The sequence below is a fragment of the Asticcacaulis excentricus genome (assembly GCF_003966695.1).
Lineage (GTDB): Bacteria > Pseudomonadota > Alphaproteobacteria > Caulobacterales > Caulobacteraceae > Asticcacaulis > Asticcacaulis excentricus_A.
Window position 1 is genome coordinate 1,819,812 of the sequence record NZ_AP018827.1, and the last position, 55,481, is coordinate 1,875,292.

Annotated in this window: 60 protein-coding genes (2 of these 60 cut by a window edge); 25 read left to right on the forward strand and 35 right to left on the reverse strand. The window is 60.8% G+C overall.

The features are described 5' to 3' along the window. The 7 genes from EM6_RS08470 to EM6_RS08500 all read right to left on the reverse strand — a co-directional run. Positions 1 to 536, reverse strand: the 5' end (the start) of a protein-coding gene (locus tag EM6_RS08470) for a patatin-like phospholipase family protein (RefSeq protein WP_126421894.1). Its footprint begins 655 nt before the window's first position; the window shows 536 of its 1,191 coding nt (coding positions 1-536); its start codon is at positions 534 to 536; the stop codon falls past the left edge of the window. 94 nt (positions 537 to 630) lie between these two features. Beyond that, positions 631 to 2,166, reverse strand: coding sequence for a 2-oxoglutarate dehydrogenase complex dihydrolipoyllysine-residue succinyltransferase (gene odhB / locus EM6_RS08475; protein ID WP_126421896.1), 1,536 nt, complete (start codon positions 2,164 to 2,166; stop codon positions 631 to 633). Between the two features lie 119 nt (positions 2,167 to 2,285). After that, positions 2,286 to 5,267 carry a 2-oxoglutarate dehydrogenase E1 component gene (locus tag EM6_RS08480; protein WP_126421898.1) on the reverse strand — a complete coding sequence of 994 codons (2,982 nt, stop codon included), beginning with the start codon at positions 5,265 to 5,267 and terminating at the stop codon, positions 2,286 to 2,288. 397 nt (positions 5,268 to 5,664) lie between these two features. Then, positions 5,665 to 6,549, reverse strand: coding sequence for a succinate--CoA ligase subunit alpha (sucD, locus tag EM6_RS08485; protein ID WP_013477770.1), 885 nt, complete (start codon positions 6,547 to 6,549; stop codon positions 5,665 to 5,667). A gap of 10 nt (positions 6,550 to 6,559) precedes the next feature. Further along, positions 6,560 to 7,762 carry an ADP-forming succinate--CoA ligase subunit beta gene (gene sucC / locus EM6_RS08490; protein WP_126421900.1) on the reverse strand — a complete coding sequence of 401 codons (1,203 nt, stop codon included), beginning with the start codon at positions 7,760 to 7,762 and terminating at the stop codon, positions 6,560 to 6,562. A gap of 194 nt (positions 7,763 to 7,956) precedes the next feature. Then, positions 7,957 to 9,237, reverse strand: a complete 1,281-nt coding sequence (locus tag EM6_RS08495) for a spinster family MFS transporter (protein WP_126421902.1) — start codon at positions 9,235 to 9,237, stop codon at positions 7,957 to 7,959. 80 nt (positions 9,238 to 9,317) lie between these two features. Then, positions 9,318 to 9,878, reverse strand: coding sequence for a DUF2306 domain-containing protein (locus tag EM6_RS08500; protein WP_126421904.1), 561 nt, complete (start codon positions 9,876 to 9,878; stop codon positions 9,318 to 9,320). Positions 9,879 to 9,960: 82 nt separating this feature from the next. On the opposite strand from EM6_RS08500, the gene EM6_RS08505 reads away from it, so the two are divergent. Further along, the gene (locus EM6_RS08505) at positions 9,961 to 10,818 is read left to right on the forward strand and encodes a LytTR family DNA-binding domain-containing protein (protein ID WP_126421905.1); all 858 of its coding nucleotides are present in this window, start codon (positions 9,961 to 9,963) and stop codon (positions 10,816 to 10,818) included. Positions 10,819 to 10,957: 139 nt separating this feature from the next. Here the strand turns inward: EM6_RS08505 and EM6_RS08510 are convergent, their stop codons facing one another. From EM6_RS08510 to EM6_RS08555, 10 genes are all read right to left on the reverse strand, one after another. Continuing rightward, entirely contained in the window at positions 10,958 to 11,440 is a 483-nt protein-coding gene (locus tag EM6_RS08510; RefSeq protein WP_197723568.1) for an SRPBCC family protein, read from the reverse strand. 12 nt (positions 11,441 to 11,452) lie between these two features. Further along, positions 11,453 to 11,590, reverse strand: coding sequence for a hypothetical protein (locus tag EM6_RS17475; protein ID WP_197723569.1), 138 nt, complete (start codon positions 11,588 to 11,590; stop codon positions 11,453 to 11,455). 7 nt (positions 11,591 to 11,597) lie between these two features. Continuing rightward, positions 11,598 to 12,086, reverse strand: a complete 489-nt coding sequence (locus tag EM6_RS08520) for an SRPBCC family protein (RefSeq protein WP_126421907.1) — start codon at positions 12,084 to 12,086, stop codon at positions 11,598 to 11,600. A 203-nt stretch (positions 12,087 to 12,289) separates the two neighbouring features. After that, positions 12,290 to 12,727 carry a VOC family protein gene (locus EM6_RS08525; RefSeq protein WP_126421909.1) on the reverse strand — a complete coding sequence of 146 codons (438 nt, stop codon included), beginning with the start codon at positions 12,725 to 12,727 and terminating at the stop codon, positions 12,290 to 12,292. A gap of 22 nt (positions 12,728 to 12,749) precedes the next feature. After that, on the reverse strand, positions 12,750 to 13,283 hold the full coding sequence (locus tag EM6_RS08530; protein WP_126421911.1) for an SRPBCC family protein: 534 nt from the start codon (positions 13,281 to 13,283) through the stop codon (positions 12,750 to 12,752). Between the two features lie 10 nt (positions 13,284 to 13,293). Continuing rightward, entirely contained in the window at positions 13,294 to 14,253 is a 960-nt protein-coding gene (locus EM6_RS08535; protein ID WP_172961168.1) for an SRPBCC family protein, read from the reverse strand. Beyond that, a complete protein-coding gene (locus EM6_RS08540; protein ID WP_126421915.1) occupies positions 14,240 to 14,638 on the reverse strand; it encodes an ArsR/SmtB family transcription factor in 399 nt (132 codons plus the stop codon). Before EM6_RS08540 ends, EM6_RS08535 begins: the two co-directional genes overlap by 14 nt. 58 nt (positions 14,639 to 14,696) lie before the next feature. Beyond that, the gene (locus tag EM6_RS08545) at positions 14,697 to 15,419 is read right to left on the reverse strand and encodes a M48 family metallopeptidase (RefSeq protein WP_126421917.1); all 723 of its coding nucleotides are present in this window, start codon (positions 15,417 to 15,419) and stop codon (positions 14,697 to 14,699) included. Then, positions 15,420 to 16,670, reverse strand: a complete 1,251-nt coding sequence (locus tag EM6_RS08550; protein ID WP_126421919.1) for a polyhydroxyalkanoate depolymerase — start codon at positions 16,668 to 16,670, stop codon at positions 15,420 to 15,422. Positions 16,671 to 16,809: 139 nt separating this feature from the next. Further along, positions 16,810 to 17,421, reverse strand: coding sequence for an SCO family protein (locus EM6_RS08555; RefSeq protein WP_126421921.1), 612 nt, complete (start codon positions 17,419 to 17,421; stop codon positions 16,810 to 16,812). 106 nt (positions 17,422 to 17,527) lie between these two features. Between EM6_RS08555 and EM6_RS08560 the strand changes: the two genes are divergently transcribed. Then, positions 17,528 to 18,970, forward strand: a complete 1,443-nt coding sequence (locus tag EM6_RS08560; protein WP_126421923.1) for an ActS/PrrB/RegB family redox-sensitive histidine kinase — start codon at positions 17,528 to 17,530, stop codon at positions 18,968 to 18,970. Between the two features lie 36 nt (positions 18,971 to 19,006). Next, positions 19,007 to 19,576, forward strand: coding sequence for an ActR/PrrA/RegA family redox response regulator transcription factor (locus EM6_RS08565; RefSeq protein WP_126421925.1), 570 nt, complete (start codon positions 19,007 to 19,009; stop codon positions 19,574 to 19,576). Between the two features lie 33 nt (positions 19,577 to 19,609). Here EM6_RS08565 and EM6_RS08570 read toward each other — a convergent pair whose 3' ends face one another. Continuing rightward, positions 19,610 to 19,987, reverse strand: coding sequence for a GxxExxY protein (locus tag EM6_RS08570; RefSeq protein WP_126421927.1), 378 nt, complete (start codon positions 19,985 to 19,987; stop codon positions 19,610 to 19,612). A gap of 44 nt (positions 19,988 to 20,031) precedes the next feature. Next, on the reverse strand, positions 20,032 to 20,601 hold the full coding sequence (locus EM6_RS08575) for a hypothetical protein (RefSeq protein ID WP_126421929.1): 570 nt from the start codon (positions 20,599 to 20,601) through the stop codon (positions 20,032 to 20,034). Between the two features lie 263 nt (positions 20,602 to 20,864). On the opposite strand from EM6_RS08575, the gene EM6_RS08580 reads away from it, so the two are divergent. From EM6_RS08580 to EM6_RS08590, 3 genes are all read left to right on the forward strand, one after another. Beyond that, positions 20,865 to 21,170: an autorepressor SdpR family transcription factor gene (locus EM6_RS08580; protein WP_126421931.1), complete on the forward strand. Its 306-nt coding sequence runs from the start codon at positions 20,865 to 20,867 to the stop codon at positions 21,168 to 21,170. After that, positions 21,167 to 21,829 (forward strand): SdpI family protein, encoded by a 663-nt coding sequence (locus EM6_RS08585; RefSeq protein WP_126421933.1) that lies wholly within the window; start codon positions 21,167 to 21,169, stop codon positions 21,827 to 21,829. The genes EM6_RS08580 and EM6_RS08585 overlap by 4 nt, the downstream gene beginning before the upstream one ends. A gap of 81 nt (positions 21,830 to 21,910) precedes the next feature. Then, on the forward strand, positions 21,911 to 24,484 hold the full coding sequence (locus EM6_RS08590) for a PAS domain-containing sensor histidine kinase (protein ID WP_126421935.1): 2,574 nt from the start codon (positions 21,911 to 21,913) through the stop codon (positions 24,482 to 24,484). Positions 24,485 to 24,652: 168 nt separating this feature from the next. Here EM6_RS08590 and EM6_RS08595 read toward each other — a convergent pair whose 3' ends face one another. Further along, a complete protein-coding gene (locus tag EM6_RS08595; protein WP_331875859.1) occupies positions 24,653 to 25,105 on the reverse strand; it encodes a L,D-transpeptidase family protein in 453 nt (150 codons plus the stop codon). A 108-nt stretch (positions 25,106 to 25,213) separates the two neighbouring features. Between EM6_RS08595 and EM6_RS08600 the strand changes: the two genes are divergently transcribed. From EM6_RS08600 to EM6_RS08610, 3 genes are all read left to right on the forward strand, one after another. Continuing rightward, positions 25,214 to 25,900: a response regulator transcription factor gene (locus EM6_RS08600; protein WP_107875697.1), complete on the forward strand. Its 687-nt coding sequence runs from the start codon at positions 25,214 to 25,216 to the stop codon at positions 25,898 to 25,900. A gap of 111 nt (positions 25,901 to 26,011) precedes the next feature. Next, positions 26,012 to 26,347 carry a hypothetical protein gene (locus tag EM6_RS08605; protein ID WP_126421940.1) on the forward strand — a complete coding sequence of 112 codons (336 nt, stop codon included), beginning with the start codon at positions 26,012 to 26,014 and terminating at the stop codon, positions 26,345 to 26,347. Beyond that, positions 26,344 to 26,742 carry a DUF3052 family protein gene (locus EM6_RS08610; protein ID WP_126421942.1) on the forward strand — a complete coding sequence of 133 codons (399 nt, stop codon included), beginning with the start codon at positions 26,344 to 26,346 and terminating at the stop codon, positions 26,740 to 26,742. The genes EM6_RS08605 and EM6_RS08610 overlap by 4 nt, the downstream gene beginning before the upstream one ends. A 37-nt stretch (positions 26,743 to 26,779) precedes the next feature. Here EM6_RS08610 and EM6_RS08615 read toward each other — a convergent pair whose 3' ends face one another. From EM6_RS08615 to EM6_RS08625, 3 genes are all read right to left on the reverse strand, one after another. Next, a complete protein-coding gene (locus EM6_RS08615) occupies positions 26,780 to 27,238 on the reverse strand; it encodes a hypothetical protein (protein WP_126421944.1) in 459 nt (152 codons plus the stop codon). After that, complete coding sequence (gene xth, locus EM6_RS08620; RefSeq protein WP_126421946.1) at positions 27,235 to 28,035, reverse strand: exodeoxyribonuclease III; 801 nt, start codon at positions 28,033 to 28,035, stop codon at positions 27,235 to 27,237. Before xth ends, EM6_RS08615 begins: the two co-directional genes overlap by 4 nt. 213 nt (positions 28,036 to 28,248) lie before the next feature. Further along, positions 28,249 to 29,931: an MFS transporter gene (locus EM6_RS08625; protein ID WP_126421948.1), complete on the reverse strand. Its 1,683-nt coding sequence runs from the start codon at positions 29,929 to 29,931 to the stop codon at positions 28,249 to 28,251. 196 nt (positions 29,932 to 30,127) lie between these two features. On the opposite strand from EM6_RS08625, the gene EM6_RS08630 reads away from it, so the two are divergent. The 7 genes from EM6_RS08630 (at position 30,128) to ptsN (ending at position 35,977) form a co-directional block, all read left to right on the forward strand. Then, positions 30,128 to 30,748 (forward strand): ribonuclease D, encoded by a 621-nt coding sequence (locus EM6_RS08630; RefSeq protein WP_126421950.1) that lies wholly within the window; start codon positions 30,128 to 30,130, stop codon positions 30,746 to 30,748. A gap of 13 nt (positions 30,749 to 30,761) precedes the next feature. Continuing rightward, positions 30,762 to 31,436, forward strand: a complete 675-nt coding sequence (lptC, locus tag EM6_RS08635; protein WP_126421953.1) for an LPS export ABC transporter periplasmic protein LptC — start codon at positions 30,762 to 30,764, stop codon at positions 31,434 to 31,436. A gap of 25 nt (positions 31,437 to 31,461) precedes the next feature. Beyond that, complete coding sequence (lptA, locus tag EM6_RS08640) at positions 31,462 to 31,992, forward strand: lipopolysaccharide transport periplasmic protein LptA (protein WP_126421955.1); 531 nt, start codon at positions 31,462 to 31,464, stop codon at positions 31,990 to 31,992. Between the two features lies 1 nt (position 31,993). Further along, the gene (lptB, locus tag EM6_RS08645; protein WP_232037031.1) at positions 31,994 to 32,785 is read left to right on the forward strand and encodes an LPS export ABC transporter ATP-binding protein; all 792 of its coding nucleotides are present in this window, start codon (positions 31,994 to 31,996) and stop codon (positions 32,783 to 32,785) included. An 88-nt stretch (positions 32,786 to 32,873) separates the two neighbouring features. Beyond that, positions 32,874 to 34,382 (forward strand): RNA polymerase factor sigma-54, encoded by a 1,509-nt coding sequence (gene rpoN / locus EM6_RS08650; protein ID WP_126421957.1) that lies wholly within the window; start codon positions 32,874 to 32,876, stop codon positions 34,380 to 34,382. Positions 34,383 to 34,614: 232 nt separating this feature from the next. Beyond that, positions 34,615 to 35,238 carry a ribosome hibernation-promoting factor, HPF/YfiA family gene (gene hpf, locus EM6_RS08655; RefSeq protein ID WP_013477652.1) on the forward strand — a complete coding sequence of 208 codons (624 nt, stop codon included), beginning with the start codon at positions 34,615 to 34,617 and terminating at the stop codon, positions 35,236 to 35,238. A gap of 265 nt (positions 35,239 to 35,503) precedes the next feature. Then, positions 35,504 to 35,977: a PTS IIA-like nitrogen regulatory protein PtsN gene (gene ptsN, locus EM6_RS08660; protein WP_126421959.1), complete on the forward strand. Its 474-nt coding sequence runs from the start codon at positions 35,504 to 35,506 to the stop codon at positions 35,975 to 35,977. 9 nt (positions 35,978 to 35,986) lie between these two features. Here ptsN and EM6_RS08665 read toward each other — a convergent pair whose 3' ends face one another. Both EM6_RS08665 and EM6_RS08670 read right to left on the reverse strand, forming a co-directional pair. Then, a complete protein-coding gene (locus tag EM6_RS08665) occupies positions 35,987 to 37,522 on the reverse strand; it encodes an acetyl-CoA hydrolase/transferase family protein (protein ID WP_126421960.1) in 1,536 nt (511 codons plus the stop codon). A gap of 96 nt (positions 37,523 to 37,618) precedes the next feature. Next, complete coding sequence (locus EM6_RS08670; RefSeq protein WP_126421962.1) at positions 37,619 to 38,044, reverse strand: Hsp20 family protein; 426 nt, start codon at positions 38,042 to 38,044, stop codon at positions 37,619 to 37,621. A gap of 105 nt (positions 38,045 to 38,149) precedes the next feature. On the opposite strand from EM6_RS08670, the gene EM6_RS08675 reads away from it, so the two are divergent. Next, positions 38,150 to 38,617 carry a hypothetical protein gene (locus EM6_RS08675; RefSeq protein WP_126421964.1) on the forward strand — a complete coding sequence of 156 codons (468 nt, stop codon included), beginning with the start codon at positions 38,150 to 38,152 and terminating at the stop codon, positions 38,615 to 38,617. 1 nt (position 38,618) lies between these two features. Here EM6_RS08675 and rimO read toward each other — a convergent pair whose 3' ends face one another. Beyond that, a complete protein-coding gene (gene rimO, locus EM6_RS08680; RefSeq protein ID WP_126421966.1) occupies positions 38,619 to 40,031 on the reverse strand; it encodes a 30S ribosomal protein S12 methylthiotransferase RimO in 1,413 nt (470 codons plus the stop codon). Between the two features lie 91 nt (positions 40,032 to 40,122). On the opposite strand from rimO, the gene fsa reads away from it, so the two are divergent. Together fsa and rimM are read left to right on the forward strand one after the other, a co-directional pair. Then, entirely contained in the window at positions 40,123 to 40,776 is a 654-nt protein-coding gene (fsa, locus tag EM6_RS08685; protein WP_126421968.1) for a fructose-6-phosphate aldolase, read from the forward strand. Further along, entirely contained in the window at positions 40,776 to 41,309 is a 534-nt protein-coding gene (gene rimM, locus EM6_RS08690; RefSeq protein WP_126421970.1) for a ribosome maturation factor RimM, read from the forward strand. The genes fsa and rimM overlap by 1 nt, the downstream gene beginning before the upstream one ends. A gap of 3 nt (positions 41,310 to 41,312) precedes the next feature. On the opposite strand, the gene EM6_RS08695 is transcribed toward rimM, so the two are convergent. Continuing rightward, entirely contained in the window at positions 41,313 to 41,960 is a 648-nt protein-coding gene (locus EM6_RS08695) for a thiamine phosphate synthase (RefSeq protein WP_232037032.1), read from the reverse strand. Here EM6_RS08695 and EM6_RS08700 point away from each other — a divergent pair. Further along, entirely contained in the window at positions 41,954 to 42,619 is a 666-nt protein-coding gene (locus EM6_RS08700; RefSeq protein ID WP_126421972.1) for a YggS family pyridoxal phosphate-dependent enzyme, read from the forward strand. The genes EM6_RS08695 and EM6_RS08700 overlap by 7 nt on opposite strands. A 146-nt stretch (positions 42,620 to 42,765) precedes the next feature. Here the strand turns inward: EM6_RS08700 and creD are convergent, their stop codons facing one another. The 7 genes from creD to sdhC form a co-directional block, all read right to left on the reverse strand. Continuing rightward, a complete protein-coding gene (gene creD, locus EM6_RS08705; protein ID WP_126421974.1) occupies positions 42,766 to 44,142 on the reverse strand; it encodes a cell envelope integrity protein CreD in 1,377 nt (458 codons plus the stop codon). A gap of 56 nt (positions 44,143 to 44,198) precedes the next feature. Next, complete coding sequence (locus EM6_RS08710) at positions 44,199 to 45,353, reverse strand: HPP family protein (protein WP_197723570.1); 1,155 nt, start codon at positions 45,351 to 45,353, stop codon at positions 44,199 to 44,201. A gap of 147 nt (positions 45,354 to 45,500) precedes the next feature. After that, on the reverse strand, positions 45,501 to 45,821 hold the full coding sequence (locus EM6_RS08715) for a 2Fe-2S iron-sulfur cluster-binding protein (RefSeq protein ID WP_126421976.1): 321 nt from the start codon (positions 45,819 to 45,821) through the stop codon (positions 45,501 to 45,503). Between the two features lie 194 nt (positions 45,822 to 46,015). Further along, positions 46,016 to 46,792, reverse strand: a complete 777-nt coding sequence (locus tag EM6_RS08720; protein ID WP_013477745.1) for a succinate dehydrogenase iron-sulfur subunit — start codon at positions 46,790 to 46,792, stop codon at positions 46,016 to 46,018. 14 nt (positions 46,793 to 46,806) lie between these two features. Next, a complete protein-coding gene (sdhA, locus tag EM6_RS08725) occupies positions 46,807 to 48,591 on the reverse strand; it encodes a succinate dehydrogenase flavoprotein subunit (protein ID WP_126421978.1) in 1,785 nt (594 codons plus the stop codon). A gap of 3 nt (positions 48,592 to 48,594) precedes the next feature. Continuing rightward, entirely contained in the window at positions 48,595 to 48,969 is a 375-nt protein-coding gene (sdhD, locus tag EM6_RS08730; RefSeq protein ID WP_126421980.1) for a succinate dehydrogenase, hydrophobic membrane anchor protein, read from the reverse strand. Beyond that, positions 48,969 to 49,400 (reverse strand): succinate dehydrogenase, cytochrome b556 subunit, encoded by a 432-nt coding sequence (gene sdhC / locus EM6_RS08735; RefSeq protein ID WP_013477742.1) that lies wholly within the window; start codon positions 49,398 to 49,400, stop codon positions 48,969 to 48,971. The genes sdhD and sdhC overlap by 1 nt, the downstream gene beginning before the upstream one ends. Positions 49,401 to 49,806: 406 nt before the next feature. Here sdhC and EM6_RS08740 point away from each other — a divergent pair, with 406 nt between their 5' ends. Continuing rightward, a complete protein-coding gene (locus EM6_RS08740) occupies positions 49,807 to 51,315 on the forward strand; it encodes a hypothetical protein (RefSeq protein ID WP_172961169.1) in 1,509 nt (502 codons plus the stop codon). On the opposite strand, the gene EM6_RS08745 is transcribed toward EM6_RS08740, so the two are convergent. Then, a complete protein-coding gene (locus EM6_RS08745) occupies positions 51,261 to 51,734 on the reverse strand; it encodes an HIT domain-containing protein (protein ID WP_126421984.1) in 474 nt (157 codons plus the stop codon). The genes EM6_RS08740 and EM6_RS08745 overlap by 55 nt on opposite strands. Positions 51,735 to 51,917: 183 nt before the next feature. Here EM6_RS08745 and mdh point away from each other — a divergent pair, with 183 nt between their 5' ends. The 4 genes from mdh to EM6_RS08765 all read left to right on the forward strand — a co-directional run. Then, positions 51,918 to 52,880, forward strand: a complete 963-nt coding sequence (gene mdh / locus EM6_RS08750) for a malate dehydrogenase (protein ID WP_126421986.1) — start codon at positions 51,918 to 51,920, stop codon at positions 52,878 to 52,880. Positions 52,881 to 53,002: 122 nt separating this feature from the next. Then, entirely contained in the window at positions 53,003 to 53,572 is a 570-nt protein-coding gene (locus EM6_RS08755; RefSeq protein WP_126421988.1) for a GNAT family N-acetyltransferase, read from the forward strand. A 232-nt stretch (positions 53,573 to 53,804) separates the two neighbouring features. Next, entirely contained in the window at positions 53,805 to 55,004 is a 1,200-nt protein-coding gene (locus EM6_RS08760) for an LL-diaminopimelate aminotransferase (RefSeq protein ID WP_126422984.1), read from the forward strand. Positions 55,005 to 55,467: 463 nt separating this feature from the next. Further along, positions 55,468 to 55,481: the start of a hypothetical protein gene (locus EM6_RS08765; RefSeq protein WP_126421990.1), read on the forward strand. It continues 214 nt past the right edge of the window; the window shows 14 of its 228 coding nt (coding positions 1-14); its start codon is at positions 55,468 to 55,470; its stop codon lies beyond the right edge, outside the window.

Sequence of the window (55,481 nt, forward strand, 5' to 3'; positions counted from 1 at the left end):
TGTTCGCGGGCAATATCGCGCACCATGGTTTCATCGACATAGGTGCTGACCAGCGCGTACAGGGCTTTGGAATCCAGAACGCCCGGTGTGAACAGCGACAGCAGGCCGCGCGATCTGGTCAGGCTGTCGGCCACGCCGCTGGTATAGGCGTCTTTCAGCTTCTCATCATAGGCGGGGCCCAGATAGGCGAAGGGCGCGATAAGAGCACCCGTTGAAACGCCGGTGACCATGCGAAACTGCGGGCGGTCACCGCGTTTGCTCCATCCGGCCAGAACCCCGGCCCCGAAGGCGCCGTCTGCACCGCCACCGGACAGGGCCAGCACGTCGAAGCGCTGCATCCCGTTCAGTTGCATGTCCTTGCGTGCATCGGCTTCGAGGCGGGCGGGAATGTTGGGATCGGTGGCCGAAAAGCGCACATTGGGAAAACCCACCGGCTGATAGTCCGCGGCGCGCGGGTACTCCGTCTCGGTGCGCTGAAGCGTCAGACAGCCGCTCAGGCTAAAGGCCATAACGATCAGGACAAGACGTTTCAGCATGAGGTTCCCCTGTGGATAAACCACGACTCTAAAAAAAGAAAAGCCGCTCCGTGGAACGGAACGGCTTTCCAATAGGTCACGTCCTCACGCGAAATTACACATCGAGGACGAAACGTTGCGGGTCTTCGAGCCCTTCCTTGACGCGGACGAGGAAGGTCACGGCTTCCTTGCCATCCACGATGCGGTGATCGTAGGACAGGGCCAGGTACATCATCGGGCGGGCGACGATCTGACCGTTGACGACCATCGGGCGTTCCTTGATGGCGTGCATCCCCAGAATACCGACCTGCGGCATGTTGAGGATCGGCGTGGACATCAGCGAGCCATAGATGCCGCCATTGGTGATGGTGAAGGTGCCGCCTTGGAGCTGATCCAGCGACAGGGTGCCATCACGCGCCTGCTTGCCCAGCGCGGCGATGCCCTTTTCGATACCGGCCAGCGACAGGTCATCGACGTCACGCAGGACCGGCACAACCAGACCCTTTTCCGTACCCACGGCGACGCCGAGGTCGTAGTGGTTCTTGTAGATGATGTCCGTGCCATCGATTTCGGCGTTGAGCGCCGGGATGTCCTTCAGGGCAGCGACGACGGCCTTGGCGAAGAAGGACATGAAGCCCAGCTTCACACCGTGACGCTTTTCAAAAACGTCCTTATAGGCGTTGCGCAGGCTCATCACGGTGGACATGTCCACTTCGTTGAAGGTGGTGAGCTGAGCCGCAGTATTTTGCGACTCCTTCAGGCGACGGGCAATGGTTTGACGCAGACGGGTCATCTTGACGCGCTCTTCACGCGGGCCGACTTCACGCGGGGCGACCGGAGCGGAGGGGGCTGCGGCCACCGGAGCCACGGCGACCGCCGCCGGGGTAGCCAGGGCCGCCAGGGCGTCGCCCTTGGTGATGCGACCGTCCTTGCCCGTACCGGCGATGCCGGCGGTGCTCAGGCCAGTTTCGGAGACGATGCGCTGAACGGCGGGCGACAGGTGCTCAGAGGCCTTTTGCGGAGCCGCAGCGGGGGCAGCCGCCGGAGCCGGAGCGGCAGCAGGGGCAGCGGCCACAGAACCCGCCGAAGCGCCAGCGGCGATGCGGGCAATGACCTGACCCGGCGTGACGGTCGCACCGTCTGCGGCGACGATTTCGGCGATGACGCCATCAGCCGGAGAGGCCACTTCGACGGCGACCTTATCGGTTTCGATCTCGACGAGGATTTCGTCCTTCTTCACCGATTCGCCGACCTTTTTGGCCCAGCGCGAGATGGCGCCTTCGGCCACCGACTCACCCATCACCGGGGTCTTGACGTCGAGCAGGGCCGCACCCGCCGCCGGGGCGGCAGCCGGCGTAGCTGCGGGGGCCGGAGCCGCGGCAGGCGCAGCCGCCGGGGCAGAAGCGACGGCGGCACCGGCAGCGCCGATACGGCCCAGCACGGCACCGGGGGTGACGGTATCGCCTTCACCGGCGAGGATTTCGGTCAGGGTGCCGTCAGCGGGGGCAGCCACTTCGAGCGAAACCTTGTCGGTTTCCAGCTCGACGAGGATCTCGTCCTTCTTCACGGCGTCGCCGGGCTTCTTGGTCCACTTGGCAATGGTGGCCTCGGAAACGGACTCGCCGAGGACGGGGGTAAGGATGTCGGCCATAGGTATAGGCTCCGATTTTATCTTTTCAAATTCAGGGGGTGAAGGGCGCGCTCAGGGTTCAATGGCAGCGCCCTTCATAGGGACGGGTTCAGGAAACTTCGTTCAGGCAGCCTGCGCGGTTACGCGAAGGCCTCGTTCAGGAAGGTTTCCAGCTCTTTCAGGTGGCGGCTCATGACACCGGCAGCGGTCGAGGCCGAGGCCGGGCGACCGACATAGCGAGCGCGCTTGGCCTTGATCTTCAGCTTGTCGAGCGTCAGTTCAAGCCACGGATCGACGAACGACCAGCCGCCCATATTCTTCGGCTCTTCCTGACACCACACCAGTTCGGCGTTCTTGAAGCGGCCCAGCTCGGTCAGCAGGGACTTCATCGGCCACGGGTAGAACTGCTCCAGACGCATCAGATAGACGTCCTTGATGCCCTTCTTTTCGCGCTCATCCAGCAGGTCGTAATAGACCTTACCGGAGCAGAGCACGACGCGACGGATCTTGTCATCGGCCACAAGCTTGACACCCGCCACATCGGGACGGCGCTCGGCGTCGTCGTGCAGCACGCGGTGGAAGGACGAACCTTCCGAGATGTCGGTCAGGGTCGAAACCGCCTTCTTGTGACGCAGAAGCGACTTCGGCGTCATGATGATCAGCGGCTTGCGGAACGGACGGTGGATCTGACGGCGCAGGATGTGGAAGTAGTTGGCCGGCGTCGTGCAGTTGGCGACCTGCATGTTGTCTTCGGCGCACAGTTGCAGGAAACGTTCCAGACGCGCCGACGAGTGTTCGGGGCCCTGACCTTCGTAACCGTGCGGCAGCAGCATGACGAGGCCCGACATGCGCAGCCACTTGCGTTCGCCCGACGAGATGAACTGGTCGATGACGACCTGAGCCCCGTTGACAAAGTCGCCGAACTGACCTTCCCACATGACGAGCGTGTTGGGATCGGCCAGCGAATAGCCGTATTCAAAGCCCAGCACCGCCTCTTCCGACAGGGCCGAGTCGATCACTTCGTAAGCGCCCTGACCTTCACGCAGATGGTTGAGCGGGAAGTAACGTTCCTCCGTACGCTGGTCGATGAAGGCCGAGTGACGCTGCGAGAAGGTGCCGCGGATCGAATCCTGACCCGACAGGCGCACATCAAAGCCTTCGTCGAGCAGCGAGCCAAAGGCCAGATGCTCAGCCAGCGCCCAGTCGATATTTTCGCCGCTGTCGATCGCCTGACGGCGGCCTTCGATCACGCGGCGCAGCGTCTTGTGCGCCTCGATCTCGTTGGGGATGGTGGTGATCTTGCGACCGATCTCTTCCAGCTTGGCGCGCGGCACCGAGGTGAAGCCGCGACGCTCATCGTCTTCGGGTAGGCCGAGGCCCGACCACTTGCCGTCCAGCCAGTCGGCCTTGGTCGCCTTGTATTCCTTACCCGCCTCGAACTCAGCGTTGAGGAAGGCGTCGAATTCAGCGATCCAGCCGTCGATTTCGGCCTGCGTGGCCACGCCTTCGGCGATCAGGCGCTGACCGTACAGTTCGCGCGTGGACGGATGGTCCTTGATCTTGGCGTACATGATCGGCTGCGTGAACGTCGGATCGTCGCCTTCGTTGTGACCGAAGCGGCGATAGCAGAACATGTCAATCACCACGTCCTTGGCAAACTTCTGCCGGAACTCGGTGGCGACCTTGGCGCAATAGACCACGGCTTCGGGATCGTCACCGTTACAGTGCAGGATCGGAGCCTGCGCGCCCAGCGCCTGATCCGACGGATAGGGCGAGGAGCGCGAGAATCGGGGAGCGGTGGTGAAGCCGATCTGGTTGTTGACGATGATGTGCAGCGTGCCGCCGGTCTTGTACCCCTTCAGCCCCATCAGGGCGAAGCATTCGGCCACCACGCCCTGACCCGCAAAGGCCGCATCGCCGTGCAGGATCAGCGGGATGGTCTGGCTGCGGTCGAGCTGACCGTCGCCCTTGGCCTTGATGTGCGCCGCCTGCTTGGCGCGGGCCTTGCCGAGCACCACCGGGTTGACGATTTCAAGGTGCGACGGGTTGGCCGTCAGAGACAGGTGGACATTGTTGCCGTCAAAGGCGCGGTCCGAAGACGCCCCCATGTGGTATTTCACGTCGCCGGTCGAGTCGATGTCGAGCGGCACGGTCGAACCGCCCTGGAATTCGTGGAACAGGGCGCGATAGGGCTTACCCATAACGGCCGTCAGCACGTTGAGGCGACCCCGGTGCGGCATCCCCAGAATGAGGTCCTTCACGCCCAGATTGCCACCGCGCTTGATGATCTGTTCCATCGCCGGGATCAGGGCTTCACCGCCGTCGAGGCCGAAGCGCTTGGTGCCGGGGAAACGGCGGTGCAGGAAGCGTTCGAGGCCTTCGGTCTCGATCAGCTTCTTGAGGATGGCGATCTTGCCTTCCTTGGTGAAGGTGATTTCCTTGTCGCGGCCTTCGATGCGCTCCTGAATCCACGCCTTTTCGGCCGTGTCGTAGATGTGCATGTACTGCACGCCGACATTGGCGCAGTAGGTGCGGCGCAAGATCTGGATGATCTCTTTCAGCGTCGCCGTTTCGAGGCCCAGCACGCCGTCGATGAAGATCGGGCGATCCATGTCGGCGGCGCTAAAGCCCCAGTGTTCCGGCAGCAGTTCCGGATTCTCACCCTTCGGCTCCAGACCGAGCGGGTCGAGATTGGCCTGAAGGTGGCCACGGATGCGATAGGCGCGGATCAGCATGAGGGCGCGCACGGAATCGCGCGCGGCGTTTTGCAGGTCGGCGGCAGAGGCCGGCGCGGCCTTACCGGCGGCGGCGTCCTTGGCGTTCTTTTCGGCAATGCCCTTGGCGGCCTTGGCTTCGACGGCAGGCCAGAACCCGTCCAGCGCCGAGGTCAGCTCATCGCGCTTTTCCACGACGGGGCGCGCCCAACCGCCCACCGAGGCGTTCTGCGCCACGTTGGTCGGGTTGTCCATAAGCTGATCGAAGAAGGCCCGCCAGGCCGGAGTGACAGAGCTGGGGTCCTTTGCCCACTGCTCCTGAATCTGTTCGATAAACAGGGCGTTGCCGCCATAAAGGAACGAGGTTTCCGCGAAAACCTGGTTCAGCCGACCGGAATCGTCCGCCATTCTATACCTTGCGAGACGGCCAATTACGACACCGTCTCCCTTTCGTACTTGGGTTGAGGCGGCCAATAACGACACCGCCTGACAGGAAGGTCTATACTCTCTTTGAGAGGTGTTGAGAACCTCTTAAGCTGTAAAAATCGTATACGATTTTTTGGGCAAATTGTTAGCGCTCACATTATGCGTCCACAGCTCGTCTGCGGCAATAAAAAAGCGCGCAGCCCTGAGGCTACGCGCTTTTCGTGACGAGTATGTGGCAAGCCATAAAACCTATGGCTCCTTGCACCGACGGGGAGCCGGGCGGCAGGTCAGGGGACGTCAAGAGCCCCCACCACCGCATCTAGCGCTTCGCGCGTCGTGCAGTCCCCCTCCCCAGCAAGCTGGGGAGGTATAACAGGCCTTACCCCTTCAGCACGCTGAGCAGGGTTTCGCCGAGCGCCGCCGGAGACGGAGACACCTTGATGCCCGCCGCTTCCATGGCCGCGATCTTGTCTTCCGCGCCGCCCTTGCCACCAGAGATGATGGCACCGGCGTGACCCATGCGGCGGCCCGGAGGCGCCGTGCGGCCCGCGATGAAGCCGGCCATCGGCTTTTTACGGCCGCGCTTGGCTTCGTCGATCAGGAACTGAGCGGCGTCTTCTTCGGCCGAGCCACCGATTTCACCGATCATGATGATCGACTTGGTTTCGTCGTCCGCCAGGAACATTTCCAGCACGTCGATGAACTCGGTGCCCTTGACCGGGTCGCCACCGATGCCGACGGCGGTCGTTTGGCCCAGACCGGCATTGGTCGTCTGGAACACGGCTTCATAGGTGAGCGTGCCCGAACGCGAGACAACGCCGACCGAACCCTTGGAGAAGATGTTGCCCGGCATGATGCCGATCTTGCACTCGTTCGGCGTCAGGACGCCGGGGCAGTTCGGCCCGATCAGGCGCGACTTGGAACCCGACAGGGCGCGCTTCACCTTCACCATGTCCAGCACCGGAATGCCTTCGGTGATGCAGACGATCAGCGGGATTTCGGCTTCGATGGCCTCTAGGATGGCGTCAGCCGCGAAGGGCGGCGGCACGTAGATGGCCGAGGCGTCGGCACCCGTGCGCTCCTTGGCTTCGGCCACGGAGTCGAACACCGGCAGGCCGATGTGGGTGGTGCCGCCCTTGCCGGGGGTCACGCCGCCAACGACCTTTGTGCCGTAGGCGATGGCCTGTTCGGAGTGGAAGGTGCCTTGCGCGCCGGTGAAGCCCTGCGTGATGACCTTGGTTTGCGAATTGATCAGTACAGACATTGCTCTAACCTTAGCCCTTCACAGCCTTGACGATCTTAGCGGCCGCATCGGCCAGATCGTCGGCGGCGATCACGTTCAGGCCGCTTTCGTTGATGATTTTCTTGCCGAGTTCGACATTGGTGCCTTCGAGGCGCACCACCAGAGGCACCTTCAGGCCGACTTCCTTCACCGCGGCGATCACGCCTTCGGCGATGATGTCACAGCGCATGATGCCGCCGAAGATGTTGACCAGGATACCCTTCACGTTCGGGTCCGAGGTGATGATCTTGAAGGCCGCGGTGACCTTTTCCTTGTTGGCGCCGCCGCCGACGTCGAGGAAGTTGGCCGGTTCCGCGCCATAGAGCTTGATGATGTCGAGCGTGGCCATGGCCAGACCGGCGCCGTTGACCATGCAGCCGATTTCGCCGTCAAGGGCGATATAGGAGAGGTCGAACTTCGAGGCTTCGATTTCCTTCGAATCTTCTTCGCTCAGGTCGCGCAGGGCTTGAATGTCCGGATGACGGAACAGCGAGTTGGAATCGAACGACACCTTGGCGTCCAGCACCAGAAGCTGATCGTCGCCGGTGATGATCAGCGGGTTGATTTCCAGCATGTCCATGTCCTTGGCGTTGAACGCCGCGTACAGTTGCTGAAGCAGCTTGAAGCCCTGCTTGGCCAGATCGCCCTTCAGACCCAGAGCGTGCGCCAGGGTACGACCGTGGGTCGGGAACACGCCGGTCGCCGGGTCGATGGTGAAGGAGTGAATCTTTTCCGGGGTCGAATGGGCGACTTCTTCGATGTCCATGCCGCCTTCGGTCGAGGCGACAACCGACACGCGCGACGTGACGCGATCGACGAGGAGCGACAGATACAGCTCCTTTTTGATGTCCGCGCCTTCTTCGATGTACAGACGGTTAACCTGCTTGCCCGCCGGACCCGTCTGATGGGTCACAAGAACGCGGCCCAGCATTTCATCGGCATTGGCTTCGACGTCGGCCGGCGACTTGACGACGCGCACGCCGCCCTTGGCGTCGGGGCCAAGGCCTTCGAAACGGCCCTTACCACGGCCACCGGCGTGGATTTGCGACTTGACGACCCACACCTTGGTGGAATCGTCCTTCAGGTTCTTGGCGGCCTCAAGGGCTTCCTTGGGCGAAAAGGCGGGATAGCCGCGCGGAACGGCGACGCCGAACTCCTTGAGTACGGCCTTGGCTTGATGCTCGTGAATGTTCATTGAACCGGTCTTATCAAATGGGATGCTGGCCCGTGTTAGCGATACCAGCGAGGAAATACAAGCCGTGCGGCGCACAGCTCGGCGACCTTGGGGGCACGGACGTCTTTGCCCGCACCGACGGGGTGGGGTTATAAAGACCCGTCCGGCGTTGTGCAACCGCAAGATCGCGGATTTTTGCCGTGGTCGGGGCGGGCTCAGACGGAAATCGGGGCCGTTTTCCAGTCTCGCTTAAGGGTAAGCGCTGTCAGAAGAAAGCAACCAGCCCCAAGCGCGTAGAAGACAAGGCCGCCGGTCACGGCCATTTTCAACGCATTTGCCGCATAATTATATGATAAATAATCCGAAATCGCGCCCATAATCCACGAGCCGAAGCCGAGGCCGATGATATTGGTGACAAACAGAAACAGGGCCGACGCCAGCGCGCGGTCCTGCGCCTCGACCACGTGGTGCAGGCTGGCGATCACCGGCCCCATCCACACCAGACCGAGCGCCTGAGCCAGGATCAGCAAAGCAAACCCTGCCGCCGTATCGAAGGCGAGGCCCGGCATCAGCAGCACCAGCCCGTAGGTCGGGATGCACAGAAGATAGGCCACCGCAGGCACCAGCGCGAAGGCGCGCGGCGATTTTGCGCCTAAGCGATCCGCGACAAAGCCGCCGCCCAGAATACCTATGGAACCCCCGATCAGGACGATCAGGCCAAAGCTGAAAGAGGCGGACATCAGCGTCGCCTTGAACGAGCGCATAAAGACCGAGGGCAGCCAGAACATCAGCCCATAGCCAATCACGGACGACAGCGAAGCGCCCAGCGAAATCAGCCACAGCGAGCGATTGCGCATCAGGCGACGCAGTCGGTCCAGCGCCGGGACGGTATCGGTTTGCGTCTGAACGTCATGACGGCGCGTGCCGAAGAAGAACAGCGGCGCAAACACGACGCCCGCCAGACCAATGGTGACGAAGGCGTGCCGCCAGTCGAAGGTCGCCGCCAGAAGCCCGCCGAACATGATGCCCAGACCCGATCCCAGCGGCACGCCCAGCGAAAAGACGGCCATGGCTCTGGCGCGATGGGCCGGCGGATAGAGGTCGCTGATCAGGCTTTGTGAGGGGGCGACGCCGCCCGCCTCCCCCACACCGACACTAAACCGCCCCAGCGCCAGGGTAAGCCACGAGGTGGCCAGACCGCAGGCCGCCGTGGCTGCACTCCACACAATCAGGGACGCCGTGATCAGCCGTACCCGCCCGACCCTCTGTGCGATCATCGCCGCGGGAATACCGAGCAGGGTATAGACAAAGGCAAAGGCAAATCCGCCCAGCCAGCCCAGTTGCGCATCGCTTAGCTTCAGTTCGGCCTTGATCGGCTGAGCGAGGATGGAGAGGATCTGGCGATCAACAAAATTAAAAATATAGACGATCAGCAGCAGAACCAGACAGAGGTGCGTTTTCCATCCCGGAAGGGCCGGTTGCGTCTGATCGGTCATAGTGCGGGTCCCGCCAAATTACGAAACCAAACCTAGCACGTCGTTTTGAAAATCCAAACGCTTAAGGCGGGTTATTCCGGTTATCCGAAAAAGACGTGCCACAGCAGGCGGCCCGGCATAAAGGCAAACAGACCCGCCACAACCAGCCCGCCCATAAACAGGCTCGTGGCCATAGTGCGATGCCGTTTGATGTTTTTGGTGCGCGCCGCATAGAGGATCATCGGCGCGACCACCACCGTCCAGCCCGACAGGATATGGATAAAGCTGAACATGCCGTGGTTAAGCCCGCGCAGCCAGAAGCTCGATATGGCCGCCGTTAGCATCAGGGCCAGCCAGATATAGCCCAGCAGACGGTGCGGCGTGCGCCCCTTCGGTCCCAGCAATTGATAAAGGCCGATGACAAAGGCCGTCATCGCCGTGCTCAGATGGATTTGCGTCGCCAGTGACGACTCAGCAATGGCGCGCAGGTTCGGGGCGTGCAGATGGGCTCCCTCAACAACCCGGGCAAAGGCGCTGAAATCGCCGCCGGAGGCAAGGGCGCTGATCAGGATGAGACCGCCCGTCAGGATCAGGGCGCTAATGAATTTCCAGATAAAAGAATAGGCCGAACGCGGCTTTGAGGTGGTTTGAGGGGCGGACATCAGGGGTTTCCGTGAAAATTGACTTGTGCGGGGTGACCGCTTCACGGCAATTAGGCAGGGCTTATCGGCTACGGGGAGACGGATGCGCGAACAGAAGGCATTACTGCGCGAAACGACGGGATCGACCGTTCACGCTTCGCCAAATGCAAAACCTGGCTGGTCGGAAACCGTATCGGGCGTCGGGCGTATCCTGATCGCTTCGCTGGGCATGGCCCTGTTTTTAAGCCTGATCAATGCCTTCAATACGGGCCAGATTCCCTTCGTCATGCGCTTCCTCTACTGGGCGGCGCTGATGCTGGCCGGATCGCTAGTGGCGGTGGGCGTCGATCGTTTTGGCATGAAGGTCATCCGCCATCGCCTACGTCTGGAAGGACGTCCGTGGCTGTATGGCGTCGTGCTGACCGTGCTTCTGACGCCGTCCATTTCGCTGGCTGTGTGGGCCATTACCCCCCTGTTCGGTCATATGCGCTGGGACATCGCGCTCTATCCGCGCTTCTTTGTGCCGGTTGGCGTTATCTCCGCCGCCATGACGACGCTGAATGTGCTGAGCAACCGTGAACCGCAGCAGAGCCATGCCTTCACGACACCCCCGCCCACCGAACCCGCAAGCCAGACTGACCCTGCGCGCGTCGCCTTTCGCGAGCGCTTACCCTTCAAGCATCAGAAGGCCGACATCTATGCCCTGTCGGCTGAGGACCATTATCTGCGGGTGCACACCAGCGCCGGAAGCACGCTGATCCTGATGCGGCTTTACGATGCCATCCGCGAACTGGAAGGGATCGAAGGCTCGCAGACGCACCGCTCGTGGTGGGTGGCCCGCGACGCCATCGAAGACATCCGCCGGCAGGACGGGCGCGTCAGCCTCACCCTGCGCGGCGATATCGAAGCCCCCGTCAGCCGCTCCTATCAGAAGGTGCTGAAGGCCGACGGGTGGATTTAGCGGAATGATTTCTACTGGAATCATTCCGCTCAAGCCGCCACTGAGGCGGCGGCCAAGGTGGCGGAGCCACCGCCCGGCGAGGGGCTAAACAAAAGATGGATCATTATGTTTCTACCAGAAATCATAATGATCCAGGCTCTTATTGTTTATTCAACCACGCTTCCAGCATATCGAGCAGGGCGTTGGTCCCGGCTTCCCGTCCGGCAATGTGGTCACAGCCGTCGAGGAAGGCCAGTTGCTCGGTCAGGCTCAGCCGTGAACCGGTCGCCGTGGTGCTGAATTCCAGCGTCAGCAGCGAAGCGGTGAGCAGGGTGTCCCCCACGTGCATGGTAAAGCTGGAGATAATGCGCGCTACTCTGCCTTGAGGCCCGTCTTCGGGCGGCACAATATCGTGAAAGACGGCCGACATGATGTGGCGCGGCTGGCCCTTGGGGCCGCCGCTGCTGCGTTCGTGCCCGCCGACGCGGAAATCAAGCGCGTGCGGATCGCTTTCCCAGTCCGGCGGGCCGGTGAACCACTGAGCCTTGGCCACCGGGTCCGACCACGCCTTAAAGACGGTTTCGACCGGAAAGGTCAGGTCGCGCGTCAGGCGCATAGTGTGCGGAGTCATCGAACGGGTCATGGTGTGTCTCCCTTATTTTGTTTTAAGCGGCAGGACGGTGGCAGGCCTGAGGGTCCGCGCATCGGACACCTTTTCCGCCGCGGGCGGCGAACAGGTGGTCAGTCCGGCATTCATTACCAGAAGGCCGAAGCCGAAGGGCAGAAGGCGCATGAGTCACCTATGACTTTAAGGATTGGGCGAGGGCTTCGAGCTGATCGGTGGCGATGCCCCAGCCCTCATGAAAGCCCATCTGTTCGTGCTGTTGGCGCGTCTCGACCGACCAGTGCAGGGCCTTGGCGACATAGCGCGTATGGCCTTCGGGCGTGTCTTCCAGCGTGATGATGGCGGTCATGAAGGGGGCTTCCGACGGCTCCCATGCCTTTACATAGGCGTCGGTGAGGACCAGCTTTTCGTTTTCGATCACTTCGAGATAGACACCGCGATTGGGGACGATCTCACCATTGGGTCCGTGCATGACGAAGGCATTGCTGCCACCTGTGCGCACGTCCAGTTCGACCTGATCAATATACCACGGCTTGGGGCAGAACCATTCGGCCAACAGCTTCGCGTCGGTCCAGCAGCGCCATACAAGCGCACGCGGGGCCTTCAACAGGCGCTCCAGCACCAGTTCACGGTCGGCAATCGGGGTTGCGGGTTGCGGGGTCATTTTTCGTTTCCTTTGAGAATTAGAGCCTTCGTCGGCTAAGTTGAGCCGCCGAACGGCTCTAAGTTTTTGTTTGGTCGCGCAATTTTTCCGAAAAGTGCCAAGACGCTTTCATGGCCCTTTATCGGATTGCGCTCTAGGCACAGCGCTGCCCTCCCCTTCCGGGTCACGGAAGGGCGGCAGGGATTCTTGTTTTGTGAGTGGTCTTATTGTGGGGTGTTGGCAGCGACGAAGGCTTCGTCAGCCACCGTATTGATCATCCACGGCTGACCGTACTTGTCGATAAACATGCCGAACAGGGGTGACCAGAAGGTGGGCGCAATCGGCATGTTCACCGCCTTCGCCTCTTTCGTCAGGCCGTCCCAGATGCGCTGCGTCTCTTCGACGGTATGGGGCTGAATGGACACGCAGAAGCCGGACGGGTTGGACGGACCATATTCCGGCGGGCAGTCAGCGCCCTGAATGATTCCCTCACCCGTGTTCAGGGTGGCGTGCATGACCCAATCCTTCAAGGCCGGATCAACGGGCATGTCGGGCGCGGCGGAAAACGGGAAGGTCATCAGTTCGCCGCCCAGAACGGACTGATAAAAGGCGAAGGCTTCGGCGCATTGGCCATTGAAACTCAGATAGACATCAATACGCACGGCACGTTCTCCTCTGTGGGGTTTATCGGTTTTCCGTCAGCGTTTTGAGGCGTGACAGGCCTTTTTCGAAATCCGCCCCGATCATCTTGTCTATATTGAAGATCAGGCCGAACAGACGCGAGACAAAGGGGGATGGCCCATACATGGCCCAGATCACCACGGTGCCGCCGTCTTGCGCCTGCAAGGTGAATTCGGCGGTATTGGTGGCGCGGATGGGTTTGATAAAGTCGAGCTGGATGACCAGCTTGCTCGGCACACGGGCTTCGGTGATGGTCATGCGGCCTTCACCGGCCTTGGCATTATCTGACGCCCACTCATAGACAGACCCCGTGCCAGCGGCGGGACCGCTGTAGGTACGGCGCAGCGCCGGGTCGATATCTTCCCACGGCGACCATGTCTGCCAGCGGCGCAGGTCTTCCAGTTCGGCATAGATAGCCTCCGGCGACGCCGCGATGGTCGCCGTGCGCTGAAGCCGGAAGTGGTTGGGCCGTAAGGCGGCGACCAGCAACACCCCGGCAATGGCAAGGCCGATCAGGCCTAGAATAAACGTCAGCATTTTCTCCCCCTCAGGATTTGTGGGCTTGCAGATAGGTCTCCAGACGCAGGAAGTTCTGTTCATTGGCCTGCGGAATGAAGGTCTTGAGCAGTTCCTCCTGTTCGGAGGGTGCAAAATCCATGCGCCAGATCATGTCAGTATGATCGCCGTCCGCGACATATTCGACCGTCATACGAAACTGATGCGTCGGCTGAAGGTGGTCGAAGACGATGCGCTGGTTCTCAACGATCTCGACAAAGCGCTTGTGATTGTCGTGATCGCGCCCGTCCGGCCCGTGCATGATAATGCGAAATTCGCCGCCTTCGCGGAACTCAAACACCGGGATAGAGTTGGTAAAGCCGTCCGGTCCCCACCACTGTTTGAGGTGCTGCGGATCGGCAAACCGCGCAAACAGGGCTTCGGGGGACGCGGCATAACGATGCGAAGTCACAATCTCAAACCCGGCGGGTTGTTCCGACATCAAGGTCTCCATGCGTTCAAAGGCATCGGCCCAGCCCACGGCAAAGCCCTGTTCAATGGCCGCATCCTTGCGTTCCGTCGACAGGAGGCGCGCGTGCAGGGTCAGGCGGGTCCCCTCCCCCTCTTCTTTAAAGGTAATGGTCACGCGCGATTCGGGCGGCAGGCCGGAACCGCACGGATGCACGTGCGGCATCCCTTCATAGACCAGACGTTCCGGCGCAACGACTTCGACAAAGGTGCCTTCGCAGGGGCAGGGCGTGCCATCCGGGGCCGCCATGCCGAGGCGAAAACGGCCGCCGGGACACACATCCATCTCACAGGTGTCGTTGTGGAAACCGTGCGGGCCCCACCATTGGCGCACGTGCTCCGGCTTGGTCCACATCTCCCAGACCAAAGCGCGCGGCGCCTTGAAGGTGCGGAACATCACAATGTCGATTTCACTGGGGAAGGTCACCTCGAAATCCGACAGCAGGGCGGAGGGGCGGGGGGCAGGGTGATCATGTGCGGTCATCCTTCTGGGTATCATCGGGTTTGTCTTTTACCACCGGCAGTGCCGGCGTATCGGCGGCGGCCTGAAGCTGGGTCAGATAGGCCTCCAGCCGGTCGAGCCGCGCTTCCCACATGGCGCGATATTTGGCGAGCCACATATCGACCTCCTTCAGCGGTTCCGGTTCCAGCCGGCAGGGCCGCCACTGCTTTTCACGGCCCCGGCTGATCAGACCGGCCTTTTCCAGCACTTTCAGATGCTTGGACACCGCCGGCAGGCTCATATCGAACGGTTCGGCCAGATCATTGACCGTCGTTTCGCCCAGCGACAGCCGCGCCAGAATGGCCCGGCGCGTCGGATCGGCCAGAGCATTGAGAGTCACGGACAGGTGGTCGGGAGACGCAGGCATTCACTTAACCGAAACGTTAAATAACTTATCGGTTAAGTAAGTGCGTTATAATCCGGAGTCAAGCCCCATAGGCAAAGAGCTGCACGCCCTCGGTCTTCAGCCAGCGGCGGGCGGCGCGATAATCGCCATACAGCCCTTCGACCTCGGCCCAGAAGCGGTCGGAATGGTCGGGATGGCGCAGGTGCGCGGCTTCGTGGGCGCAGACATAAGCAAAGACGGGCTCCGGCGCGAGGATCAGCCGCCAGCTCAGGCGGATGGCCTTGCGCCCCGGCGTGCATGAGCCCCAACGACCCTTGGCGTCAAACAGTGACACCTTCACATCGGCATAGCCGAGCTTTTGCGCATATATCTCCGTATGGGTCTGGGCAAACTCCAGCGCCTCTTTGCGCAAAAAGCGCTCGATGCGCCGGTGGAAGGCCTCACCCTCGCCGCCCGCGGTCAGGACGCCGCCCACCATGCGCGCCGCCGCCGCATTGCCTGAGTGAACCAGACGCAGTTGCGCCCCAAGATAGGGGATATCGCTGTCGGGCGTGAAGAACAGCCTGTCGGGCCGCGACGCCTGATGTTCGATGATCCATTGGGCGCGGCTGAGGGCAAAATCGACGGCCTGAGCCAGATCAGGCGGGCGCGGCGCGGTCACCACCGCCTCACCCGTCTTGTTATCGATGCGCAAAGAGATACGGCGGGCGCGGGCATTGACCTTCAGACGCAGACGGAAGTCACCGCAGTCGATGACCTGACCCGCCTCATAGGCCGGTTTTGCCCGCTTGAGCCCCAACACCTAAAGCGCGGCCTCGCTGCGGGCGATGAAGTCGCGGATGCGCGGATAGATTTCCTGACGGAAACGGCGGCCATTGAACACGCCATAGTGGCCCGCCCCCGGCTGCACATAAAGCTCGCGCATCTCCTGCGGGATGTTCTTGCACATCTCATGGGCGGCCTGAGTCTGACCGACGCCGGAAATGTCGTCCTTTTCGCCTTCGACCGTCATCAGGGCGATATCGGTCACGGCCTCAAGGCGGACCGGGCGGCCATGATGGATCAGCTCCCCCTTGGGCAGGGCGAACTTCTGGAACACCAGATCAATGGTCTGAAGGTAGAATTCCTCGGTCAAGTCGAGCACCGACAGGTACTCGTCATAAAATTCGAGGTGTTTTTCGATACCGTCGCCGTCATCATCGACCAGCGAGTTGAAATAGGCCCAGTGGGCGTCTTTGTGCCGTTCCTCGTTCATGCTCATAAAGGAATAGAGCTGCACAAAGCCCGGATAGACGCGACGGCCTACGCCCGGATAGGGCGGCGGCACGGTGTGGACCATGTTCGACTTGAACCAGGTGAAGGGCTTTTCCTGCGCCAGATCATTGGTCACGGTCGGATTATAGCGGGCGTCAATCGGCGAGCCCATAAAGGTCATGGAGGCCGGACGCAGCGGGTCCTTGTCTTCTGACATCAGGCAGGCGGCGGCCAGCACCGGCGGCCCCGGCTGACAAACGGCGACGACGTGCGCCCGCGCGCCAATGGCCCGCAACATGTCGCGCACATGGTCGATAAAGCTGTAGAAGTCGAAACGCCCTTCCAGAACCGGCACCTGACGGGCATTGACCCAGTCGGTGACATAGACATCGTGATCGAGCAGGAATTCCTGCACCGTACCGCGCAGCAGGGTGGCGTAGTGACCGGACAGGGGCGCCACGACCAGCACAGCAGGGGCAGGTTTTTTGACCCCGGCGCGCCGCAGATCGGTCGGGTCGCGCTGAAAACGGATCAGCTTGCACCACGGCGAGGCCCAGTCCTCAACCACCTGAACCCGCACCGGCGTGCCGTTGATTTCGACCGTATCGAGACGCCAGTCAGGCTTGCCATAGCGGCGGGTCACCGTGCTGAACAGCTCCGCCGAGGCGTACATCTTGCGCCCGAACTCGGTCTCGGCAATCGGATTGGCCTTATTGCCCCAGAAGTCGCGGCTGGCCTGCGCCACGGCGCGCCAGGGACCGGCGGAGTAGTAGGCCATCTCATGCAGCAGGTACAGCATTGCAAAAAACTCGTGTCGTCTGTCGTGAGGACAAGGCTAACATAAGGATGCTGCCAAGAGGTTACGAGTCTTCTCTTCGCAGATGCGAAACAAAAAGCCGTGAAGGTAGCTGATGTCCTGATCGTGTGGGCGTAGTGCCTCAATATGCCTTCATCGCCTGCTTGATGTCGCTGGTGGCTTTTTCGATGGACATACCGTGCGCCAGAGGCACCGCAAATTCGCCGCGCGGATTCATCAGATAGACCACCGAGGTATGGTTCATCGTGTAGTCCTTGCCTTCACCGACCTTGTTGTAGGTGGCGCGATAGGCGCGGGCGGCCGCCGCAATCTGTTCCGGCGTGCCGGTCAGGCCGATAACCCCCTTGGGGAAGCCGCCAGAGTCCAGATAGGCCTTCATCACTTCGGGGGTGTCGCGCTCGGGATCGACCGTGATGAAGACGAATTGCAGGTTTTCGCCGTCCTTACCCAGCTTTTTGCGCGTCTGATCCAGCGATTGCAGGGTCAGCGGGCAGATGTCGGGGCAGTAGGTAAAACCAAAAAAGACCGCGGTCCATTTGCCTTTCAAAATCGCTTCGGTCTGCGGCTTGCCGTACTGATCCGTCAGGGCAAACGGCCCGCCGATGCTGTAGGCCGAGTCGATCGTGCGGCTCGCCACCGGCTTTTGCCCCAGCATCGAACTCCACATGGCGACCGCCAGCGCGCCGAGGCCGATCACCAATACCACAATGATTGTCAGACGTGTGCGATTCATCCTATGCCTATCCTTAGTCTCAGATGCGCAAATGTGTCACATGGTCATGCGGCACGAAGGCGCATAAAGGGGCCATACCCGCAAGTTCTATAGGCGAACCCGCAACGTGCGCCAACGGATTATCAGCTTCCTGTCTTCCTTCACCGCGCCCCCGGCTGCGGCAAAAGATCGCACGCCCTTTTCCTGGGCTGACTTTTCGCCCGTCCCCCTGTCGCACGGGGCCGATGGCCTGAGGCTGCGCACGCTGGTCGGTCTGCGCTGGCTGGCCATACTGGGCCAGAGCGTGATGATTGCCGTGGTGTCGCTGGGCTTTGGTCATGAACTGAACCTGTGGCCTTGTCTGGCTATGATTGCCGCCAGCCTGTGGCTCAATCTGCTTCTGATGTTCAATGACCGGCGGCAGCGTCTCGACGACTGGGACGCGGCCCTGCAACTGAGCTTTGACTGCGTGCAACTGGCGGCCCTGCTGGCCGTGACGGGCGGGCTCGACAACCCCTTCTGCCTGATGCTGATAGCGCCGGCGACGGTGGCGGCGGCCAACCTGCCGACGCGCTACGGCTTCGGCGTGGTAGCCGTGGCCGTGCTGGCCACCTGCGCCATGGCCTTCTGGTCGCTGCCCCTGCCTTGGCCCGAAGGACAAGCGTTTCACCTGCCGCAAATCTATCGTCTGGGCTTTCTGGCCGCCATCATCATTGGTATCGTCTTCACAGCGGGCTATACGTGGCAGGCGGCGCTGGAATCCAAGCGCATGGCGCAGGCCCTGGCGGCGACGCAGGCGGTTCTGGAAAAGGAACACCGCCTGTCGGCGCTGGGCGGGCTGGCGGCGGCGGCGGCGCATGAGCTGGGCACGCCCTTAGGCACCATTCAGGTGGTGGCGCGTGAAATGCTGCGCAGCCTGACGCCCGGCACGGCGCTTTATGAAGACGCGGAACTGCTGGTCTCGCAAAGCCAGCGCTGCCGCGACATCCTCAAAAACCTCGCCCGCCGCCCCGAAACCCGCGATCAGGTCCACGATCAGATGCCGCTGCGCGTCTTCTTCGAAGAGGCGGTGCAGCCGTTTCGCAACGAAGGTAAGGCCATCCATATCGAAATCAGTATGGACGAGGTGCCCGACGGCGAAGACCCTGGACACTATGTGTCGATCAAGCGCCGACCGGAATGGCTGCATGCCTTGGGGGCCTTCGTCGAAAACGCCGTCGATTTTGCGCGCAGCGCCGTCTGGGTCCGCGTACGTATCCGCAAGGCCTATGTCACCCTGTCTATCGAAGACGACGGTCCCGGCTTTGCGCCGGACATCCTGTCGCGCGTCGGTGACCCTTATATTTCGACGCGCGGCCACGACTCGCGGCCGGAGACGTCTATGCACGGGGGCATGGGGCTGGGCTTCTTCATTGCCAAGACCTTGCTGGAGCATACGGGGGCCAGCGTCACCTACGGCAATCGCGATACCGGCGGCGCCTATGTGCGCGCCCTGTGGCGGCGCGAGCAGATAGACGTGATCGTTTCGCAAGATTTTGGCAGTGACATCGCACCGCTATCCAGAGATTAACCACCCGAGAATGACCTGTAGAATAAGGAGCTTGTTATGGATGATGTGAAAACCGCCATCGAGCAGAAGATCGCCGCCCTGACCGACCGCACCCTGCTGCTGCTGGACGACGATGCGCCGTTTCGTCAGCGTCTGGCCCGCGCCCTGGAGTCGCGCGGCTTCACCGTTACCGCGGTCGAAAGCGTGGCCGAGGCACTGAAAGTCATTGAGGCGAGCCCGCCGGCTTTCGGCGTGATGGATATGCGCCTTGAAGACGGCAATGGCCTGAAAGCGGTCGAGGCTCTGCACGCCAAACGCCCCGATGCGCGCGCCATCATGCTGACCGGCTACGGCAATATCGCGACGGCGGTCGCCGCAGTGAAGTCGGGCGCGGTGGATTATCTGTCGAAACCTGCTGATGCCGATGACGTCGTTAAGGCGCTACTGGCGGTGGAAGACCACGCCCCGGCCCCGCCCGAAAACCCCATGTCGGCCGACCGCGTGCGCTGGGAGCATATTCAGCGCGTCTATGCCCTGTGCAATCAGAATGTCTCGGAAACCGCGCGTCGACTGAACATGCACCGGCGGACTTTGCAGCGTATTCTGGCCAAAAAGGCACCGAAATAGGTTTGGCCACGAAAAACACGAAAAGACACGAAATCAGAGCGCAAATCGTTCAATTTGCGCCTTGGGATGACGACCGAAATTAACAAGCAAACCCAGTCGTAAGTCCGTTGCTTTCAGGTAATTAAGTATTTGAGCCCGATGCGCATCGGTAATCGCCGAAACGCATTTCAGCTCCACAATAATCTGATCGTAACAGACAAAATCAGGTTGATAATGCTGAGTGAGAACCTCGCCCTTATAGGCGAGGTTCAGTATTTTCTGCGCGGTAAGAGGAATGTCTCGTCTGACAAACTCTCTGGCCAGACATTCCTGATAAACGGCTTCCAGAAAGCCAGTGCCCATATGGCGGCTAACTTCGAAAACGGCACCCTGAATAGCAAAGACTTCGTCTCTAAAAAGCAGTTCCTGCACACTTCCCCCTTTTCGTGCCTTTTCGTGTTTTTCGTGGCTAAAACTTATTCATCGGCGATGATGATATCGGGATTTTCCGGCAGGACGAATTCGAACAGGCCCATGTCCAGCGCCTTTTGCGGGCGATAGGCCATCAGCGGCGCATGGGCCAGCGCCTGCACCTCCTCAGGGGTCAGCGGCACATCCAGCGCCTTTTTACGCACGGCGCGCGCCTGAAGGTGCGGGGTAACGGCGGATGAGGGTTTGGGCGCAGGCCGCACAGTCCCGATCTTCCAGTAGCTGACGCACAGCTTCCATTGCGCCACCGGAGCCGCTTCGGGCCTGGGCCAGCGGCGGCCGTCGCGCATCTGCGGCTCAACCCGGCGCGGCTTCTGAACCCGTTCAAAGGTGCAGATCAGGGTCGCAAACGGTTCGCTCAGCAGGGTTTCATACTGCGCCCGCGCCGCCTCTTCGCTCGGAAAGCCCGGATCGAGCGTTTCGCGTACAAAGGACACGTCCTTGCCGCAGGCCGCCTTCGCCGCGCGTTCGCGCTCAGCCGCCACCAGCCCGCCCCCACCCCAGTTGAGGACGACGTCGAGCGCGTTGTGCGCGATGGGATAGGCAATAGCAGGCATGGCCCTATCCTATAGGTTTGTGCCCCTTAACAAAAGCCTGACCGGAACAAAAAGAATACGCAGTGAGGGGATTATACCAAGGTCATTGAAAATGATTCTTGGTATTCCGTTCGAGACTGTCTCATGTCGCTGTCACATCTGAGACAGTCTCGTGTCTTCAACGGCCGGATGCGGTCAGGATCTTCGGCCGTTGGTATTTTGTGCATATTTGACAGCGTTGTTATAATTTGGTATTTGCCAAAATAACAAATCAAGAGGCGTTCATGTCCGAAGTTTATAAATCCCTGAGCGACCCGACGCGGCGGCACATCCTTGAAATGCTGCGCGAACGCGAGATGAGCGCCGGCGAGATTGCCGAGCGGGTCAGCGTGTCCAAACCCACCCTGTCGGGGCATCTGGCAACGCTGAAAGCCGCGGGACTGGTCGATGTGACGCGGCAAGGCACGACCCTGATCTACCGTCTCAACCTGTCAGTGCTCGAAGAGGCGGTGATGTCGCTGATGAGCGCCTTTCGCATCGGTCAGGACGCCCCGGCGCCCCGGCCGCGCGCCACGGAGGACAAGGCATGACCCAAGACGCAAAATGGCCGGTTTCCAAACTGTTCAGCCTGCTGATGATCGCGGTCACCACGGGCCTGAGCCTGTGGGCGCGGCCGCAGATTCCGGAGGGTCCGGTGGGTACACATTTCGACCTTTCGGGCACCGCCAATGGCTTTATGCCGCGGGATCAGGCGCTGATGGTCATGCCCCTGATGCTGGCCGCCATTACGCTGCTGCTGTGGGTTCTGCCCTATATGCAGCCCAAAACGGGCAAGCTGGAACGCTCGGCTTCGGTCTATGCCGTAAGCTGGATCGGCACTGTGGCACTTCTGGCGTTCGGGCATCTGTTTATCGTCGGCCACGCGCTCGGTTGGGCCTTGTCCGTGCAACCCCTGCTGCTGGGACCGGGCCTGCTGTTTATCCTGATCGGCAATTTCATGCCCAAGGCGCAGCGCAACTATCTGGTGGGGGTGCGCACGCCGTGGACCCTTTCAGACGAGCGGGTGTGGCACAAGACGCATCGACTGGCCGGACCGGTGATGATGCTGGCGGGCGTGATCATGCTGGGCGCGGCGCTGATGATGCCAACGGCTTATCTGCACTGGGTCTTTCTGAGCGCCGGGATCGGGTCGGCCCTGATCGTGGTCGTCGCCTCCTATATCTATGCGCGGGCGCTAAAACTTACTTGACTCCGAGTTACCATATTCATTTGGGAGGCGAATCGCTTTGCATTAGTATGGGCCTTTCAGTGATTCGATCCGGGCCGCCGTATGACCGTTGCCACCATTGCCTTTGCCGCCGCTGCTGGCGCGACTGCGCTGGCCTTTTCGACCACGGTTCTGGCCTGGCGTCTTAAGGCACGCCTGACGAAGCTCAGTGAAGGCTACAAATCCCGCCTTGACGTACAGCACACGGTGCTGGGCGAACTGGACGCCGCCACTCTGGCCTTTGATGAGGCCTTTGTCGCCATCGAAGGTGAGACCGTGCGCCTCGTCTGGGGCGATGAAACGCTGAAAACCATCGCCGACGCCTTCCGCATCCCCTTTTCCGAAGAGGTCGCGCCGCGCGTCATCGAGGGTCTGGCCGGGTCATCCAAGGAAGCCGCCGAGGCCCTGAAACGTCTGATCGCCGAAGGCCGCCCTTGCCGGTTTGAAGTGTTTACCGAAGCCCCGCGCAGCCTGATGGGGGCCAAGACCGCCGGGCTGACCCTGCTGGTCGAAGGGCGGGCCACTGGCGCGACGGCGTGGGTGCGTCTGGCCATTGCCAGCGAGCATACCTCCCTGTCGTCCGGCCCGTTTGCGCGCATGGCCGACCTGATCCCCGCCCCCTGCTGGGTGGTGCGCGACGGGCAACTGGTGTGGGCCAATGCCGCCTGGCTGAAAGCCGTCGATGCCGAAAATGTCGAGCAGGCACGCGCCGAGCAACTGGGGCTCGACCGCTCTGCCGAGGCGCTGGTGGTCGAAGCCGCCGAGCAGCACATGCGCCGCGAAGGTTTCCGCTGGCTGACCATCCACGGCCAGCGCCGCGCTTTTCAGGTGGTGGCCGAGCCTCTGGGCGACGCCTATGTCTGCGCCTACGCGCTGGATGTCACCGAATCCGAGGAGAGCCGCGAGGCGCTCAAACGTCATGCGAAAGCCCACGACGACACGCTGGATCACCTCGAAGACGCCGTGGCCATTTTCGGCCCGGAAAAGCGCCTGACCTTCCATAACCGCGCCTTTGAAACCCTGTGGGATCTGGAGCCGGCGTGGCTGGCCGAGCGTCCGACGCACGGCGAACTGCTCGACCGCCTGCGGCAAAAGCGTAAGCTGCCTGAGACCTCGGACTTTGTGACGTGGAAGGCGCAGGAACTGGAATTCTATGGCCTGAGCGAGGCCGCGCCGGACGAGATGTGGTCGCTGCCCAATGGCCGGTCGCTGCGCGTTGTGCGTCAGCCGCACCCGCTGGGCGGGCTGTTGCTGCTGTTCTCGGACAAGACCGGTGAGTTGACGCTCAAGGCGCAGTTCAATTCGCTGATTCAAGTGCAGCGCGCCACGCTGGACCAACTGACCGATGCCGTGTCGGTGTTTGGCTCCGATGGTCGCCTGCGTCTGCGCAATGCGGCGTTTGATGCCTTCTGGAACCTGTCGCCCGACGAACTGGCGCTCAATTCCGACTTCGGGCAGTTGACGGCCCTGTGTCTGCCGCTGGTGCATGATCGCGGTTTCTGGGCTGAACTGAAGGCGCGCGTCACCGATATCGACCCGCTGGCCCGCGCGCCGCAATTGGGTGAAGTGCGCACCTCCGACGGGCGTCTGGCGCAGTGGCGCACGCAGCCCCTGCCCGACGGGGCCACTCTGGTGGCTTTCAGCGACATCACCGACCGCCGCGCGCTGGAAGAAGCCATCGAACAACGCGATGTGGCCCTGACCGAGTCGGTGCGGCTGAAACGCGATTTCGTCGCCAATGTCTCCTATGAGTTGCGCACGCCCCTGACCACGATTGTCGGCTATGCCGACCTGCTGCAACGGCAGGCCAATGCGGCCGAGGCTGACCCCGCCGAAATTCGCCGCCGGGGCTTCCTCAACGCCATTCAGGCCGCGTCGCAGGAACTGGCGCGCTCTATCGACGACGTGCTGGACATGGCGCAGATTGACGCTGGTGAAATGTCGCTGTCGCCGTCGGATTTCAACCTGTCGCGCACCGTGGCCGCCGCTCTGGGCCGTCAGGCCGATACGCTGAGCGCCAAGGGCATCCGCTTCGACTATGTGGGGCTCGACACCCGCGCCCTGATCCGCGCCGACCAGCAGCGTCTGGGGCAGGTGCTCGATCACCTGCTGGACTACGCCCTGCGCAACGCCGCGCAGGAAGGGCAGATCACCATCCGTAGCCGCAAGGAAGGCGACACCCTGACGCTGGAGATCGGCTATACGGGCCGCGGCATCCCCTACCACACGCAGGCGCACATCTTTGACCGCTTCGTCGGGCGCGAACGCGGCGGGCCGGGTCTGGGGCTGGCCCTGGTCAAGGCGCTGGTCGAACTGCACGACGGCTGGATTACGCTGGAGTCCGAACCGCAGAGCGGGGCGACCTTTGCCCTGCACCTGCCGCATCAGATGGGTGTGGGTTTTGAGAGCAATGAGGCGAAGGCAGCGGTAACGCAAACGCCGACACCGGCCCCTGAGATCGCCCCGGTGGTTGTGGCCACCCCCGCCCCCCTGCCTGAAACCCCTGAGGCCCCGGTCGTCGCCGCAGCCGAAGCCGCGCCGGAAAAAGCGCCGGAAACCCCAGCCGACGAGCCCAATCCTCTGGGCCTGACGGCTGAGACACTGGCGCAGGCCCGGCGCATTCTGGGCATGGCTTAGAGCGATATGTCGAAAAGTGTGAGCGGATTTCGACAAAAATATCGCGACAAAACAAAAATTTAAAGCGGGATGATGTTTCTATTTAAAATCATCCCGCTCTCACCGGTCTGGCCATTTCGCTTTCGCCTTACGCACCGCTTCGCCAAAGACGGCATGGCAGCCTGACGATCAGACGACGATTTCTATGTAGGTTTCGGCGTCGGCGGTTTTCAGTAATTCGCGCAGGTGGTCCAGACTGAGCGCGACGCAGCCTTCGGTGCCGGAATAGTCCTCACGCGCCAGATGCAGGAAGATGGCCGAGCCCAGCCCCTTGACCGGCGGGTCGTCATTATGCCCCAGCACCACGATCAGGTCATAGACATGATCGTCGCGCCACAGGGTTTCGTGCGAGCCCACAAAGGGCCGTTTGATGGGCAGATTATACAGATCGCTCTCGACATCGTCGCACCAGCCGTCGTCGGGCGACAGGGCTTTTACGGGCAGGACCGTCTCCGGAACCGGCAAACGATCGGGGCGATACCAGACATAACGCACCGGCCACATCCCCAGCGGCGAGCGCAGATCGCCCTCCCTTTTATCAGCGGAGGCAATAACGCCCCCTTTACCCAGAGCGCAACGCACCCTATCTGAGTTTAAGACTAGAAAACCTTCGGCGTATGCGGTAAAAATCTTGACCATAGGCCGGTTTACACCCTGAACTGATAAAAACACCCACAACGCTACAGGATTATGGTGCAACAAAAAACCCTGCTGATCGTTGATGACGATGACGAACTGCGCGAGGCGCTGGCCGAACAACTTGAACTGCATGAAGAGTTCAAGGTCACTCAGGCATCGAATGGCACCGAAGGCATACGCCTTGGGAAGACCATCAATGCCGACCTGATCCTGCTGGATGTCGATTTGCCGGATATGGACGGGCGCGAAGCCTGCCGCCTGTTGCGCAAATCCGGGCTGACCACGCCGGTGATCATGCTGACCGGGGCCGCCTCTGATTCCGATCAGATTCTGGGGCTGGATGCGGGGGCCAATGACTATGTCACCAAGCCCTTCCGCTTTGCCGTCCTGCTGGCGCGTATTCGCGCTCAGGTCCGCAGCCACGAAACGTCCGAAGACGCGACCTTCCGCATCGGGCCTTATGAATTCAAACCGGCGCTCAAGCTGCTGATCGATCAGGTGCAGAAGAAGATTCGCCTGACCGAAAAAGAAACCAACATCCTCAAATACCTCTATCGTGCCGGTGGCAAGCCGATCTCGCGCGAAGAGCTGCTGACCGAGGTGTGGGGCTATAATGCCGGGGTGACCACGCACACGCTGGAAACCCACGTCTATCGTCTGCGTCAGAAGATCGAGCCCGATCCGGCCAATGCCCGTCTGCTGATGACCGATGCGGGTGGGTACAGGTTGCAATTTTAGCAGGGTAGGCGCTCAAGCAGCGAAGCGTTAGCGTAATTTAAATGCCCCTGCACCCGTTAGTTGGAGTGAGCCGGAGTTCCTGGAACTTCGGCTTTTTCTTTGGAGGTAGTGATGAGCGATGTTTTTGACAATTTATATGAAGCTGGACTGACAGCGATTGGAACCCCGCTCATGTCTATAGAACAAGCTCAACAGGTCATTAATTACGCTGCGAGCAAGAATTGCGCCCCCGTAATTTTGGAGACGTATGAAATTATAGGAGATATTGAGCAACCCCGCATAGATTTTGGTATTACATATCCAACTTATGAAAATGAAACTTTAGGACTTAACCCAACTCAAAAAATTCTCAGAATGTCTGAAATTTTTAATGAGGTTTTGAAGATGTTGAACACGGTAGAAGGGGTTTTTAAGGTAGTATTGTATTTGGAAGAGACTTATCCATGACCCCCGGCTATTCCGGCACACCCTTAGCCAAGAAACTCGGTTACAAGCCGGAGATGCGCGCTGCCGTGGTCGGTGCGCCGGATGACTATACTCGCTGGCTTGAACCGCTGCCTGAGGGTGTGGTGTTCGGCGCCGATGATCCGGAGCTGGTGCACATTTTCACCACCGAGCGGGCCGTTCTGGAAACCGCGCTGACGCATTGGCGTAGGGCTCTGAGACCGGACGGTATGGTCTGGGTATCGTGGCCCAAAAAGGCCTCAAAAGTGCCCACCGATATTACCGAAGACGTGATCCGCGAGGTCTGTCTGCCGTTGGGCTTCGTCGATGTGAAGGTCTGCGCCGTTAGCGACGTGTGGTCGGGTTTGAAGCTGGTGGTACGTAAGGAGTTGCGCTAACCTCTCTTCCCCACGGCAAAGCCGCAGGGAGGAGAGGTTACTCCCCCTCCGCTTCGCGGTGCTGGCGCTCATTGTCTTCGTCGATGACGTACCAGGTGAACCACAGGGCATCTTCCAGCTTGCCACCCTTGGCCAGATAGGGTTCCAGCACCGACGGAAAGGCGAGCTTGACCTGTTCGGCGAAATCGTAATGCGCCTTCAGCTCTTCCCAGTCTTGTAGTGCCAGTTCCTCGACCATGCGGATACGCACCGCCCACGGCAGGTCAGCCGGAGCCAAACCCGCCGGGTCGGTTTCCACCCAGTGACATTCGCCGATGGCGTCCGGAATGCGGATCTGAAGCTGACCGCCTAGGCTCATGAACCCGGCCTTGGTGGCGGCGCGGATCACTTCGGGGATATCTTTGATTTTCCACGCATATTCGTTGAAGCGGAAATCGGCCTTGGCCAGAATGTCAGCGGGCAGCCCGGCTTCTGCGGGCAGGGTGTCTTCGGTCATAGGTCGAACTCGATCTGAATAGGGGCGTGATCCGACGGCCGGTCCCATTCGCGGACGGAGTCGTGGATGACGGCGGCTATAGGCGAGGTGATGCGCGCCTTCAAGGCGGGATTGATCAGCAGGTGATCGAGCCTCAGCCCGCGATTGGACTTGCGGAAATCGGCGGCGCGATAGCTCCACCAGGTAAACAGCTTCTGCGGTTCTGGCCACAGTTCGCGGAAGGCGTCATGAAAGCCGCCCGCATCCATCAGATTGGCAAAGGCCTCCAGCTCCGGCGGCGTATGGCTGACCACTTTCAGCATCTGACGATGGCTCCACACGTCGTTTTCACCGGGCGCGATATTGAGGTCGCCGGCGATCAGCAGGGGCGCATCGGGATTGCGCGTTTTCAGGTGTGCGGTCAGGCGCTCATAGAATTCCAGCTTGTGATCAAACTTGTCATTGGCTTCGCGGTCGGGAACGTCGCCGCCCGCCGGAATATAGAAGTTCCACAGGTCGATGCCCGCGACCTGTATCCCCTGAACGCGCGCTTCGCCGCGGCGACAAAAGGGCAAAATCTCGTTGGTTTCAAACGGCAGCTTCGACACCAGTGCCACGCCGTGCCAGCCCTTTTGCCCGGTGACGAGGATGTGCGGATAGCCCGCTTCCACAAACGCCTTACGCGGGAATTCACCGTTCTGGCACTTGATTTCCTGAAGGCACAGGATGTCCGGGCGCGCCATGTCGAGGAAACGTATGACCTGATCAATCCTCAGCCGCACCGAGTTGATGTTCCATGAGGCAATCGACAAACGCATAACGGCTTCCTGACGCATAAAAAAACCCGGTCAGTGAGACTGACCGGGTCAGATGTTTGGCACATAACACGAAGAGATAAAGGGAAAAACGCACTCAGGAGACGTCAAAGCCGCCGCATACACTCCGTCGGGAGCTGTGGGAATAATGACACGGTTGTGGAAAAACTCAATGCACATTTCTGTGTTTTTTCGTTTTTCAGGCGAATTTTTCATTTACCTGCCCGGCGGGTCCTCCATGGTGTGCAGGTCGCGGCCGCGCGTTTCCTTCATGAAAATGAGGGCGACCGCGATGGCGGTGGCCCCGATAATCACCGGATACCACAGGCCGAAGAACAGGTTACCTGAACCGGCGACCATGGCGAAGGAAATGGCGGGCAGCAGGCCGCCGAACCAGCCGGTGCCGATATTGTAGGGCAGGGACAGGGCCGTATAGCGGATGCGCGTCGGGAACATCTCGACAAGAGCCGCCGCCATCGGGCCATAAAGCGCCGTGGCCCCAACGGTGAAAACAAACAGAACGGCAAAGATGCCCAGCACATTGACGCGCTTCGGATCGGCGGCTTCGGGATAGCCGGCGGCTTTCAGTGCCGCCTTGAGATCGGTCACGGCATTTGTTTTCAGCGTCTTAAGTTCGTCCTTGGACAGAGTATCGCCCGACTGCACAGCGATGGTGCGCTCCCCGATCTGCACGGTCGCAAAGGTCGCGCCCGGCTCGGTCGGCTTGTTGACATAGGGCACACCCAGCCCGGTCACCAGCGATTTGGCAAGGTCGCAGGATGAGGTGAACTGCGCCTTACCCACCGGGTCGAACTGCACCGAACACTTGCGCGGATCGGCGAAGATGACGACCGGCGTGCGGTTGACGGCGTCGTCCAGGGCCGGATTGGCAAAGCGCGCCATCAGGTGGAAGCCGGGCACGAAGCTCAGGATGGCAATAGCGATGCCGAGGATCATTACCGGCTTGCGTCCGACGCAGTCCGACAACTGACCCCAGACGACGTAGAGAACCGCGCTAACGATCGAAATACTCATCACCAGCAGGTTGACGGTGGTGGGCGCCAGCTTGACGCTCTTTTCCAGAAACACTTGCGTGTAGAAGAAGGTCGTGTACCACACCACGCCTTGCGCCGTCATGAAACCGAACAGGGCGATCAGCACCTGACGCAGGTTCGACCACTGACCAAACGCTTCCTTGAACGGGGCCTTGGAGATATTGCCGCTGTCGTGCAGGGCGCGAAACGCCGGGCTTTCGGCGGTCTTGGCGCGAATATAGACCGAAATAGCCAGAAGCACGGCGGAGACGATGAAGGGGATGCGCCAGCCCCAGTCGCCGAACGCCTCTTCCTTGACGATGGTGCGCGTAAGAAAGACGACCAGCAGCGCGATAACCAGCCCCAGCGACGCCGAGGCCTGAATCCACGCCGTATAGGCCCCGCGCTTATCGGCGGGGGCGTGTTCAGCGACATAGATGACCGCCCCGCCATATTCACCGCCCATCGCAATGCCCTGAAGGATGCGCAAAGCGACCAGCAGCAAGGGCGACCATATCCCTGCCTGTTCATAGGTGGGCAGGAAGCCGATCAGCACGGTGGCCACCCCCATCAGCAGGATGGTGTAGAGGAAGGTGCCCTTGCGCCCTTTGCGATCACCGATATGCCCGAACAGAAGTGCCCCAAACGGTCGCGACAGGAAGCCCAGCGCGAAGGTCAACAGCGCCAGTATCATGCCGGTGGTGTCATCAAGCCCGGTAAAGAAGTTCTTCGTGATGATCGAGGTCAGGGCCCCGAAAATGAAGAAGTCGTACCACTCAAAGGTCGTACCGGCGGCCGACGCCGCTACAATGGTACGCAGACCGGCTTCCTTCTGCACGCTGTCTGCCTGCGGGTGTGATGACATGGACTGACCCTGTTATGGTTAACTGTGTTATGCGTTGGACTGCGCATTTGATCGAAGCCGCGCGCCCTGACAAGGGGGGTGTTACGCAAACAACAGAAAACAATCGGTTTCGCCACGCCTTTGCCGACAGGAATTGACGGCGCACGACCTATGGCTTAGGCCAGAACCAGAGACAAAGTCAGAGGTTTTTTACAGCGTGACCATCCATTATCATGAAGGCGATTTGCCCAACGGCCTTGATCTGGGCGCGGTGGTTGCCATTGACTCCGAAACCATGGGCCTGCGCTTCGGGCGCGATGACCTGTGCGTCGTGCAGTTGTCAGCGGGGGATGGCGATGCCCACGTCGTGCGGCTCAACCGCCCGGCCTATGACTGCCCCAATCTGAAAGCCCTGCTCACCGATGCCGGGGTCTTGAAGCTGTTCCATTTCGGGCGTTTTGATATCGGCATGTTCCTGCTGCATCTGGGCGTGGTGACGGCCCCCGTCTATTGCACCAAGATCGCCTCAAAGCTGGCGCGCACCTATACGGATCGCCACGGTCTGAAAGACCTGGTGCGTGAGCTTTTGTCCGTCGATATCTCCAAGGCGCAGCAAAGCTCGGACTGGGGGGCGCAAACCCTGACACCGGAACAACTGGCCTATGCGGCCTCGGATGTGCTGCATCTGCATACCTTGCGCGAAAAGCTCGATGTCATGCTGGCGCGCGAAGGGCGCAGTGAGCTGGCGCAGGGCTGTTTCGATTTTTTACCGCACCGCGTCAAACTGGATTTGGCAGGTTGGGAAGATACGGATATATTCGCTCATTCATGGAGCTGAAAACGCCCCGCAGATGAGGATTTCTGCCGCCATGCCGGCCATTGAAACCGCGACGCACGACCATGCCGATGCCCGCCAACGCCTGAATATTCAGGCGTTGGCGTGGAAAAAGCGTTCGCGCAAAATTTCCCGTCTGCGCCTTATCTTCCCCGGACTTATTGTCGGCCTGATCCTCGTTATGATCGTGTGGATCATTGTGCAAAGCGTCATCAATTCGATGAACGTCTATACGACAACCGGCGAAGACATCCGTATGACGAACCCGTTTTACACCGACCGCAGCCGCAATGGGGAGCGCTATGAGATGCGCGGCCTTGAGGCGGTGCGTAAGGGGCGTAATTCGCCGATCGTCACCCTGACCGCCCCGCGTCTGGAAATCCGTTCGGAGAACAGCCGCCCGTCGGCGCTGGAAGGCGCAGCCGGGGTCTATGACGATACCAAACGCCGCTTTACGGTTAACAAGGACGTGACGCTGAATTCAGGTAACGGCCTCTCTTTGCGGACGCAGGCCGCTGACGTCGATCTTCAGAACGCGGTGATTACCGGCAATACGCCGGTCGAAGGCCGCTGGCAGACCGGCGTGGTCAATGCGCAGGCCTTCCGCGTTGAGCAAAACGGGCGCAAGGTTGTGTTTTACGGTAAACCGGGTCAGCAGGTGACCGGCACGCTTTCGGGCGGCGAAGACTGACATTTTTTAAAGGATATATCCGGCCATGAAGATCAGGACAACAGTGTGGGTGATGGGGGTGGCTGTGTTGCTGGCGGCGCCGGTGGCGTGGGCACAGTTTGTACCCACCAAGGAAAACCCTATCGCCTATGCGGCGGATACGTTTGAGGCCGATGAAGGCAGCCATACGGCCACCTTTACCGGCAGCGTCGAATTCCTTCAGGACACGTCGCGGCTGCGCGCTGATAAGGTGACCGTCACCTATGGGCAAAATCAGGCGACCGGTAAGTGGGACGTGCTGTCTACCGCCGAAGCCGTTGGCAATGTGTACTATGTCGTGGACGATCAGGTGATGACCGGCAACCGCGCCGTCTACACCAAGGGCACCGACACCATGGTCATGACCGGCAATGTGGTACTCAAGCAGGGTCAGAACGTGATGGAAGGCAGCCGCCTCGTCTATAATGTCGGCGCCAAGAAATCGAGCATGGACGGCGTGCCGACCACGGGCAGCAAGAGCCGCGTGCGCGGGGTCTTCTATCCGGATCAGGCCTCAAACCAGAAGAAGACGCAATAGAATGGCCGTTGTTCCCACACTGGATGCCCGCAGCGCCGCCGATATACGCAGCGCCGAGACGCTGGACGCGGCCGACGGTCTGCGCGTCGAAGGCATCGGCAAATCGTACAAGGAACGCGCGGTGGTCAAGACCGTGTCGCTGTCCCTGCGTCGCGGTGAAGCCGTGGGCCTACTGGGGCCCAACGGCGCGGGTAAAACCACCTGCTTCTATATGATTACCGGGCTGGTGCAGCCGGACTATGGCACCATTAGTCTGGATGGTCACGACATCACAGCTCAGCCTATGTATCAGCGCGCGCGCATGGGGCTTGGGTATCTGCCGCAGGAATCTTCGATTTTTCGGGGCCTGAACGTCGAACAAAACCTTCAGGCCGTGCTGGAACTGCGCCTCAGCAGCCGTTCGCAAATCGACGCCGAGGTAACGCGCCTGCTCGAAGAACTGCACATCACCCATATCCGCAAATCGCCCGCCACCGCCCTTTCGGGGGGTGAGCGTCGCCGCGTCGAAATCGCTCGTGCTCTGGCCGGTGATCCGTCCTTTATCCTGCTGGATGAGCCGTTCGCCGGTATCGACCCGCTGGCCATTTCGGATATCCGCGATGTGGTGGGCTATCTCAAACACCGCGGCATCGGTATCCTGATCACCGACCACAATGTGCGCGAAACGCTCGACATTATCGACCGGGCCTCGATTATCCATTCGGGCGAAGTGCTGTTCGAGGGCACGCCGGATGAAATCCGCCATAACCCCGAAGTGCGCCGCGTCTATCTGGGTGAGAATTTCGACGGCTAACCCGATGTCTGCGGCTTTTCCACCGGTTTTTCTGACCTGTGGAAAGGGGTTAACCTAATTTAAGGTGTTAACGTCTAAGCTCCGGTCCATGTCATTAGGGCAAAGGCTGGAAATCAGACAAGGGCAGGGGCTCGTTATCACGCCCCAGTTGCAGCAAGCGATCAAGCTTCTGCAATTGTCGAACCTTGAACTGGAGGCCGTAGTCGAGGCTGAGCTGGAGCGCAATCCGCTGTTGCTGCGCGAAGACGGCGACGGTGGCCCGGATGCGCCAGATACCGAGTCCGACCTGCCCCGCGAAGAGCGCGGTGAACTGGAACTCTCCGACCGCGATACACAGCAGGCCAATTCCGATCTCGACGCCTCCGAAGGCGATGTCTATGGCGACGATGAGCCGACGGTGCGTGAACCTGTGGCCTCGGCCGACATCGGCGAAGGGCCGATGGTCGACTGGACCCGCGCCGGCAAGGGTGGCGGTTTCGATGGCGATGGCGATACGCTCGACCGCGCCATGAGCCGCGACAAAACGCTGGCGGAACACCTGATGGATCAGGCCCTGATCGCGGGCTTTAGCGCGCCCGAAATGGCCGTGGCGCAAATCCTGATCGATGCCGTGGATGAAGGCGGTTACCTGCGCGCCGATCTGACGGAAATCGCCGAACGCCTTGGCTGTGCGATGGACCTGATCGAAAAGGTACTGACGGTCTGTCAGGGCTTTGAACCGACCGGCGTCATGGCGCGCTCAGTGCCCGAATGCCTGAAACTGCAACTGATTGAGCGGAACCGCTTTGATCCGGCTATGGCGGCGCTGATCGACAATCTGGAGCTTTTGGCGCGCCGTGATCTGAGCGCCCTGCGGCGGGCCTGCGGCGTTGATGACGAAGACCTGGCGGAGATGATCCGCGAACTAAAGGCCCTGACACCGCGTCCGGGGGCGGCCTTTGGCGCGGAACCACAGGCCGGCGTGGTGCCGGATGTGTTTGTGCGTCAGGACCCGTCGGGCGGCTGGCGCGTCGATCTCAACAGCGACACCCTGCCGCGCGTTCTGGTCGATCAGAGCTACCACGCCAAGGTGGCGACCTCGGCGCGTTCGGATCAGGAAAAGACCTATCTCAACGAATGCTTGTCGCAGGCCAACTGGCTGATCAAAAGCCTTGATCAGCGCGCGCGCACCATCCTCAAGGTGTCGGCGGAAATCGTGCGTCAGCAGGACGGCTTCTTCGTCTATGGCGTTGAACACCTGCGCCCCCTGAACCTGAAGACGGTGGCTGAGGCCGTGGGGATGCACGAATCGACCATTTCGCGCGTCACGACCAATAAATATATCTCGACCCCGCGCGGCGTTTTTGAACTGAAATTCTTTTTCACCTCGGCCATTGCCGCGGCCGATGGTTCCGAGGCCCATTCCGCTGAGTCGGTGCGTCACAAGATCAAGCACCTGATCGAAGGCGAAAAGGCCTCTGGCGAAGTGCTGTCCGACGACCGCATCGTCGAAATTCTCAAAGAGGCCGGCGTCGATATCGCCCGCCGCACCGTGGCCAAGTACCGCGAAGCCCTGCGCATCCCATCTTCGGTCGAGCGCAAGCGGATGATCCGCTAAGTCCTTTGACTTGCGCAATCGTTGGCGCAGTTTGTGGGTAATTAACCGTTAAAATTCAAGGCGAAGGCTGCGATTTACGGTCGCAGTCCCTACACATTTTCTTGATTTTTCATCTGGGCCCAGAAGCGTACAGTCGAAGACGGACCCACGGTCCGTAAAATGGCTGGGGCTCAAGGTCGCCCGCCCTCCAGTGTGGCGACGTCTTTGCAGATTAAAGGAGCGAGTTATCGCCATGCAAATACAGGTTACCGGGAAAAAAGTTGAATTGGGTGCTGCGCTTCAGGAGCGCATCGAAACCGAACTCAATGCGGGGATCACCAAATACTTCGATCGCGGTGGTGCATCCGCCGAAGTGACGATCTCCAAGCAGGGCCATCAGTTCAAAGCCGACTGCTGGGTGCGCCTTGCCTCCGGTCAGACCCTTGTCGCTCACGCTTTTGGCGGCGACGCCCACGCGGCCTTTGACGGCACGCTCGACCACATGGAAAAGCGTATCCGTCGCTATAAGCGCCGCCTGAAGGACCACTATCCGACCAATACGCCGACCAAGCACGAAATGGCCCCGCTGACCGTCATTCAGGGCAGCGACCTCATCGACGATGAGCCTGAGCTGGACGATGGCATGGACCACGACAGCCCGCCCCAGCCGATGATCATTGCCGAAACCGAAGCGGCCATCCGCACGCTGAGCGTCTCTCAGGCGGTGGCTGAGCTGGAGCTTTCCAACTATCCGGTCATCATGTTCCGCAATGCGGGGCATGGCGGGCTGTCGGTGCTTTACCGTCGCCCCGACGGCAATATTGGCTGGATCGATCCGGAACGCACCAAGCCGAAACTCAACGGTAAGGCGCATTGAAGCGCATTCCGAAAAGTGGGTCCCACTTTTCGGATAAAATGCGCGCCAAAGCGAAATAACCAGAGCACGTTTCGATTGGATTCAATCGAAACGTGCTCTGGCTCGACGCGGTGCCGCGAAAATTTCATAAACAGGCCAAAGAGCCGAAGTTGACTTGAGTGGGCGCTGTCTGTAAGGGCTGGCGCGGTCGCGTACCGCCGTTTGAGCGGCGGATGACCGCGCATGGCTCTATCGGTCCTGTGCCCGCAAACTTGATGGATATGGTATGTTCCTCACCGAAGTGCTTGACCGGAACAGCGTCGCCGGGCCGGTAAGCGCCAATTCCAAGCGCAATGCCTTGCAGATCGTCGCTGATGTGGCGGAACGGACGCTTGGGGCCTATGGGCTTGAGGCCGATGCCATCCTTCAGGGCCTGCTGGAGCGCGAAAAGCTCAGCTCAACCGGCGTGGGTCAGGGCGTGGCCGTGCCCCATGCGGCCTTGCCGGGTCTGACCCGTATGCACGGCGTCTTTATCCGTCTGGAAACCCCGGTCAGCTATGAGGCCATCGACGATGTGCCCGTCGATCTGATCTTCGCCCTGTTTGCGCCGGAAGAGGCGGGTTCCGAACACCTGCGGGCTCTGGCCAAGGTGTCGCGCATCCTGCGTCAGAAGGAGCTGCGAGAGCAATTGCGTCAGGTCGATACGGCGGATGCACTCTACGCGCTGCTCAACCGCACCGAAACCAGCCACGCGGCCTAAGTCACGGGATTAAGGGCGCATATGGCCGGTGCGGGCGTAGCGTTCGTGCCAGCTCAAGGCTTCAGACAGCAGGTGCGGGGTCTGCCCGCCGCGCTCGCGGCAGGCGCGCTCGAAATAATCAGTGAGCAAGTCGCGATAATCGGCATGGGCGCAATGGGCGATGACCTGTCGCGCCCGTTCGCGCGGGGCCAGACCGCGCAGGTCGGCCAGTCCGTTTTCCGTCGCCAGTATATCGACATCGTGCTCGGTATGATCGACGTGGCTGGCCATAGGCACGACGGCGGAGATGGCCCCGCCCTTAGCCTGAGACTTGGCGACGAAGATCGACAGATAGGCATTGCGAGCAAAATCGCCTGAGCCGCCGATGCCGTTCATCATGTGCGTGCCGCCGACATGGGTCGAGTTGACATTGCCGTACAGATCGAATTCCAGCGCCGTATTGATGGCGATGATGCCGAGGCGGCGGATGACTTCCGGATGGTTGGAAATTTCCTGCGGCCGCAGGATGATGCGGTCGCGATAGGTCTCAATGTGATTGAAGACACGCTCGGCCCAGGGCGCGCTGAGCGTCACCGAGCAACCGGAGGCATAGAGCAGCTTGCCCGAATCGATCAACTCAAAGGTCGAATCCTGCAAGACCTCGGAATACATGCGCAGATTATGGAAATTCGAGCGGTTCAGCTCGCTTAAGACCGCATTGGCGATGACGCCGATGCCGGCCTGAATGGGGTTGAGCGACGGCGGCAGACGGCCCTGCTTCACTTCGTTTTGCAGAAAATCGACCAGATGCGCGCCAATGGCGGTGGTCGCCGGGTCGGGTGTCGCCACGCGGGCCGGGCTGTCGGCCTCGCGCGTAATGACGATGGCGGCGATCTTGGCGGGGTCGATGGGGATATAGGGCGTCCCGACGCGGCTGTCGCAGGTGACGACCGGCACCGGCGTGCGCGACGGGCGTTTGGCCGGGATGAAGATGTCGTGCATCCCTTCCATGGCCGCCGAATAGGTGAGGTTCAGCTCGATGATCACCTTAGGCGCCAGTATGGCAAAGGAGGCGCTGTTGCCGACCGAGGTGGAGGGCACGATGCCGCCGTCTTCGGTAATGGCCACGGCTTCGATCACCGCCACATCGACCGGGCCGACCTGCCGCGAACGCAGGGCTTCGACCGTTTCGGACAGGTGTTGATCGATAAACATCACCTCGCCGCGATTGATGGCGGCACGCAAGGTGTCGTCCACCTGAAACGGCATCCGCCGCGCCAGCAGCCCGGCTTCATAGAGGAGCTTATCGGTATTGTGCCCCAGCGACGCACCGGTAATGACCGTTAGCTTCATCGGGTGGGTTTTGGCGCGCTCGGCCAGAGCCAGAGGCACGGCCTTGGCGTCACCGGCGCGGGTGAAACCGCTCAGGCCGATGGTCATGCCGTCGTGGATCAGGCTGGCGGCCTGATCCGGCGTGGCGATGCGCGTCAGCAGATCAGAACAGCGAATACGCGCAAGGATTTCGCTATCCAGCGCGGGGGCAAGGGTGGTAATCGGGCCGTTCATCAACGCACACTCCGGGTTGTCCGGAAGTAATGACCCGGTGGCTCACGCCGGCGCAAGGCGTTTTTCGCTGGTGCGACTATATGCGCATAGGTGAAATCATCTCGCTGTAATGGGGATGATGCGCACGTCTTCTGGCGCGTGGGGTCGTTTGAGGTCGATATGCAGCAGGCCGTATTCCATTACCGCCCCCTCGACCTCGAACCCTTCGCCGACGACGAAGCTGCGCGTAAAGCCGCGCTGGGCTATGCCACGATGGATAAACTCACGCGATGTGGTCTCTGTGGGTGCCTTGCCCGGCTCCTTAAACGCCTGAAGCGTCAGTTGCGATCCTTGCAGGCTGAGGCGCAGCGTATCGGGGGTGAAGCCGGCCACCGCCACGGTCAGGCGCAGGTGATGGGCCGAAAGGGCTTCGACATTATAGGGCGGATAGTTGTCAGAGGCGCGGCTGACACGTTCGATCAGGCTGCGGGTCTCATCAAACCCCAGCAGGAACGGGCTGTCGAACACTATAAACCGGGACATCGCTTCCTCCGCGTTTCCGATATGCGTGCTTGTTCACGCCTCCGCAAGGTGCTGAGGCTAAAATGCGGGTGGAATGCGGCATCACTTCGGGATATGGCATCAGGTATGAAGTCTGACGAAACGCCTGAAACCTCAGTGATAGAGGTGCGCTGGAGCGCCACCCTGCTCAACACCTATACCATCGCCCTGATGCTGGTCGCGCCGTTCTGGGCGGCGCTGATGGTGACGGAGGGCAAGGGGATCGGTCTGGTCCTGCTGGGCCTTTTATTGTTTGGGATGATCAGCCTGAGCGTGCTGAACAAGCCCTTGTTCAGCTATGATTCTGAACGCCGCGAATTTACCGCGCCGGACGGCAAGGTTTTACGCCTCGATCAGATCGACAGCATCGAGATGGACGCCCACGACCTCTACTTCATCCCGAAATCGCACAGCCAAGACGGTTGGCACCTGTCGCAACGCTGCTGGGTGCTGGCTCCGCGACGCACGCTGAAGGCCCTGGCGGCCCAGCAGGGCTGGCCGCTGAAGGACATCGCCCACCCCATTTCGCGGTTTGGTTTCTGGCTGGTGCCCTGAGCTAAATCCGCGAAATTAGACGGTGCGTGCGGCCTGCCGGGCGTGCAGTCGGGACGCGATTGAGCTTGATCAGCCCTTCCGGCTCGCCCCACAGGTCGTAGGCATCGGCGCGGGTCACCTTGGCCTTGGCATAGTCCCCGGCGTTCAGGCCCGTAAAGCCTTTCAGGTAGATATGGCCGTCGATTTCCGGCGCATCGCCCTTGGTGCGGGCCACAACGACGCCGTCTGAGCGGATCTCGTCCACCAGCACATCGACCACCTGACCGACCTTGTTTTGCAGCTTTTGCGCCGAAATGCGCGAGGCGACGGCCATAAAGCGCGCCAGACGGTCCTGCTTCACCTCTTCCGGCACGTGGTCGGGCAGGTCGCGCGCAGCGGCCCCTTCGACGTTTTCATAGGCAAAGGCCCCGACGCGGTCGATCTGCGCCGCTTCCAGCCAGTCGAGCAGCAGGTTGAAATCGGCCTCGGTCTCACCGGGGAAGCCGACCACGAAGGTCGAACGCAGGGTCAGGTCGGGGCAGATCTCGCGCCAGCTCAGGATACGCTCCAGCGTCTTGTCCTGATTGCCAGGGCGGCGCATGGCCTTAAGCACTTTCGGGCTGGCGTGCTGGAATGGAATGTCCAGATAGGGCAGTATCTTGCCTTCGGCCATCAGCGGGATGACGCTGTTCACGTGCGGGTAGGGATAGACGTAGTGCATCCGCACCCAGATGCCCAACTCACCCAGTCCCCGCGACAGGTCCTCGAATGAGGCCTTGTAATAGTCGTTGCGCCAGCGGCCTTCGGCATAGCGGATATCGAGCCCGTAGGCCGAGGTGTCCTGCGACACGACCAGCAACTCCTTGACGCCATTGGCCGCCAGAACCTCGGCTTCGCGCAAGACTTCATCGACCGGACGCGAGGCCAGATCGCCGCGCAGAGAGGGGATGATACAGAAGGAACAGCGGTGGTCGCAACCTTCGGAAATCTTCAGATAGGCATAGTGTTTGGGCGTCAACCGCACGCCCGGATCATTCTCCGGCACCAGCGGGCGGAACGGGTCGGGCTTGGCCGGAACGATGCGACGCACGGCCTCCATCACCTCTTCGTACTGATGCGCGCCGGTGACGGCGGCAACATTGGGGAAGCGTTCGCGGATCAGATCGGCCTCGGCCCCCAGACAGCCGGTCACCACCACCTTGCCGTTTTCGGCCAAAGCCTCACCGATGGCGTTCAGGCTTTCGTCGCGCGCCGAATCGAGAAAGCCGCAGGTATTGACCACCACCACATCGGCCCCGGCATATTCGGCGGCCGTGGCATAGCCTTCGCCTTTCAGGCGCGTCAGAATGCGTTCGGAATCGACCAGCGCCTTGGGGCAGCCAAGCGAGACAAAACCGACCTTGGGGGCGTCAGAAGCAGCGGGGGCGTTACTCATGCAAAAAAACTTGAACTTGCTCTGTTATACGGATTAATGCGGCCTCATACACGCAAATGCCGCTAAACACAAAGACGCCCAAGGAAAAACCATGCTGATCTTTGCCGACACCGCCGACACCGCGCTTCTGGCCGAACTCAATGAGACGGGCCTGATCGATGGCGTGACCACCAACCCCACCCTGATCGCCAAGTCGGGCCGCAATATCCTTGAGGTCACCAAGGAAATCTGCGCCATGATCGACGGTCCGGTCTCGGCCGAGGTCGCGGCTACGGAATTCGCACAGATGGTGGCCGAGGGCGAAAAGCTGGCCAAGATCGCCGACAATGTGGTGATCAAGGTGCCGCTGACCGTCGATGGCCTGAAAGCCACGCGCGTCTTTTCCGATCAGGGCCTGATGACCAATGTCACCCTGTGCTTCTCGGTGACGCAGGCGCTTTTGGCCGCCAAGGCCGGAGCCACCTTCGTGTCGCCCTTCGTCGGGCGTCTGGACGACCGCGGCGAAGACGGGATGCAGTTGATCCGCGACATCCGCACCGTGTTCGACAACTATGAATTCGAAACGGCCATTCTGGCCGCGTCCCTGCGCAACACCACCCACGTCGCTCAGGCGGCCATTGCCGGGGCCGATTGCGCCACCCTGCCGCCTGCGGTCATCAAGGCCATGTTCCAGCACGACCTGACCGACAAGGGTCTGGAAACCTTCCTCGCCGACTGGGCCAGCACGGGTCAAAGCATCCTCTGATGACGGAACTGGTTTTCGTGGCCCAGGTCGCCGCCAGCTTCGGCGTGCGCGGCGAATTCAAGCTGATCAGCCATATGGATGATCCGCTGAGCGTTCTGGAATATAATCCCCTGTATAACCCGCGCGGCGAACCCGCGCTGGTTATTACGGCGGCGCGCGTCCATAAGGGCGCTCTGGTCGTCAAGGCCGAGGGCATCACCGACAAGGACAAGGCCGACGCGCTCAAAGGGCTGAAACTCTACGTCCGCCGCGAAGACCTGCCCGAAGTCGAGGATGAGGACGATTTTTATATCACCGACCTTATCGGTCTTGAGGTGCGTGGCACCGATGGATCGGTGATCGGACGGCTGAAAGGCGTCGAGGATTTCGGCGCGGGCGATCTGCTCGATATCCAGCCCAAAGGCGGTGCCAGCTATTTCCTGATGTTCACCCGTGACAACGTGCCGGAGGTGAATATCGGCGCAGGCTATGTGGTGATCTCACCGCCGGATGAGGTGGTGGTCAATGAGCCCTTGCCCAGAGACGAAGAATAGGTATCACGCCCTCCGCAATTGAAACGCTTCGACCGCGCCGAATCCGGCCAGGCCAGAGTGCGTCAGGTGTTCGGCATTGTCCGCTCCAATACCACCTAACCCCAGAACCGGTACCGGGCTGAGATCGCAAAACATCTGAATACCTTTGAGCCCCAGAGGCGCGACACCCTTGGCCGACGGACTCTGGCTGGCGAAAATCGGTGAGATAAAAAGACCATCAAGCGCCGTCACCTCCGCCAGATCGAGCGTTTCGCAGCCGTGACAGGCCCCGGTGATCAGCCAGTCTTTGTGCCTTTCACGCACATCCGGTGCCTTTGACAGCGCGCGTTCGGGCAGATGCACGCCATCGGCGGCGACCTCTTCGGCTAATGTCACATCCTGTCCGATCAGGAGCTTCACTCCATTATCATCGCACAGGGTGCGCAAGACGCGGGCATGGGCCGTGGCATGAGGGTCGCCGAAATGGCGATAGATTACGCCCGCCCCCGCCGGCAGGTGCGCGACAATCTCTTCTGGATACGGGGTGCGTTTGGGATCGGTGACGTAAAACAGAGCGGGCAGGTCGCGCCCGTTTGCGCTGGACATATGCGCGTGGCGGGCTATGTCTCTGGCCCGGTTCATCAGAAAGGCGTAGCGGGTTCGGTATGTCATCTTCACCTTCGGCGGAAAATTACGCGCGTATTGTCAAAGGTCTGCACAAGACGCTGAAACTGACCGGGCGGCCGGACGATTCCGCCTGCCTGACCGCTGTGTCCAAAAACCAGCCCTGGGAGGTTATACGCCCGGTGCTGGAGGCTGGCCACCGGCGATTTGGAGAGAACCGCGTGCAGGAGGCGATGGAACGCTGGGGGCCGGTAAAGGATCAATATCCCGATCTGACCCTGTGCCTCATCGGGCCGCTTCAGAGCAACAAGGCCGCCGATGCCGTGGCTTTTTTCGATATTATCGAAAGCGTTGACCGGGAAAAAATCGCCCGTGCCATCGCCGATGAGGCGCAAAAGCAGGGCCGCGCCCCGCACATCTATGTGCAGGTCAATATCGGCGAAGAAGCGCAAAAGGCCGGGATTTTGCCCGCTGAGGCCGACGCCTTTATCGCGACGGTGCGTGGCTATGGGCTGGAGCCGCGCGGACTGATGTGTATTCCGCCGGTCGAAGGGCCGCGCGGTCCCTATTTCGCCCTCTTGCGCAAGATCGCCGAGCGTAACGGCATCGGGCATCTCAGCATGGGCATGAGCGACGACTTCGAAACGGCGCTGCGCTTCGGATCGAACGAAATCCGCGTCGGCACGGCGATTTTCGGTAGCCGTTAACCGCCCTCTCCCGTTAGAGCGTTTTTTCGCTCAAGTGGGTACCGGTTGAGCAAAAAAATGGCAGAAAAACAAAAATTTAGAGCGAAATGACGTTAGATGGAAACGTCATTTCGCTCTAAGGCCGGAGAAGACGGTTAAGCCTACCCCTACTCCCCCTCGGCCCGGCTGCCGTACCAGTTGATATTGCGCGTCAGCACCATCACCGCAGCGATAACGAGGAAGGCCGAGCAGGCACCCACCAGCAGTGCGTAGTCTTCCATGCGCATCAGCACATAGATCAGGGCATAGAGCGCACTGAACACGGCAAACGCCGCTATAAAGCGCCAGCGGGAATGGAAGATCAGCCCCGCATAGCCGGCGATCAGCGTCACGGTCGCTCCGGCCGCCACCACAAAGGCCGCGTCAAAACCGATGCGTTCGGCAAAGGACAACAGCAGCAGGTAGAAGGTGATCTGCGCCAGCCCAACCAGAATATATTGCGCCGGGTGCAACTCCTTCTTCGAGGTGCTTTCAAACAGGAAGTAGGTCAGGAAAACGAGACCCACGAACAGCAGGGCGTATTTCAGCGAGCGGCCGACGCTCTGATACGGGTTGGTTGGCTCGACAAAGGTAACCGACAGTTCGGATTTGCCGAGCGTCATCATCTGGCTCTGGTCGATGACGGCGGGCAGGCCCCGTGCGATAAACGGCACCGACCATTGGGCGCTGAAACCGCCCTGGCGCGCCGCCTCATCGGTTTGCCGCGTCGCGGGCAGGAAGCCTCCGCCAAAGGAGGGGTATTTCCAGTCGCCGGTAATGGTGGCTTCGGACGACTTACCGTAGGCGAGGATGCCCAGCTTGCGTGTGCCGGTGAAGGTCATGCCCACCTTGATATTGAGCGGCGTTGCGGTATCGCTCAGGCTCAGCGGGGCGGCAAACAGGTCGAAATCGGTGCCGTCAGGGCTGAACCCCGTGACGCCGGGCCCGGAGGGGGCCAGCATGGCCGATGCGCCATTGATCTGCGCCACTATGTCCTTGCGTGCGCCGCGGGAATCCGTGGCCCCGGTGACCAGTTGCGCCTTATCCCACATCAGCACCGCGCCGGGCCGGGAAGCCTGCACGTCTTTCAAGTCGAAGACGGCATCGAAGCTCAGGTCCGCCGTATAGACCGGCACGCGGAAGATGGAGCGCGAACGCACGTCGCTTTTGGTGGCGGCATTGGCCTTGCCCGTCTGCGGGAAGACGATCAGATTGCCGCTTTCCTGCGCCAGCACGACGCGATTGCCCTTTTCATCGGTGGAGGTGCGCGTTGGGATGACATAGGGAATCTGGATCACCGGGCCGAGAAAGACCTGTTCGCCGCCCATCTGGTCGCCGATTTCGCGCGCCACGCCTTCGGCCCGGTTGGTGCGCTCCATCAACAGCGCAAACACCAGCAGGGCGGGAATGGCCATCAGCACGGCCAGCGCGCAGACCACAAGGAATTTTGTGCCCTTGGATCGGCCCTTCTGCGGCCTAGGGGTCGGGGTGGGAAAGTCGTCCATGAATCCGCTCCGTTAAATTTGAACAATGTTCATATCTGCGCAGATTACGGCGTTTTTCAGGCGGCGTCTTTCTGAACGTGATAAACGGCGCGCATCAGGTCCGATGCGCTGATGATACCGCACAGCCGCCGGGTGTCGTCCAGTACCAGCAGATGATGCAGGCCCGTATCGGCAAACAGGGGGACCAGAGTGGCGACGTCCGCCCCCTGGTCGGCGGTCTTGAAATCGCTGGACATCAGTTGCCCGGCGACCTCCGGCTTTGAGGAATAGGGCAACGGGGTGCGTTTGACGAGGGCCTTGAGGTGTTCACGCATGTCGGCGGGCGTGCCACCCGCCTGACGCAGCATATCGTCCGCTGTAATGACGCCGATGACCCGCCCAGCCTTGTCCGTCACCGGCAGCAGTTTCAGCCTGTATTTCTGAATCAGGGCCCAGGTGTCTTCCAGAGGCGTGCCAAATTCCACATGAATGGGATTTGGCGTCATGATGTCTCTGGCCCGGATATGGTCCATCAGCCGCTGATAGGCATGGCGTTCGGACAGGGTCAGCAGCTTTTCCAGATCATCGGGCGCGATGTCGATCAGCGTGTCCATCTGGCTCAAGGCGGCGGCGATGTCTTCGGCGCTGACGCGCTTGAGGCTGTTGTCCTCGGTCTTCGGAGCCGGTGCCGCGATGTGCGGATAGTTGCGGCGGGTGAGGGTGTTGAAGACAATCCCGGCGCTGACCAACAACAGCGAATTGGTGAAGGCGGGGAACAGGGCGAACCACGGGCTGGTCGTGTGGGTGAGTACGACCAGCAAGGCCATGGCGCCGCCGGGCGGGTGCAGGCTGCGCGTGGCAAACATGGCCAGAATAGCTAGGGACACAGCCAATGAGGCCGCGATCACCGGATCGGGGATCATATGGGCGCAGATCAGACCGATGATCGCCGACACCGTATTGCCGCCGATGACCGACCACGGCTGCGCCAAAGGCGAGGCCGGCACCGCAAAGACCAGCACAGCCGAAGCCCCAAGCGGAGCCACCAGCCACGGCGACAGGCCCAGCGGTTTGGCGATCAGCAGGCTGATCAGGGCAGTGAAACCAATCCCGAGACACGCCCCCAGACCGCTGCGCATCCGCTCAAGCCCCGAAACCGGTAGCGGTTTGGGCTTAAGGGCGTCGAGCCAGAGTTTGAGCGCTGGTGTCATGGATTTGGCCACGAAAATCACGAAAAGGTCTTCGCTGAGAAGGACGAGGAGGATACTTCACTCGCGAAGGTGAGTACACGTCATGCCCTTGAGACGCTTAAACTTCAAGCGCTCTGATTTTTGTGTCTTTTCGTGTTTTTCGTGGCCAATCTTATTTTGACCGGGAAATCAGTGCTGGCTTTCGGGCAGGCGCACGATCAGGCCGTCCAAGGCCTCGGTGACGCGGATCTGGCACGACAGGCGCGAGGTCGGCTCAACATCCTGTGCGAAGTCGAGCATGGACTCTTCCATCACCGACGGGCCGCCGGTTTTGTCAAACCACTGCGGATCGACATAGACGTGGCAGGTGGCGCAGGCGCAGGCCCCGCCGCAATCGGCGTCGATGCCTGGGATATTGTGCTTGATCGCCCCTTCCATGACCGAGTTGCCAGTCTTGACCTCGATCTCGTGGGTTTTGCCGTTGGATTCGATATAGGTGATCTTGGGCATGGGGACCATTTTCAAAAGCACAGAGCGATGTGCGAAAAAGTGTAGCGGTTTCTCAAGCCGAAGCAAAAGCTTCAGCTCTCATAATAGAGAGAAAAAAAATTTGCGACGAGCCGTCTGGGGATGCCCAGTCCCGGCAAATTTTTCGGTATAGGAAGGGGGCACATGGGGGAAACGCTGTTTCCCCCATGATGAGATTAACCCTTCGCCGGCATCATCTTCTTGATTTCAGCGATAGCCTTAGCCGGGTTCAGACCCTTAGGGCAGACCTGCGCACAGTTCATGATGGTGTGGCAGCGGTACAGCTTGAAGGGGTCTTCCAGCGATTCCAGGCGCTTCTTGGTGTGGTCGTCGCGCGAGTCGGCGATCCAGCGATAGGCCTGAAGCAGGGCCGCCGGGCCCAGATATTTGTCCTGATTCCACCAGTAGCTGGGGCAGGAGGTCGAGCAGCAGGCGCAGAGGATACATTCGTAAAGCCCATCCAGCTTGTCGCGGTTGGCCGGGCTTTGCAGGCGCTCCTTGTCCGGGTCGGGCGTCGTCGATTGCAGGTACGGCTCGATCGAGGCGTATTGCGCATAGAAGCCCGACAGGTCCGGCACGAGGTCCTTGACCACCGGCATGTGCGGCAACGGCGAGATAGTGATTTCGCCGTTATATTCCTCATGGCCCTTGGTGCAGGCCAGAGTATTGCGGCCGCCGATATTCATGGCGCACGAACCGCAGATACCTTCGCGGCACGAGCGACGGAAGCTCAGTGTCGAATCGACATTGTTTTTGATATGGATCAGGGCGTCGAGCACCATCGGCCCGTGGGCCTTGGCATCGACCTCATACTTGTCCCAGCGCGGGTTTTCACCCGAATCCGGATCGTAGCGGTAAATCTTATACACGCGCACGTTCTTCGACCCCGACGGCGCCTTATAACGCTTGCCGTTCTTGATCTGAGAGCGCTTGGGGAGAGCCAGTTCAACCATGTTCCATTCTCCCCTTAATAGACCCGCGCCTTGGGCGCGATGTAGGCGATTTCGTTGGTCATCGTATAGGTGTGGACCGGACGATAATCCGTGGTGACCTGACCCGTTTCGGTGTCGAGCCACATCAGGGTGTGCTTCATCCAGTTGTCATCGTCACGGTTCGGATAGTCTTCACGGGCGTGCGCGCCGCGCGATTCCTTACGGTTCAGGGCCGAATTGACGGTGATGACGGCCTGAGCGATCAGGTTGTCGTATTCCAGGGCTTCGAGCAGATCGGTGTTCCAGATCATGCCGCGATCCTTGATGCCGATGTCCTTGGACGCCTTGAAGATTTCGTCCAGACGACGCACGCCCTGTTCCAGCGTCTCACCCGTGCGGAATACAGCAGCGTCTTCTTGCATGGCGCGCTGCATTTTGAGGCGCAGATCGGCGGTCGGGGCCTGACCGTTGGCGTTACGGAACTTGTCGAGGCGCGACAGGTGCGCTTCGACCGCCGACTTGCCAATGTCCTTGTGCGGCGTACCGGCCTTGACCAGCTCCGGTGCGCGCTTGCCCGCCGCGCGGCCAAACACCACAAGGTCGATCAGCGAGTTGGAGCCGAGGCGGTTGGCCCCGTGCACCGAGACGCAGGCCGCTTCGCCGACGGCCATCAGGCCGGGCACCACAGCGTCCGGGTTGCCGTCTTTCAGCGTCACGACTTCGCCGTGATAGTTGGTCGGAATGCCGCCCATATTGTAGTGGACGGTCGGAATAACCGGGATCGGCTCCTTGGTCACATCGACACCGGCAAAGATTTTTGCCGATTCCGAGATACCCGGCAGGCGCTTGTGCAGCAGGTCGGGCGGCAGATGGTCGAGGTGTAGGAAGATGTGGTCCTTATGCGGACCGACGCCGCGGCCTTCGCGGATTTCCATGGTCATGGAGCGCGAAACGACGTCGCGCGAGGCAAGGTCCTTGGCCGAGGGGGCGTAGCGTTCCATGAAGCGTTCGCCCGCGGAATTGGTCAGGTAACCGCCTTCGCCGCGCGCGCCTTCGGTGATCAGGCAGCCCGAACCGTAGATGCCGGTCGGGTGGAACTGCACGAACTCAAGGTCTTGAAGCGGCAGACCAGCGCGCAGCACCATGCCGCCACCGTCGCCGGTGCAGGTATGGGCCGAGGTCGCCGAGAAGTAGGCGCGGCCATAGCCGCCGGTGGCGAGGATGACGAGGTGCGCGCGGAAGACGTGGATAGTGCCGTCGTCCAGCTTCCAGCAGGTGACGCCGCGGCAAACGCCGTCATCCATGATCAGGTCGAGCGCGAAATATTCGATGAAGAATTCAACGTCTTCTTTCAGAGACTGACCATACAGGGTGTGCAGCATGGCGTGACCGGTACGGTCGGCGGCGGCGCAGGTACGCTGCACCGGGCCTTCGCCGAAATTCTTGGTCATGCCGCCGAACGGACGTTGATAGATCTTGCCGTCTTCGGTGCGCGAGAAGGGCACGCCCCAGTGTTCCAGTTCATAGACGGCGTCCGGCGCATTGCGGACGAGGTATTCGATGGCGTCCTGATCGCCCAGCCAGTCCGACCCCTTGACGGTGTCGTACATGTGCCACTGCCACTTGTCCTCGCCCATATTGCCGAGCGAAGCGGCGACGCCGCCTTGTGCAGCAACCGTGTGCGAACGAGTCGGGAAGACCTTGGTGATACAGGCCGTCTTGAGGCCCGACTGACCGCAGCCCAGAGCGGCGCGAAGGCCTGCGCCACCGGCCCCTACGACCACCACGTCATATTCGTGTTCAATGATCTTGTAGGTCATGGGTTACGCCTTAAAAGCCAGATAGATGCCGCCCAGCGCCACAGCGAGAACAGCCAGACAGAAGAGGAGGTTGAGAAGGCGCAGCGCGCGTGAGTTCGGGAAGTAGTCCAGAACATTGGCATTCAGGCCCATATAGGTGTGCCACATGGTGATCACGAAGGTTGCGGCCAGTAGCCCGGCATTGAGCGGCACCTTCACGAAGGCCAGCGCCGCTTCATAGCCCTGATTGGCCAGACCGAAGGCGCTCCAGGCGGCCCACAGGGTCAGGAAAAACAGCGCGACCGAGGTCCAGCGTTCCGCCAACCATTCACCGGCGCCGTGCTTTTCGGACTTTTTCCAGTCCTTGGCCGAGCGTTGTTTCAGATAGGAGTCAACCATTACAGCACCACCTTGCCCGTAGCGAACAGAACGGCCCAGAAGGCCAGCGTCAGGGCGATACCGCCCAGCAGCGACCACCAGGCCAACGCATTGGCCGACGAAATCTTGAAGCCCAGACCCATATCCCAGATCAGGTGGCGCAAACCACCAGTCAGGTGGATAAAGCCCGCCAGCGTCAGGCCGAACCACACGAACAGGCCGAAGGGCGACGCCGCAAACGACAGGAACAGCGTGTAGGCCTCAGGGCAGTGGCCCGATGCCGTCAGGCCGATGGCCAGAAGCCACGCCGCGACCATGACCGCGCCCACGACCGAGGCAATGCCGGTCGCCCGGTGAAGGATCGAGGTGAACATGGTGATGTGGAATTTCCACACCTGAAGGTGCGGAGAGAGCGGACGATAGGCCGCTTCGGTGGACGGAGGCTTTGACATGTGCTTGCGTGGCCCTGATATACCCGGTGTGTGCAATGCGAGGCTTGTACGCGCAGGCCCCACTTGTGGATGCACGGAAAAGGTTAAGTTTCCGCGTCTTCGGGGGCTTTTTAGACCCTGTCGTCCCTGTGTCAACATAGCGCATGGTCAGGGGGGTGTTTTTTGCGCCCGCGAAGGCTTTTCAGACACGTATGTCGCCCGAAAAAGAGAAAATCAGATCGTGCGTTAGCGATATTGTGAGCGGTTCACAAACGCGCCATCGTGACATATTGCCGCATTTCGGCCTCGGTTGGTCGCTTAGATTTGGGTAAGGGGGGGATGATTTCGCCTTTTTGGCGAACAGACTTCCGTCTCCCCTGCGTTAGAGAGTGTAGTTCAGGTGTTTTTCAGCGTGACCCGTTTGCCTATGCGCCATCCCCTTCTCAAGGTTCTGCTTCTGTCTTCGGCCCTCACCCTGCCGGTGGCGTCCGCTCAGGCCGGTACAGCCGCCGCCACGGCGCGTGTCACGGCCCGCGCCGACGAAGCCGCCGCTGCCGCCAAGGGGGAGACGAAAACAAAGACCGAGACGAAGGCGACGCCCAAATCGGCCAAATCGGCGGACGCGTCCAAAACGCAGGGCAGCGCCAAAAGCAAGACGACCACAGCCAAGGCCAGCGAGAACGAAAAGCCGTCGGCAAAGTCAAAGGCCTCAGCGAAAACAAAGACCGCTGAGAAGGACGAGACGGACTCGAAAAAGGGAAAGACGGCGCAGAGCGGTAAGCCGAGCGGCAAATCGAAGCCGACGCAAACAGCCGATGCCGAAGCGAAAAAATCCACGACGTCCAAAACCGCCAAAAAGACGGATACCGTCAAAGACGACGAAAAGGTCACCGCGACGGCTTCGGCCAAGGGGACGCCCTATGTCATTCCGGACAAGGGCGACAAGTACGACAGCCGCACGAGCGGCACCCTGAGCGCCCCTGCGAAAACCGTTGCCAAGACCCCTGCCCCCAAACCGGCGGACAAGACCATAGCTCAGACGACGCAAGCCCCAAAGCCCAGGCCTGCGACAACCCCGGCCACGAAGGCCGCGTCAGCGCTGACCACCGACGCCGGTAAGGCGGTCGATGATCTGTTCGGTGCCAAGATCAAGGTGGACGGTCAGTCCGCACCCCATAATCCAACGCCCACGCCTGTGGCCTCGTCGGAAACCGTAAAGCCTGCGCCTAAGACCGAAGACAAGCTGGACCTTCCGACGGCCCCCATCCCCTATCAGGCGACGGTAAAACCCGAGACCGCTCCCGCCCCCAAGGCTGACCTCAATGCGGCCCTGACCGCCGAAAAGGTCGAACCGCGCACGGTCAGCCCGCCGACGCCGGACAAGGCGGCAGAGGTCGTGGCGGCGGCCTCCCTGCCGGTCACCCCTTCACCCACCCCCGCCGATGCCCCGACCCTGAGCGTGCCCGAAGCGGTGCGCCAACCCGGTGAAGCGCCTGCCGCACCGCGCAATCTGGCCGCGGTGACGGTCGATGCCTACGCCCGCGATTACGAAGGCCAGAAGACCGGTGCGGAGATGCGTTACGATTCCAGCATCCGTTCCGGGCTGCTGGCGCGCCAGAGCCGGGCAGGTGATCTGGAAGGCAACTGGCTGGTGTCGTCGCTCACGGGGGACAAGCTGGTGTCGCTGGCCCTGCGCGGCGGCGGCGCTCAGGTGGATGGGGCGTGGCGCTCCCTGCAAGGCGGGGTGGGTCTTAACCGCTCCGGCCTGATCGAAAGCGCCATGCAGACCGATGACCGCCTGACGCTCGACTATCAGTCGGGCTCCTCCCGCGGGCGTTATCGCCTCGACCTGCGCCGCGAGCCCGACGGTCGCTGGCGTGGTCAGATGATCGACCCCGCCGGCACGGCCACCCCGGTGGTCATGCAGGCGCAATAAGGGATAAGGGATTTGAGCGCCTCTACCACCTCTGCCTTCTGGGCCGGGGCAAAGGCTTCCGTCGTGCCAAACCCCCAGACCGGACCGGGCCAGGCCGCGTCCTGCGGGTGGCGGGCAATCACGTGGATATGCAGTTGCGCGACGATATTTCCGAGATTGGCGATGTTGAGCTTGCTGACCGGCTGCCCCATCACCTCCGCCGCGCGGCGCACCATCTGTTCGGCCACATGCAAATCAGCGCGTAACTGGGCGTGTTCGGCCTCGCTCAGTTCGGTCAGTTCCGTCAGGCCCGCCCGGCGCGGCAGAAGCACCAGCCACGGGAAGCGCGCGTCCTTTTGCAGACGCACCTGACACAGGCTCAGCTCGCCAATCCAGACGGAGGCGGCTTCGATGCGCGGATCAACGGTAAACTCAGCCATTGGTCGGTCTTTCGCAGGCGAATAAGGCAAAATATTAAGGCCTCCTCTGTATAGCCCCTGCGGGATTTGCGCATCACATTTCATAATGTTGCAGCGCATGGTCTTGCGAAGCCTCGTTAACGGGTTTAGAGGGCCGTTAATCTTTGTCACCCCCTGTGGGTTCAGATGGAAAAGGGAATGCTTATGGCACGCGCCAAAATTGCTTTGATCGGTTCGGGTATGATCGGGGGCACGCTGGCCCATATCGCCGCGCGTGAGGAACTGGGCGATGTCGTCCTGTTCGACATCACCGAAGGTGTGCCGCAGGGTAAGGCTCTGGACATCGCCGAAGCCTCGGCCGTGTTCGGTAAGGACGTCGCGCTTAAGGGCGCCAACGACTATGCCGATATCGCCGGTGCCGACGTCTGTATCGTCACTGCCGGCGTGCCGCGCAAGCCGGGCATGAGCCGCGACGACCTGCTGGGTATCAACCTGAAGGTCATGAAGGCCGTCGGCGAAGGCATCAAGCAATACGCCCCGAACGCCTTTGTCATCTGCATCACCAACCCGCTCGACGCCATGGTGTGGGCGCTGCAAAAGTTCTCCGGCCTGCCGACCTCGAAGGTCATCGGCATGGCGGGCGTGCTCGACTCGGCGCGCTTTGCCTACTTCCTGGCTGAAAAGACCGGCATCTCGGTCGAAGACATCCACGCCTGGACGCTGGGCGGCCACGGTGACGACATGGTCCCGATGGTGCGTCACTCGACCGTTGGCGGCCTGCCCCTGCCGGACGCCGTTAAGGCCGGCTTCCTGTCGCAGGACGAGCTGGACGCTATCGTGAAGCGCACCCGTGGCGGTGGCGGCGAAATCGTCGCCCTGCTGAAGACCGGTTCGGCCTTCTACGCCCCGGCGGAATCGGCCATCGCCATGGCCACCTCCTACCTGAAGGACAAGAAGCGCGTCCTGCCGTGCGCCGCCTACCTGACGGGTCAGTACGGCCTGAACGACCTCTATGTCGGCGTGCCGGTGCTGATCGGTAAGGACGGCGCGGAAAAGGTCATCGAGTTCACCACGAACGACGAAGAAAAGGCCATGTTCGCCAAGTCGGTGGACAGCGTGAAGGGCCTGATCGAAGCCTGTAAGGCGATCGACCCGTCGCTGGCCTAAGCCTCGAAAAACCGGTTTTCCGAAATCAGAAAGGGTCTCTTCGGAGGCCCTTTTTGTTACCTGCCATTCGGATAACCGATTTGTCACTGGCAAGGGCCGGTTGCTGAGGTTAAGCCGGGACCATGACCCGTTTGCCCACCACCTCGCCGCTTGGCCCGACGCTTGAGACGCCGCGCCTGATCCTGCGCCCCCCCGTGGCTGAGGATTTTCCGGCCTTTTGTGCTTTTCAGTCCGATGAGAAGGTCATGACACATTTAGGCGGCGTGACACCGGATGCCGTGACCTGGCGGGTGACGCGCGCCATTGCGGGGGCATGGGCACTCGACGGCTTTCACATGTTCAGCGTTCTCGAAAAGGCAACCGGTGAGTGGGTGGGACGCATCGGGCCGCTCTATCCCTATCAGTGGCCCGCCCGCGAAGTCGGCTGGGGCCTGTTGTCTTCGGCACAGGGCAAGGGCTACGCCATCGAAGCGGCCACCGCCTGCATCGACTATGTGTTCGAGGTTCTGGGCTGGGACGACGTGATCCACACCATCGCGCCCGACAATATCGGCTCTCAGCGCGTGGCGCAGGCTCTGGGGTCATCCAACCGCGGGCCGGGCCGCCTGCCGCCTCCCTATGCCGATGTAGCGGTCGATATCTGGGGGCAGACCCCCGCTGAATGGGCCGAAAACCGCCAGCGGTTTCGTTAAAAGGCGGGGAGCCCTTTGACACGCCCAAAGGCTTAACACGCGCCAAGTGCAAAATTATTTTTCACAGAACGCAAAAATTTCCGAAAAAAGCGCCTTTCATGGGATGACAATCGACGTTTGATGAGTCATATGGTCTGGCCCGCAGGTCCGTTGCGACCTTGCGGGCTTTTTGTCTTTCACCCCGATCAACCCCTCTCAGGCCGCCTCCGGTCACGTTCTTTTCTCAGGTGCAATCATGCGCGATTTTTACCGTATCCGGCGTCTGCCGCCTTATGTCTTCGAAGAAGTCAACAAGGTGAAGGCCCGTCTGCGCGCAGCCGGCACCGACGTGATCGACTTTGGTATGGGCAATCCCGACATGGATACAGCCCCGCATATTGTGGACAAGCTGGTCGAGACGGTCAAAAAACCCAAGACGCACGGCTATTCGGTGTCCAAGGGCGTGCAGGGTCTGCGCAAGGCTATGGCGGGCTATTATGAGCGCCGCTACGGCGTGAAGCTCAATCCCGATACCGAAGTCGTGGCGACACTGGGCTCCAAGGAAGGCTTTGCCAACCTCGCCATGGCCATTACCGGCCCCGGCGATACGGTCATCTGCCCCAACCCGGCCTATCCGATCCACGCCTTCGGCTTCCTGATGGCCGGTGGCGTCATCCGCCACGTCCCGGCCCTGTCGCCGGAGCAATATCTGTCGGGCATTGAGCGCGCGGTGAAGCACTCCGTACCCACGCCGTCGGTGCTGATCGTCTCCTATCCGTCGAACCCGACGGCGCAGTGGGTTGATCTGGATTTCTACAAGGAAGTCATCCGTATCGCGGAAAAGCACGACCTGATCGTGCTCTCTGACATCGCCTATTCGGAAATCTATTTCGAGAACAACCCGCCGCCCTCCATCCTTCAGGTGGAAGGGGCCATCAAGCGCTCAGTGGAGATTAATTCGCTGTCGAAGACCTATGCGATGGCTGGCTGGCGCGTCGGCATGGTCGTCGGTAATTCGGAAATTTGCGCCGCACTGGCCCGTGTGAAGTCCTATCTCGATTACGGTGGCTTCACGCCGATGCAGGTGGCCGCCGCCGCCGCGCTCAACGGCCCGCAGGACAATGTTGAGGAAATCCGCAACATCTACAAGTCGCGCCGCGACGTGCTGGTCGAATCCATGAAGCGCGCCGGGTGGGATATCCCGCCGCCCCCGGCGTCGATGTTTGCCTGGGCCGAGATTCCCGATAAGTTCAAGCATCTGGGCTCGATCGAATTTGCCAAGCTGCTGATCGAAGAAGCGCATGTCGCCGTCGCGCCGGGCCTCGGCTTCGGTGAATATGGCGAAGGCTATGTGCGTATCGGTCTGGTCGAAAACGAACACCGCATCCGGCAAGCGGCACGTAATATCAAAAAGCTGCTGCAACCGGGTCACAAGGCGCAGGCCGCCGAATAACCTGTTGTTTAGAGCGATGTGCGGAAAAGTGTGAGCGGTTTTCCGCAAAAACATCGCGACAAAACAAAAATTTAGAGCGAAATGGCGATTCCTCTTAAAGTCATTTCGCTCTAGCCCCTCGCCGGGCGGTGGCTTCGCCACCTTGGCCGCCGCCTCAATGGCGGCTTGAGCGGAATGATTTCGAAAGGCATCATTCCGCTATAGGCGGTTTATCCGTTCACGGAGAGGTGAAATTCGCTTAAAGAGGGAAAACAATAGCGCTTTTCCCCCATACTTCATAGCGGACTCGTGGGTGAGCCGAATGAAGCCTTGACGCCACACGTCAAGTTTTTACCTCAGCCTTATTTGACTCCCCCGGTATTTTAGGTTTCTATTTACGCATTGTGCGCTGCACATGTTTTTATAAGGGCCGGCCACAAGGTCCGAATTTTTAGATACGGTTTGCGAAAAAGGGATTTTAGTCGTGATCAGCTTGCA

Excerpts from the sequence above, each read along its gene's own strand:
- odhB (WP_126421896.1), bottom strand. The coding sequence starts at position 2,166 with ATGGCCGACATCCTTACCCCCGTCCTCGGCGAGTCCGTTTCCGAGGCC.
- EM6_RS08480 (WP_126421898.1), bottom strand. The coding sequence starts at position 5,267 with ATGGCGGACGATTCCGGTCGGCTGAACCAGGTTTTCGCGGAAACCTCG.
- sucD (WP_013477770.1), bottom strand. The coding sequence starts at position 6,549 with ATGTCTGTACTGATCAATTCGCAAACCAAGGTCATCACGCAGGGCTTC.
- sucC (WP_126421900.1), bottom strand. The coding sequence starts at position 7,762 with ATGAACATTCACGAGCATCAAGCCAAGGCCGTACTCAAGGAGTTCGGC.
- EM6_RS08495 (WP_126421902.1), bottom strand. The coding sequence starts at position 9,237 with ATGACCGATCAGACGCAACCGGCCCTTCCGGGATGGAAAACGCACCTC.
- EM6_RS08500 (WP_126421904.1), bottom strand. The coding sequence starts at position 9,878 with ATGTCCGCCCCTCAAACCACCTCAAAGCCGCGTTCGGCCTATTCTTTT.
- EM6_RS08505 (WP_126421905.1), top strand. The coding sequence starts at position 9,961 with ATGCGCGAACAGAAGGCATTACTGCGCGAAACGACGGGATCGACCGTT.
- EM6_RS08510 (WP_197723568.1), bottom strand. The coding sequence starts at position 11,440 with ATGACCCGTTCGATGACTCCGCACACTATGCGCCTGACGCGCGACCTG.
- EM6_RS17475 (WP_197723569.1), bottom strand. The coding sequence starts at position 11,590 with ATGCGCCTTCTGCCCTTCGGCTTCGGCCTTCTGGTAATGAATGCCGGA.
- EM6_RS08520 (WP_126421907.1), bottom strand. The coding sequence starts at position 12,086 with ATGACCCCGCAACCCGCAACCCCGATTGCCGACCGTGAACTGGTGCTG.
- EM6_RS08530 (WP_126421911.1), bottom strand. The coding sequence starts at position 13,283 with ATGCTGACGTTTATTCTAGGCCTGATCGGCCTTGCCATTGCCGGGGTG.
- EM6_RS08535 (WP_172961168.1), bottom strand. The coding sequence starts at position 14,253 with ATGACCGCACATGATCACCCTGCCCCCCGCCCCTCCGCCCTGCTGTCG.
- EM6_RS08540 (WP_126421915.1), bottom strand. The coding sequence starts at position 14,638 with ATGCCTGCGTCTCCCGACCACCTGTCCGTGACTCTCAATGCTCTGGCC.
- EM6_RS08550 (WP_126421919.1), bottom strand. The coding sequence starts at position 16,670 with ATGCTGTACCTGCTGCATGAGATGGCCTACTACTCCGCCGGTCCCTGG.
- EM6_RS08555 (WP_126421921.1), bottom strand. The coding sequence starts at position 17,421 with ATGAATCGCACACGTCTGACAATCATTGTGGTATTGGTGATCGGCCTC.
- EM6_RS08565 (WP_126421925.1), top strand. The coding sequence starts at position 19,007 with ATGGATGATGTGAAAACCGCCATCGAGCAGAAGATCGCCGCCCTGACC.
- EM6_RS08575 (WP_126421929.1), bottom strand. The coding sequence starts at position 20,601 with ATGCCTGCTATTGCCTATCCCATCGCGCACAACGCGCTCGACGTCGTC.
- EM6_RS08580 (WP_126421931.1), top strand. The coding sequence starts at position 20,865 with ATGTCCGAAGTTTATAAATCCCTGAGCGACCCGACGCGGCGGCACATC.
- EM6_RS08585 (WP_126421933.1), top strand. The coding sequence starts at position 21,167 with ATGACCCAAGACGCAAAATGGCCGGTTTCCAAACTGTTCAGCCTGCTG.
- EM6_RS08590 (WP_126421935.1), top strand. The coding sequence starts at position 21,911 with ATGACCGTTGCCACCATTGCCTTTGCCGCCGCTGCTGGCGCGACTGCG.
- EM6_RS08600 (WP_107875697.1), top strand. The coding sequence starts at position 25,214 with ATGGTGCAACAAAAAACCCTGCTGATCGTTGATGACGATGACGAACTG.
- EM6_RS08605 (WP_126421940.1), top strand. The coding sequence starts at position 26,012 with ATGAGCGATGTTTTTGACAATTTATATGAAGCTGGACTGACAGCGATT.
- EM6_RS08610 (WP_126421942.1), top strand. The coding sequence starts at position 26,344 with ATGACCCCCGGCTATTCCGGCACACCCTTAGCCAAGAAACTCGGTTAC.
- EM6_RS08615 (WP_126421944.1), bottom strand. The coding sequence starts at position 27,238 with ATGACCGAAGACACCCTGCCCGCAGAAGCCGGGCTGCCCGCTGACATT.
- xth (WP_126421946.1), bottom strand. The coding sequence starts at position 28,035 with ATGCGTTTGTCGATTGCCTCATGGAACATCAACTCGGTGCGGCTGAGG.
- EM6_RS08625 (WP_126421948.1), bottom strand. The coding sequence starts at position 29,931 with ATGTCATCACACCCGCAGGCAGACAGCGTGCAGAAGGAAGCCGGTCTG.
- lptC (WP_126421953.1), top strand. The coding sequence starts at position 30,762 with ATGAGGATTTCTGCCGCCATGCCGGCCATTGAAACCGCGACGCACGAC.
- lptA (WP_126421955.1), top strand. The coding sequence starts at position 31,462 with ATGAAGATCAGGACAACAGTGTGGGTGATGGGGGTGGCTGTGTTGCTG.
- lptB (WP_232037031.1), top strand. The coding sequence starts at position 31,994 with ATGGCCGTTGTTCCCACACTGGATGCCCGCAGCGCCGCCGATATACGC.
- rpoN (WP_126421957.1), top strand. The coding sequence starts at position 32,874 with ATGTCATTAGGGCAAAGGCTGGAAATCAGACAAGGGCAGGGGCTCGTT.
- hpf (WP_013477652.1), top strand. The coding sequence starts at position 34,615 with ATGCAAATACAGGTTACCGGGAAAAAAGTTGAATTGGGTGCTGCGCTT.
- ptsN (WP_126421959.1), top strand. The coding sequence starts at position 35,504 with ATGTTCCTCACCGAAGTGCTTGACCGGAACAGCGTCGCCGGGCCGGTA.
- EM6_RS08665 (WP_126421960.1), bottom strand. The coding sequence starts at position 37,522 with ATGAACGGCCCGATTACCACCCTTGCCCCCGCGCTGGATAGCGAAATC.
- EM6_RS08670 (WP_126421962.1), bottom strand. The coding sequence starts at position 38,044 with ATGTCCCGGTTTATAGTGTTCGACAGCCCGTTCCTGCTGGGGTTTGAT.
- EM6_RS08675 (WP_126421964.1), top strand. The coding sequence starts at position 38,150 with ATGAAGTCTGACGAAACGCCTGAAACCTCAGTGATAGAGGTGCGCTGG.
- rimO (WP_126421966.1), bottom strand. The coding sequence starts at position 40,031 with ATGAGTAACGCCCCCGCTGCTTCTGACGCCCCCAAGGTCGGTTTTGTC.
- fsa (WP_126421968.1), top strand. The coding sequence starts at position 40,123 with ATGCTGATCTTTGCCGACACCGCCGACACCGCGCTTCTGGCCGAACTC.
- rimM (WP_126421970.1), top strand. The coding sequence starts at position 40,776 with ATGACGGAACTGGTTTTCGTGGCCCAGGTCGCCGCCAGCTTCGGCGTG.
- EM6_RS08700 (WP_126421972.1), top strand. The coding sequence starts at position 41,954 with ATGTCATCTTCACCTTCGGCGGAAAATTACGCGCGTATTGTCAAAGGT.
- EM6_RS08695 (WP_232037032.1), bottom strand. The coding sequence starts at position 41,960 with ATGACATACCGAACCCGCTACGCCTTTCTGATGAACCGGGCCAGAGAC.
- creD (WP_126421974.1), bottom strand. The coding sequence starts at position 44,142 with ATGGACGACTTTCCCACCCCGACCCCTAGGCCGCAGAAGGGCCGATCC.
- EM6_RS08715 (WP_126421976.1), bottom strand. The coding sequence starts at position 45,821 with ATGCCCAAGATCACCTATATCGAATCCAACGGCAAAACCCACGAGATC.
- EM6_RS08720 (WP_013477745.1), bottom strand. The coding sequence starts at position 46,792 with ATGGTTGAACTGGCTCTCCCCAAGCGCTCTCAGATCAAGAACGGCAAG.
- sdhA (WP_126421978.1), bottom strand. The coding sequence starts at position 48,591 with ATGACCTACAAGATCATTGAACACGAATATGACGTGGTGGTCGTAGGG.
- sdhD (WP_126421980.1), bottom strand. The coding sequence starts at position 48,969 with ATGGTTGACTCCTATCTGAAACAACGCTCGGCCAAGGACTGGAAAAAG.
- sdhC (WP_013477742.1), bottom strand. The coding sequence starts at position 49,400 with ATGTCAAAGCCTCCGTCCACCGAAGCGGCCTATCGTCCGCTCTCTCCG.
- EM6_RS08740 (WP_172961169.1), top strand. The coding sequence starts at position 49,807 with ATGCGCCATCCCCTTCTCAAGGTTCTGCTTCTGTCTTCGGCCCTCACC.
- EM6_RS08745 (WP_126421984.1), bottom strand. The coding sequence starts at position 51,734 with ATGGCTGAGTTTACCGTTGATCCGCGCATCGAAGCCGCCTCCGTCTGG.
- mdh (WP_126421986.1), top strand. The coding sequence starts at position 51,918 with ATGGCACGCGCCAAAATTGCTTTGATCGGTTCGGGTATGATCGGGGGC.
- EM6_RS08755 (WP_126421988.1), top strand. The coding sequence starts at position 53,003 with ATGACCCGTTTGCCCACCACCTCGCCGCTTGGCCCGACGCTTGAGACG.